The following is a 57,671-nucleotide window of genomic DNA, read 5'->3' as shown; positions in this document are numbered from 1 at the left end:
CGCCCGAAGGAAGCCGAACACCGACCGGCGCAAATTCGCCATGACCTGTTCGACCTGCTCCCGGGACTGTTCTTCGAAGAGCGACAGGAACGACGTCTTCATCGCCGGCAAGCTGAAGCCCAGCAAGTAGACGGCGCACAGGAACACGACGAGGACGATAAAAAAGTTCGGGATGCCTTTGGCGAAGCTGTAGAGGACGCCGGAGACGGCGGACGCCAGGCTTTCGAGAGCGGAGGTCAGGCTGCTTACCCAGTTTTCCAGCTTGAGCGGAAGGTCCTGCTCTCCCTTGCCGGACAAAGAGTCCGCCCGGTTCAGCAGATCTTGAATATAAGCGTTCGCATGATTCAAATAAGTAGGAACGTGCTCCCAGAAGCCGAGCAGCTCGTCGACCAGCTTCAGGCCGATCAGCACCATCAAGCCGATCAGCACCGCCGTGAACAAAGTGGCGCTGACGGTCGCGGCGGCAAGCCTGCCCAGCTTGAACCGACGGATGAGCAAGGCGTTCAGCGGCTCCAGGAAAATAACGGCGACCAGGGCGAGCAGGAACGGAGCGCCGACCGTAAACAGCAAGTAGAGAAACAGAAGTCCGAACCCCATCACCAGCACCGTTTTGAGCGTGGTCATGTTCCGCCTCCCGTTGGCGGCCGCGTTATTTGGAAGTGCCTAGCGGATTCCGTGCGTCCGCCTTCTCCTCCTCGGCCGATGAGTTGCCGGCGGCAGGCCCTCCCGCCGCCGGTTCGGGCTTGGCCCGGTAAATATGGACGCGCAGCACCCGCAGACGTTCCGTCTGGGCGATCTCGAACACGAAGCCGTTATAGTCCCATTTCTGCCCCTTGGCGATGTTCCCCTCCAAATTCCGGAACAGCCAGCCTCCGATCGAATCGACTTCTTCGTCGTCGATATCCAGGCCGAACATGTCGTTGATGTCTTCGATCAGCATCCGGCCTTCGACCGACGTGACCTCTCCCTTCGTCACGACGCTCGGCGGCTCATCGTCGAATTCGTCGTGAATCTCGCCGACGATCTCTTCCAGGATCGTCTCCGCCGTCAGCATGCCTGCCGTGCCTCCGTATTCGTCGATGACGATGGCAAGCTGCGACTTCCGTTTCTGCATCAGCTTGAGCACCTTGCTGACCTCCATCGATTCCGGCACGCTCAAGATCGGGCGCAGAAAGTCGCGGAGATCGTGCTCTTCGTCCGGATCGGCCGTCAGCAGATCGGTGATATGCACGAAGCCGATGATCTGGTCCTTGTCGTCGACAGCGACCGGATACCGGGTGTGACGAGTCTCGTAGACGAGCTTCAGGTTGTCCCGGTAAGGAAGATCGACGAACATGCAGTCCATGTCCGTCCTCGGCAGCATCACTTCGCGCGCCACCCGGTCGGCGAATTCGAACACATTATCGAACAGCGTCATCTCTTCCTTGTCGATGATGCCGCTCTTCGCGCTCTCGTTCATCAGAATGCGGATCTCTTCCTCCGTATGAGCCGCGCTGTGCTCGCTGGCCGGGCGGACCCCGATCGCCCGGAGCATCAGATTGGCCGCGCTGTTCAGCAGCCAGATGGCGGGCAGGAAGATGCGGTAGAACATCAGCAGCGGCCAGGACAGCCAGAGAGAGACGCCTTCCGACTTCTGAATGGCCAACGACTTGGGAGCAAGCTCTCCGAGCACGATATGCATGAAGGTGATGACCAGGAACGCGACGACGGCCGCCACGGAATGAATGACCGTCTCATCGGTGACATGGAGGTTGTACATAAGCGGCTCGACGATCAAATCGGCGATCGCCGGTTCGCCGGTCCAGCCGAGACCGAGCGACGCCAGCGTAATTCCGAGCTGGGTAGCGGACAGGTACACATCCAGCTTGCGGTTCACTTTGAGCGCGTACTTCGCCCGCGAGTTCCCTTCGTTGGAAAGCTGGGTCAGCCGGCTCTGCCGAACCTTCACAAGCGCGAATTCGGCGGCGACGAAGAAGCCGTTCAGGAAAACCAGAATCAGGACGACAAGCAGGTTCCAAACAATGGATCCCCAAAGAAATTCGGTATGCAAGATGTGAACGCTCCTCTACTTATTCGGTATGCCCGTCCACCCGCGGCGCAGCCGCCGCCGGATCCGGGAGGATCAGAGCAGCGCGCGACGGCGGGTAAAGTCGACATCCCGATAATACATATCCGAGACGAGCAGGTTCGGACCGCAGCATCCGGCCGCCGGGCAATGGCAGTTGACCCGAGCCTGCAGCGGATGGTTCTGCCACCGTTCAAAGACGTCATCCAGCCGTTCCTCCTTCACGTTGCCGAACGAAGGAATGGCGGCGAAGTCCGTCACGTAGACGTCCCCGGTGAACAGGTTGACGTTGACTCGGTTGCGGCCGTCCGGATCGTTGCGGACCGTGACGTTCGGTTCCCGGTTCAGCCGGGCGAGCAGTTCGCGCTCGCGCGGGTTGTCGCCGCATGCATAGAACGGCAGCGTGCCGAACAGCATCCAGACGTCAGGAGAACGGTCGTCGAGCAGACGCGATATGGCTTCGAGCATCTGATCCCTGGCGATCATCGGCAGATCGGACGCGAAAGAGCTGGGGTACATCGGATGCACTTCATGACGACGGCACCCCATCTCTACGATTAGCTTATGAATGTCGCTAATCTTGTTATACGTCCGAAAATTGATCATGGACTCTGCCGAGACGAACAACCCTTCCTGCGACAGCCGGCGAGCGTTCTCGATCATCCGCTCGTACAGCTTGGCGGACGCCGCGGTGCCGACCGCGCGGGGCGACCGGGCGAAGCCGACTTCATGAAAATCTTCCGGCGCGGTGTAATTGAAGGAAATGTGCATGACGTCCAGGTACGGCGCGATCTGCTCGTACCGCGAGTAGTCCAGGGTGACGTTCGAATTAAGCTGCGTCCGGATTCCCCGGGAGCGGGCGTAGCGGAGCAAAGGAACGATGATGTTCCGCACGGTCTCTTCCCGGAATGTCGGCTCGCCTCCCGTCAGGCTGATCGTCTCGAGATGCTCGACTTCGTCGAGTCTCCGCAGCATCAGGTCGATCGGCAGATGCGGCGCCTCGGTCATCGCCAGGCTGTCTCCGACCGCGCAATGCTCGCAGCGCATATTGCACAGATGAGTTACCGTGAACTCGACGCTCGTCAGCGTGTGGCGGCCGTAGCGCTGAAGAGACCGGATCGGGTCCCAGGGATCGTTTTGCGGCGATAAAGGAAGCAGATGGTCCGGCGGGGCGAACCGTTCCGCCCGGATCGTCTTGCTTTCGGTTGTCGAACCTTGCATGTTGCGGTACTCCTGTCGTGTCTGAATTTATAGTTATTGTACCTTGCCCGCTCGCGCGAAAGCAAACGAAAGCCCTTGGAACGTCCCGTTCCAAGAGCCCTCGCCGAAGCCGCTTCGGTTTTCGTTTACCGTTCCGAAGGACCGGCGTCGACCTGCGTGATCATCACCGACAATTGCTTGGACAAATCGAGTTCGTAAGGCGTCTTCAAATCCTGGCCCGCCTCGTCGGTCAGCACGCGCACGATCGGACGGTGGGCGCAAGCGGAGTTGATGTCCATGACGACGCCCGTCTGACCGCTGCTCAGCTTGACCGTAATTCCGATCGGGTAGATGGCCACCTTGTCGCGGAAATATTTGAGCATGGCCGTGTCGTAAAGCGTGCCGCTGCCCGCATACAGCGTCTCCACCGCCTGATGGGGAAGCATCGCGTTCTTGTAAATCCGGTAGCTGGTCATTGCGTCGTACGAGTCGACGATGCCGATCCACTTCGCGTACGGATGGATCTGATCTCCCGTAAGACGCCGGGGATAGCCGGTCCCGTTCAACCGTTCATGATGCTGAAAGGCGCAGTGAGCGGCGACGAGCGGAATGTTCGGTTCGTCCTTGAGCAGGTAATAGCCCCGCTCCGCATGGCGCTGCATCTCTTCGTATTCGGCATCCGACAGGCCGTCCGGCTTGAGAAGGACATCCGTCGAAATTTGCGTCTTGCCGACGTCATGCAGCAGAGCGCCCATCCCCAGCGTCGTCAGCTCCTCCGTTCCGTAGCCGTACGCCATTCCCAGCAATGTCGTGTAAACGCAAACATTGAGGGAATGCATGTACAGGTAATGGTCTACCGTCAGCAGGTTCGAAAGCATGATCATCGCATCCCGGTTCCGCTGCAAATCGTCCATCACCAGATGCATCACCTGCCGCACGGACCTCCCTACGTACGGATACATTCCGGTGTGGCGCTTCCCGGGCGCATCGACCAAATCGCGGAATACCGAACGGATCGTTCCGAGCGCCGCGCGCTGCGTCTCGTCGCTTAGCAATTGCGGCGCTTCGATCCCTTCCGTGCGGGGATCGTCGATGTATAAATAATGAATTCCTTTGTCATCGAGCCGACGGATCAACGATGCCGTCAGTTCGACGCCTTCGGCGAGCAGAACGACGCCTTCTGCCGAAAAAATCCGTTTGCCCAATTTCATTCCCGGGCTGCATAACGAAATGGGCAACATGCGCATTCGTAACGGGTCCCCCTTTCGCAAGGATGGCGCTCATTATAGTCTGGTGGACTTACGGCTTCGCGCCTATGAATAATGTAAGAGATTTGGCAGATTTGGGCAAGAACAAAATATGACAGGATTCGCCATTCATCGCCTACGACTCACATGGGATCGGGTCGAATCACAGCCGCAAAAGCAAAAACGCCGCCGGGAGATTCCCCGGCAGCGCTAACGGTGACGCGAACTTACCGCATGATGAACAAGTAGAACAGAATGGCGACGGCGAACCGGTACCATGCGAAGTACTTCAGCTTGACCTTCTGAATCACTTTAAGGAAGGAAATGATGACGAGCCAGGCCACGATGAACGAAACGATGAAGCCGGTAATAAAAAAGCCCGCGTCGCCCGAAGTGAGGTTGCCGAAGCTGTCGAGCAGCTCGTAGCCCGTCGCCACCGTCATGATCGGAATGGCGACGAAGAAGGAGAAGTCGGCTGCGGCCCGATAGCTCAGTCCCGTCAGCATGCCGGCCGCGATGGTCGACCCGGAGCGGGAGAAGCCCGGCCAGAGCGAGAGACACTGGAACAGGCCGATGATCAAAGCCTGCTTGTAGTTGATATCGTCCATCGTCTCGGCGGTCCGCTTGATCTTGCCGGAGTCGTAGCGGGATTCCGCGAACCACATGTAGAAGCCGCCGACGACGAGCGACAGCAGCACCGGGTACTGCGAGAAGCCCAGTTCCTTGATCGGATGGCGCAGCAGGAACGCCAGCGCCAGCGGCGGGATGATGGCGAGCGCCACGTGAATCAGGTTCAGCCGGCGCTTCGGCAGCTTGTCCACGCTGAGACCGGAGACGGCGTCCTTCGGCTTGCCGCCGAATACCTGAAAGATTTTGTGCCGGTAAACGAGCGCGATGGCCAGAATGGCGGCGAACTGAATGATGATCTCGAACGTTTCGAGGATGGCGGGCGTCTCTTCGTAGCCAAGCAGCTTGTTCGTCAGAATCATGTGGCCCGTCGACGAGACGGGAAGAAACTCGGTCAAACCCTCGACGATTCCGAGGATAACGCTATCGAACCAGTGTAGCAGCATGATTTACCTCCGCTTCCGTTTTGCAGCTTTCGACAGTCCTCATTCGACAATAGTAAACTCGCAGCATGCCTCCTTCAAGAGAATATTATAGGATAAGTTTCATTGTAAACGAGAATGAAAAGACAATTCTTATGCGATTCTTAAAAAAATATTAAGTTTGCTCCTGCGCACGGCGCCTGCTCTTAGCCTCCAAGGCGGTTCGCCGTGCGCCTTCTCATCCTCCGGCAGTCGGCCACCCGCGCCGGGTCGTTCAAGGACGCCGCCAGCACGTCGCGAATGAATTCCGGCAGCAGATACCGCTCGACGACTCCTTCTTTCAAGCCCAGGTAGCCGACGCCGAACGTGAACATGTCGAGCGTTCCGACGCGATACTCCCGCGATTCCTCCAGCGGTGCGCCGTTCACGAGAATGTCGACGGTCCGCTCCAATGGCGGCTTCGATTCGTCGAACGACCATTCGACGCCGTCCACGCACAGCGTTCCGAGCGCCTTGCCGCGGAAGCCGAAGCCTTGAAACTCGAGCCCGATGAACTCGGGCAGCAGACTTTCCTCCAGCGCCCGCTTCAGCGTCGCTCCGGTCAGCCTCATCTCGCACGGATTGATCGGCGAAGGGCAGATCGCATGGATGTCCCTTGCCGTAACCGGTCCCGCCGGCAAGCCGCCGAGAAGCTGTCCCGAGTTGACGAGCCCGATCTCGGCACCGGCCGCATGGCGGACGCCGCTCGCCAGCAGGTTGCCGAGCGGCGATTCGATTTCCAGCGCCGTCTCCAGCGCTTCTTCCAGCACGGCGATCGTGCCGCCCATCGCCTTGTCCGCCCGTTCGCGGCTTTCCGCCACGAGCACCTCGAACGCCCCGTCCGCGGCCATTCCGTCCGTCGGGAGACAGCCTCCTTCGACCGACAAACCGCCCCCATCGCGCCTGGTCAGCTTCAGCAGGCCGAGATGGCGCCCGAACTTGCCCGCCGCGCAGACGGTTGTACGGCCGATTCGGAGCGGCACTTCAAGCAAATGATGCGTATGCGCTCCGAGGATGATGTCGATACCCTCGATCTCCTCGGCCAGACGCTGGTCCGAACGGAGGCCGAGATGCGAAATCGCTATTACGACATCCGCCTCCTTGCGAAGCGCGGGAACCAGGCGTGCCGCTTCCTCAAACGGATCGGCAGCGGTCCAGCCCAGCAGCTCGTAGAAATCGCCGAACGGAGCCGTCAGCCCGATCAGACCGATTCGCCATCCCGCCTTCTCGATAACGGTCGTCGGTTTCATCCAGCAGGGGCGTTCCCCGCTCGCCGAGTCCGTCAGATTGGCGCAGACAACCTGGAAAGGCGCTCCTTCGTACAGCGCGTCCAATTGCTCCTTCGTGAACGTCAAGCCCTCGTTGTTGCCAAGCGTCACCGCGTCGTATGCTAGCATCTCCAGCATCGCCCGATTGGCCATTCCGTGCGTTCCTTCCGTCTCGATCCGCACCCGGTCCAGGAAATCGCCGCATTCGATCGCCAGCAGCCGATCCGCGGGCGTCTCCTTGCGCATCTGCCGGAAATACCAAGCGATGCGCGCGGCTTCTTCAAAATGGCTGTGAATGTCGTTCGTATGAAGCAGCGTCAGCGTCTCCGCGATTTTATCGTTCATGGCACCCTCCCGCCGCCCGCACTTGGCGCCTGTTGTTCACCGGCCTTCGGGGCCAACCCCTTCCGGATCCTACGTTAACGTAACATGATTGATCCGGGCTGCGCAACCTGCACGCCAACCGGCGCGTCAGCCGCCGATCTGCGACATTCTCCGCTCCGTCGGCGCGCGGGATAGCGTCTCGCCCGCGAGCAGGGCCGCCATCTCGTGGTTCTCCGGCTTGATCGCCATCGCCCGGTCCAGGAGCGCGTCCAGCTCCTCCCGGGAACCGAGCGCGGCCCGGACGTTCAATTCGTCCATCCAATACAGGCATGGCTTGATATGGCCGTCCGCCGTCAATCTCAGCCGATTGCAGCTTTGGCAGAAATGCTCGCTGATCGGATGAATCAATCCGAACGTGCCGGCAGCGCCGCGAATGCGCCAGTTCTCCGACGGCCCGCTGCCGGCCGGCGCGTCTTCTCCCAGCTCCAGCCCGAAGCCCGCCGCTTCGGCCGTTTCCAGAACGCGGGCGAGCGGCAAATAGTGCGAGCGCCATCCCGCGTCATCGTGGCCGATCGGCATGTATTCGATAAAACGGACGTGCAGCGGCTGCTCCAAGGTCATCCTCAGAAAGGATTCGATCTCGTCCTCGTTGATTCCTTTGAGCAGGACGCAATTCAGCTTGATCGGAGCGAGCCCCGCTTCGGCAGCCGCCCGGATTCCGTCCAGCACCCGATCCAGGTGACCGCGTCTGGCGATAAAACGGAACCTCGCCGGATCCAGCGTATCCAGGCTGATGTTGACCCGGGTCAGACCGGCTTCCTTGAGCCTTTTCGCCTGCTTTTCCAGCAGTAGGCCGTTCGTCGTCAGCGCGATTTCCCGGATGCCGGGAATGGCGGCCAGCCGTTCGATCAATTCGTCGAGGTTCGGACGGACGAGAGGCTCGCCGCCGGTAATTCGCAGCTTGGAAATGCCCCGCGCCGCCGCCGCTTCGACAACCCGTTCGATCTCGCCGAACGTCAGCAGCCGTTCCTGCTCCATGAATGTCATGCCTTCTTCCGGCATGCAATAAAGGCACCGCAAATTGCAGCGGTCCGTCACCGAAATTCGCAAATACGTATGCTTGCGGCCGAATCTGTCGATCAGCTCCGTCATCCGTGTCCCTCCTTGCCTTCAGAAGCCTCCATAGATGCTATTAGCATAACATTTTCGCCGTCGATATGGTATTCTTGAAAAAAGAATATCGTACATTAATGGAAGGAAAGAGTACATCTAATGGAAAATACATGGCAGATTACGCTGTTCGCCGGCTTGGCGGAACGACTGAACGCCCGCTTGCTGCACCTTGACTTCGCCGAGGAGGAGCTCCAAGCCGGAGAAATCAAACGCAGGCTGGCCGAGCGTTTTCCCGAACATGCCGCCCTGTTGAACGTGTCCTTTCTGGCATGCAACCAAAGCTTCGCCCCCGACGACGCCATCGTATCCCGGGACGACGAACTGGCCCTGCTCCCCCCCGTATCCGGCGGACAGGACACGCCGCCCTCCTCCGGACATTCCGCCGAGCGTCCGGAGCGGTACGCAATCCTCGAGGAACCGCTCCGAACCGACGGCGTGCTGGAACAGGTAGCCCATCCGGACCACGGCGCGGCCCTGCTCTTCGTCGGAACGACCCGCGAGTGGACGCAAGGCTCGCGAACGGTGCTGCTTGAATACGAAGCTTACGTCCCCATGGCCCTCCGCAGCCTGCGGGAGATCGGAGAACAAATCGCAAGCCGGTGGCCCGGCACGCTCTGCTCCATCCACCATCGGATCGGACCGGTCGGGATCGGCGAAGCCAGCGTCCTGATCGCCGTCTCCTCGCCGCATCGTTCGGACAGCTACGATGCCAGCCGGTTTGCCATCGAGGAATTGAAACGGACCGTTCCGATCTGGAAGAAAGAAGTGTACGAGGACGGCTCCGTCTGGAAAGGATACCAGTCGGGCGAGGCATGGAATCCGCTGGCGGAATAGCCTTGGATTCTCGCGGATTCCTGTTGCAAACAGTTCCCTTCATTTGGTAGCATAGGAGTAGCAAATGATGGCGAATTTTACCGAATTTCCGGACAATTCCACGAAAGGTCCAAAGGAGCTTAAGAGCATGAGGATCCGAATCTTCGATCTCCAAAGCGGAGATCGGCTTGCCGAAGATATTTTCAATTCCTACGGACTCCATGTGCTGAGCAAGGGGACGGTTCTGCAGGACCGCGATCTGTCCCGTCTCTTCCAGCATCATATCGATTACGTGGAGATCGAACAGAGATCGAGCGCCGCTTTTCTTGAAAGCGTTCCCGAGCCTAATGAGGACGATGCGCCTGCATTCCGAGCCTCCGAAGAGCTTCTCGCTTCCTTCGAGGATGCGGTCGCCGGATTCGAACAGCTCTTCCGCCAGGCGATGGAAGAAGGGCAAGTGAACGAGAGCGACGTCAACGAGAGTTTTCGGCCGCTGATGAACAACTTCCGGGAAGAGCGCGACGTCGTCTCCCTGCTTCTCATGCTGAATAACCAGGACGATTATACCTACCAACATTCCGTACAGGTCGGCATGCTTTGCTACTATTTGGCCAAGTGGCTCGGCTGGTCGGAGGCGGCCACGCAGATGGCCGGCAAGGCAGGCTTCCTTCACGATATCGGCAAGTGCCGGATACCGGGCGATATTCTGAACAAGCCCGGCAAGCTGACCGACGAGGAGTTTGCGGAGATCCGCAACCATCCGTCATACGGTTACGAAATTTTGCGCGCCTCGGGCTTCGAAGACGAAGTGGCCGAGGCCGCGCGCCAGCATCACGAACGGACCGACGGGCACGGATATCCGAGCGGCCTGTCGGGCAGCCAGATCCATCCGATCGCGAAGGTCGTTGCGGTTGCGGACGTTTACAGCGCCATGATTTCGACACGCGTCTACAAGGAGAAGAAGGATCAGCTGTCCGTGCTCAAGGAGCTTTACCGGATGGGATTCCAGGAACTGGATCCGCTCATGGTCCAGACTTTCGTCTTTCACATGCTGCCGAACCTCATTGGCAAGAAAGTGAAACTGACCAACGGCGAGAGCGGCACCGTCGTCCTGAATCACCCGACCGACCCGTTCCACCCGCTCGTTCAGGTCGCCAAAGACCGGTTTCTCGACCTATCGGTGGAACCCGATCTGGAGATCGTTCAGGTTTCCCTGTCCTGACGAGAAGCAAGGCCGCCTGCGACGTTTTGCGGCGGCCTTTATCATGATTGGAGAAACGACTGTGATCCGTTACGGCAACGGAATCCGCTTCGCGAACAAGAAGTGGTCCTGCCAGTAACTGGAGTTGATGTCGCTGATCTGTACGCCGTCGTTCGGCTGAGGACTGGAGTGGATCATGCTTCCGTTCCCCATATAGATGCCGACATGGCCGGGGGTGCTGTCGCTTTTAAAGCGGCCGGGCACGGAGAAGAACAAGAGATCGCCGGTTTGCAGCGAATCCCGGGATACGGCCGTTCCCTCCTGCCCCTGCTCCCGGGCCGTGCGCGGCAGGTTGACGCCGTAGTGCCCGAACAAATACTGCACGAACGAGGAACAATCGAATGTCCCCGTATCCGCGTAATTGCCGGTCCCGAAATCATATCGGACGCCCAGAAATTTTTTGGCATCGTCGATCAAGGAATCGTACTTGGATCCTCCTGCGGACAGGGAGCGAATATTCCCGTTCTGCTTGGCATCGGAGAACGGAAGCTTCGCGGCTTCCGATCTTACCTTCGCCGGCTGCGGATAGAACGCGATTCGGCTTCCCTCATGTCCGAAAGTCGCCACTCGACCGAACAAAGCGGACAACGCGGCGGCCGGAATATAGAGACGGTTGCTCATCTTGACCGCGGGCGCCGGCATTCGCTCCGCTTTTGCCCCCAGCCGGACTTCGCTTTCGCCCGTACGGAAAGTCCACTCCGGATCCTCCGAGCCGATGCCGTACGCCCCATCCTTCAGCCACTGGCCGTGAAGGCCGATCGCTCTCGCCACGTCGCCGGCGGCAACGTAATCCGAGCGATGAATTTGTACGATTGGAACGGAGCTGGAAGCGCCTCTCTCCTCCAGCATCGTCTCGCTTTTCGATTTAATCTTGACCGGAGCGGAGTATTTGCTCAGATCTCCCCTCGTGTCGCCTGGATTGCGCACGCACCCGGCGAGGGAGACGGCCAGCGCCACCGCCGCTGCCGCCGCAACCGTCCGGACGAGGAATGCTTGATGGCCCATTGGGAAATATCGCCTCCGCTTATGGATTCGCACTCCCGTTAGCATGTTCAGTTCCTCTCCGTTTATGCCGGTTCTTTCCGCATCAAGTCCTTCGGCGCGGAGATGCCGTCTCCATTCTTTACCGTACGCATACCATGATCCAAAGGAGTTGGTCGGTATGCCGGATTACCGAATTATCGTCGATCTGTCCGATCGTCAGCTCATCTTGTTGGACGGGGACACCGTCGTTCGCTCGTTTCCCGTAGGAATCGGAAGAATGGTCACGAGAACGCCGACGGGCGAATATCGGATCATTAATAAACAAGCGAATCCCGGCGGTCCGTTCGGAGTCCTGTGGATGGGCCTGTCGAAGCCCCATTACGGCATCCATGGCACGAACGATCCTTCGTCGATCGGCAAGCTCGTCTCTCATGGATGCATTCGCATGTACAACGAAGACGTGCTCGCGCTATCTTCCCTGGTGCCTATCGGCACTCGGGTAACGATTAGACCTTAATGCCGCAAAATAGAATCGCCGAATCCGAAGACCCGGCGAGAAGATGGAAAGGTTGTCCATCCATAGGGATCGACGCCATTGAGAAGGAAGCCCCATCAAGGAGTTCCGATAGCCATGGCCGAGATGCTGACCGGTCCGGTGACCGTGATGGTGCCTTGTTCCGGTTGTTCATTTAACGCGAACAATTGATAGACATGATGGCCGACGGTCGTACTTCTAATGATCGTCTGGAAACTGGCCAGATTTTCCAACGGCGTGTCTTCTTCGTTTGAGATCGACTCCTGTTCCGCAGAAGCGATGGGCACGCCGTCTCGGAAAATAGTGAGCTGCAGGAGCGTCTGATCGGGCGGTACCGGAGAGACGTCCGTTACGTTCCACCCTACCGTCGTTTGCAGTTGGATGAATTGCGTCCCGGCCGGTTCAAACAAGCCGAATTCGGCAAGCAGGACATTAGCGGTGCCGATCAGAATGGAGGAAGAGTCCGCGAAGTTGGACAACTGAGCGCGGTTATAGTTGAGCACTGTTTGAATAATCGCCATTTTTTCACCTCAATTCCTTGCGAGATGCAATACTTTATGCGGCAATGAGACGATGGCTTGGACAAAGGACAGGAGAACGAAGCAAATCCATTCTTTCCTCAGATACGAAAGGCTAACGAAACCGCAACCGAGCCAAAAAAAATACGTGCCCGAGCAGCCAGGACGCATGAACGTCCAGTCAACTCGAACACGTATTTTCTATATTTCCGGCTTACCCGATGCTGCCTTCCATCTCGAACTTGATGAGACGATTCATCTCGACGGCGTACTCCATCGGCAATTCCTTCGTGAACGGCTCGATGAAGCCCATGACGATCATCTGGGTCGCTTCGGCTTCGGACAGGCCGCGGCTCATCAGGTAGAACAGCTGATCCTCGGACACCTTGGATACCGTCGCTTCGTGCTCCAGCGTGACGTTGTCGTTCATGATCTCGTTGTACGGGATCGTGTCGCTCGTCGACTGGTTATCGAGAATGAGCGTGTCGCACTTGATGTTCGCTTTCGCGCCTTCGGCGTTGCGGCCGAAGGAGGCGATGCCGCGGTACGTCACTTTGCCGCCGTGCTTCGAGATCGACTTCGACACGATCGTCGACGTCGTGTCCGGCGCCAGGTGAAGCATCTTCGCGCCTGCGTCCTGATGCTGGCCTTTGCCGGCGACGGCGATGGAGAGCACCATGCCCTTCGCGCCGCGGCCCTTCAGGATGACGGCCGGGTACTTCATCGTCAGCTTGGAGCCGATGTTGCCGTCGACCCATTCCATCGTCGCGTCCTCTTCGGCGACGGCGCGCTTGGTGACGAGGTTATAGATATTCGGCGCCCAGTTCTGAATCGTCGTGTAGCGGACGCGCGCGCCCTTCTTGGCGATGATCTCGACGACCGCGCTGTGCAGCGAATTCGTGCTGTACACCGGGGCCGTGCAGCCTTCGACGTAGTGCACGAAGCTGCCTTCGTCGGCGATGATCAGCGTGCGTTCGAACTGGCCCATATTTTCCGAATTGATGCGGAAGTACGCCTGCAGCGGAATTTCGCATTTGACGCCCTTCGGCACGTAAATGAAGCTGCCGCCGGACCAGACGGCGCTGTTCAGCGCGGCGAACTTATTGTCCGCGGGCGGAACGACGGTGCCGAAATGTTCTTTGAAAATCTCCGGATGCTCACGCAGCGCGGAGTCGGTATCCATGAAGATGACGCCTTGCTTCTCCAGGTCTTCCTGCATGTTGTGATAAACGACTTCGGATTCGTACTGCGCGGATACGCCGGCAAGGAACTTCTGCTCCGCTTCCGGAATGCCGAGCTTGTCGAACGTCGCCTTGATCTCCTCCGGCACTTCCTCCCACGTCTTGCCTTGCTTCTCGGAAGGCTTGACGTAGTACTGAATGTCGTTGAAGTCGAGTTCGTCCAGGTTGCCGCCCCAACGCGGCAGCGCCATCTTCTCGAACTGCTCCAGCGACTTCAGACGGAACTTCAGCATCCATTCCGGCTCGCCCTTCATCTCCGAGATCGTGCGGACGATCTCCGGCGTCAATCCTTTGCCGGATTGGAAGATCGCTTTATGCTCGTCCCGGAACCCATATTTGTACTCTTCCAATTCGGGCATTTGCTTCGCCATGGCGATGTACCTCCTTCATCATGATGGTAACTCTTATTCTTCGATCCCTTCGTGCTGTCCCTGCCCGTGCTCGACTCCCTTGCGCAGCGCGTTCCACGCCAGCGTGGCGCACTTGATGCGGGCCGGGAATTTGTTCACGCCGGAGAGGGCGTCGAGGTCTTCGTACTCGTCGAACTCCACCTGCTCGCCCTTCATCATCGAGGAGAACTTATCGGCCATGGCGAGCGCCTCGGCGGCCGTCTTTCCCTTGACCGCGTCGGTCATCATCGAAGCGGAAGACATGCTGATCGAGCAGCCTTCGCCCGTGAATCGGGCGTTCTTGACGACGCCGTCTTCAATCTGCATCTGCAGGCTGATCCGATCGCCGCACGTCGGGTTGTTCAGGTTGACGGTGACGGACTCGTCGTCCATCGTCCCGCGGTTTCGCGGATTTTTATAATGGTCCATAATAACGCGGCGGTACAGGTCATCGAGCGGATTCATATCCGAAAAACTCCTTTGTCTTGACCAGCGCGTCGGCGAGCCGATCCACGTCTTCTTCGGTGTTGTACAGATAAAAGCTTGCCCTGGCCGTCGCGCTCACTTGCAGCCAACGCATGAGCGGCTGACAGCAATGATGCCCGGCGCGGATCGCGATGCCCTCGCTGTCAAGCACCGTGGCCACGTCGTGGGGATGGACGTCTCCAAGATTGAATGTGACGAGACCGGCGCGATTGCGCGGTCCGTAGATCGACACGCCGTCGATGGCGGAGAGCCGTTCGATGGCGTAAGCCGCGAGCTGCCGGCCGTGCCGGTCGATCTCCTCCAGGCCTACGCTCGCGAGGAAGTCGATCGCCGCTCCCAGGCCGACGGCTCCGGCAATGATCGGCGTCCCGCCTTCGAACTTCCAGGGAATCTCCTTCCAAGTCGAATCGTACAGATCGACGAAATCGATCATCTCGCCGCCGTATTCGACCGGCTCCATCTTTTCCAGTAGCGCAGCCTTTCCATACAGGGCGCCGATCCCGGTCGGACCGCACATCTTGTGGCCCGAGAATGCGTAAAAATCGACATCGAGAGCCCGGACGTCCACCTTGAGGTGCGGAGAGCTCTGCGCGCCGTCCACGACCATGACCGCTCCGTTGCGGCGGGCGATAGCCGCGATCTCCGCGATCGGATTGACGGTCCCGAGCACATTGGACACGTAAGCGATGGACACGAGCTTCGTCCGCTCCGTCACCGTCCGCTCTACGTCTTCCACGCTGACCGTTCCATCCTGCTGCAGCGGCACGTATTTGAGAACCGCGCCCGTCGCTTTGGCCGCCTGCTGCCAGGGAATCAGGTTGCTGTGATGCTCCGCCGGAGTAATGACGATCTCGTCGCCTTCCCGCAGCACCTGTCTGGCATAGCCGTTCGCGACGAGGTTCAGTCCCGCCGTCGTTCCGCGCGTGAACACGATCTCGCGGGACGCGGCGGCATTCAGAAAGCGGGCAACCTTCTCCCGCGCGCCTTCGTAAGCGTCCGTAGCGCGAGAGCCGAGCGTGTGCACGCCCCGGTGAACGTTGGCGTTATCCCATTCGTAGTACCGTTTGACCGCTTCGATAACGGAACGCGGCTTCTGCGAAGTCGCCGCGTTGTCCAGATAAACGAGCGGATGTCCGTTTACTTCCTGGCTGAGAATCGGGAACTCGGCTTTCAGCGCGATCGGATCCATTTACCCCAGCTTCCTTTCCAAAATGCGGTGCAGCAGCTCGCGGACCGATTCCAGCGGAATCTGCGAGACGACCGGATCGAGGAATCCGTAGATGATCAGCCGTTCCGCCTCTTCCTTGGCAATGCCCCGCGACATCAGATAGTGCACCTGCTCCGCATTGACCTGGCCGACGCTCGCGGCGTGGCCGGCTTTGACGTCGTCTTCGTCGATCAGAAGGATCGGGTTGGCGTCGCCGCGGGCTTTCGGGCTCAGCATCAGCACTTTCTCCGTCTGCTGGCCGTCGGCCTTGGTCGCGCCTTTCTCGATCTTCGTAATGCCGTTGATGATGGCGGTCGCCGCATCCTTCATGACCGCCCGGGTAATCATGTCGCTCTCCGAAGAGCGGCCGAAATGAACCGCGCGCGTCGTCAAGCTCATACGCTGCGAGCCCGTGCCGACGGAGATGATCTTGGCGTCGGACGTCGAGCCGTTGCCCTTCAGAACCGACAACGTGTCGGTCACCGTATTGCCTTCGTGCAAATCGCCGACGATCCACTCGATACGGGCGTCGTTCTCCAGCACCGCCCGGCGATAGCTGATGTCGATCGCCTTGCTGTCCATATGGTGAACGGCCGCGTAGCGAACTTGCGCGCCGGCTTTGGCGAACACTTCGACGGCGCCGTTATGAAGCAGTGTCGCGTCCGTCTCGCCAAGAGACGACGATGCGGTCTCGACGACCGTCACCCGGCTGTTCGCATCGGCGATAACAAGAATATGAGGAGCGAAGGTCGCTTCCGCGTCGTCCGCATACAGCAGCGCTTGAACCGGCACTTCGATCTCGACGCCGCGCGGAACGTACAGGAACGCGCCGCCGTTCCACAGCGCCCCGTGCATCGCGGAGAGCTTGTGCTCGCCCCGCTCGTAAGCGGTCATGAGGTGAGCGCGAACGAGCTCCTCGTGCGTGCGGGCCGCGTCTTCCAGACTCGACAGCACGACTCCCTTGGCCTTCCATTCTTCCGGCAGCTTCGTATAAATGACGGATGAATTATGTTGGACGATGACCGCTCCGTCCGCAGCCGTTCCGAGCAGCGACGCGATCGGCGCCGGCAAATCCGCCGCGGCGGCGACCTCGCGGCCCGGGCGATGCGTTCCCTGAACATCCAGGTTCCAGCGCTGAAGCGGCGTCTTCTCCGGCTTCGGCAGCTCCAGCGTTCGGGTCAAGTCGCCCGCTTCCTCCCGCCAGGCGACCAGCCAGGCCGGTTCGTTCTTGCTGCGCGCGATCGCGGCGGCGGCTTCGCGGCCGAAAGAGGTGGTCGGTGTACTCATGTTGCTAGCCTCCCTTCTCCTCTTCTTAAGCTTGGCCAACCGTCTCGTCGACGATGCCCAGCTCATCTTTGACCCAATCGTAGCCTTCCGCTTCCAGACGCTCCGCCAGCTCCGGACCGCCGGATTTGACGATTCGGCCTTGCATCATGACGTGCACGTAATCGGGCTTGATATAGTTCAACAAACGTTGATAGTGGGTAATGATCAGGAAGCTGCGGTCCGGTTCGCGCATGGCGTTGACGCCGGCGGCCACGATCTTGAGAGCGTCGATGTCGAGGCCGGAATCGATCTCGTCGAGAATGACGAGCTTCGGCTCGAGCATCATCATCTGCAGAATCTCGTTGCGCTTCTTCTCCCCGCCGGAGAAGCCTTCGTTCAGGTAGCGGTGCATGAATTCGGGATTCATGTCCAGTTCCTTCATCTTCGCTTCCATCAGACGGACGAATTTGATCAGCGAGATCTCGTTGCCTTCGCCGCGGCGGGCGTTGATCGCGCTGCGCAGGAAGTCGGCGTTGGTCACGCCGGTAATCTCGCTCGGATATTGCATCGCCAGGAACAGGCCGGCGCGGGCGCGCTCGTCGACGCCCATCTCCAGCACGTCTTCTCCCTCGAGCAGTACTTTGCCTTCCGTCACTTCATATTTGGGGTGGCCCATAATGGAAGATGCGAGCGTGCTCTTCCCGGTGCCGTTAGGCCCCATGATCGCGTGGACTTCGCCCGCTTGCATCGTCAGATCAAAGCCTTTTAAAATTTCTTTACCTTCAATGGCCGACTTGAGACCATGGATTTCGAACAGGCTGGACATGATTTTTTCTCCACCTTCTCTTTCTTATTTATAATTATTTTAATTTGATTCTCAGTGATTCTCAACCTCCATTTTATGAAAAGGGCTTGAAAAACGCAAACCGACACTTTCCGCGTTTCAAACCCGAACGATGCTCCAAGCGCTCAAAATTCCCGGATCGCGCGTCTTGCCGCGTCCGCCGCGGCAGCGAATTCGGCGTCGGACAAGACGGGAATCCGTTCCCCGGCGGGAATCTCCTCTTCAAGCCGAATCCAAGACTTGCAGCCGCCGTAGCTTTCGCGCATCGGTACCTCAATCGGCTCGCCGAGCCGGTAAACCCGCAGCAGCAGCACGTGGAGCGGCTTCGTTTTTTTCCAATGCAGCCGCTCTTCCGCATAATTATCCGTCCAAATATGGCATTCGCTCAACCGGGCAAGCGTCTCGGCATCCGTCACCTCGATGTCTTCCGCCGCTTCCGCGAAATATTCGATCCGAACCGCGTCCGGCCGCAAAGCAGCCTCTTCGCGCGTCGCTTCGACGATCTCTCGCCACTCGGGCTTCACCAACTCGGGCCGCTGATGCTCGAAGGAAGGAAACAGATAGAAGCTCGGGCTTTCCAGGCGGAACTCCTTCGTCTCTTCGGAGATGCCTCCCTTGCGCAGCGCGATCGCCTGCCGTCCTTCCCCCAGCGCCCGCACCGCAACCGCCCACTCCCGGAGCGCAATCGGTTGATCTGTCATTCGCGCATTTCTCCTTAACAACCTGATTGCTTCATTATAACATAACCGCAACCGCAGGCCGTAACGGCTCCTCGCGCCGCCAAATCGATCGCGACCTGCTTGCCGTGCCGTCATGAAGGAATAATAAAAAAGTTGGCCGACCTCCTTAACAATCGGGAGTCTCGGCCATTTAAGGTTACTTGATTTCCCCCGTTGCCGCGAGAACGGCTCGACCAAGCGTATGGCCCAGCATGGTGAATCCTAGCAGAGCCGGCGTGGCGTCGGGATCGACGCCGATCTTCTCGACATCCAGCGCATGAACGACAAAATAATACCGATGCGGACCGTGTCCCGCCGGAGGCGCCGCCCCGATAAATTGTTTGAGCCGCAAATCGTTCGGCAGTTGCAAGGCGCCTTGCGGCAAGCCATCCCCATGCTCGCCGCCTGCGCCGGTCGGCAGTTCGGTGACGCCGGCAGGGATGTCGATGACGGCCCAGTGCCATAAGCCCGATCCGGTCGGGGCATCCGGGTCATACGCGGTTACGGCGAAACTCTTCGTCCCTTCGGGCGCGCCCGACCATTTCAAATGGGGCGAAAGATCTTTGCCGCCCTCCACTCCCGAAGAGTATTGATGGGCCGGTAGAGGAAGCCCCTCCGCGATGTCGCGACTCGTGACCTGAAAGACGGCGACTTCCGGCAATTTGGCGAACGGGTTGTTGCTCACTGTAAATTACCTCCTTTTCATAGTTCGAATCGATTATATATATAAGAATCGATTTTGTAAATATAAATCGTTTGTTCTGCATATTATTTAATTCTCATCTTGTTTTTTATAGATTTTGGTGTAAACTATGTAAGCGTTAATAACCTCGAAGCGCATGAAGGATGGTGCCGTCTTCATGGCCAAAAGAAACGGTTCGTCCACGTTAAGCGAAAACGTTACGAAGAAACTGCGGTCCGACATTCTGGCCGGACAATATGAACCGGGCTCTCCGTTAACCGTTTCGGAATTAGCCAAAGGCTTCGATGTCTCGGTTGCCGTCGTTCGCGAAGCGTTGACCCGGTTGGCGACCCAGGGCCTCGTCCTGCAAAACCCGAATTACGGATTCTCCGTGAAGACGGCGTCGGAAGAAGAATTGAACAACATCATACAGGCGAGGTCGCTCAACGAATCCGAAGCGTTGCGCCTGTCCATCGCCCATGGGGATCTCACGTGGGAATCCAACGTCATCGCTCTTCACCACAAATTATCGCAAACGCCCGAGTTCAAGGAATCGAATCAAAAGCTTGCCGTTCGCGAAGAGTGGTCCTGCATCCACCGTCAATTCCATTACGAGCTGATCGCCGCTTGTCCGAATCCGGTTCTCCTGGATATTTGCAGGCGCCTCTGGGATTTGAGCGAATTTTATCGGCATTATTCCCCCCCGCAGCAGCAAGTTCGCGACGGCCGCGCCGAACATAAGGCATTGACGGATGCCGTTCTTGGCCGCGACAGCGATCGCGCCGTCGAGATCTTTAAAGCGCACATCCGGCTCACCGCGGATATCCTGTTCGACAACCGGTGAGCGGATGATGTCACCGACTCGCCAATAAGCCGCCGCGGTTGGTTGTCCGGCAGAGCCGGCTACGGCTTTCAACGGCGGCCCGGTTGCTATATACTGTTCCAAGACAACACCTGCCAAGCAAGGCCGAACCCATTCATTTCATCCTACCGGAGGTAATCGAAATATGAGCTCCTACCACCCGCTCAGCGAAGCGGAAGCGATCGAGATCGCCCGCTCGATCCGGGAAGTGTTCCCCACCGGCGAAGAGCTTGTCTCTCGCGAGATCGGGGACGGCAATCTGAATCTTGTCTTCCACATCGCCCAGCCGGCGACGGGCCGCAGCTTGATCGTCAAACAGGCTCTGCCGTACGCGAAGGTCGTCGGCGAGTCTTGGCCGCTGTCGCTTGACCGCGCCCGGATTGAAAGCGAAGCGCTTATCAAGCAAGGAGAGCTGGCCCCGGGCCTGGCCCCGCGCGTTTACAAAGCCGATCATGAACTGGCGCTCACCGTCATGGAGGACTTGAGCGATCACGTCATTATGCGCCGCGGCCTGATCGAAGGCGGCCATTATCCGAAGTTCGCCGGGCATATCTCCGAGTTTCTGGCGCGGACGCTGTTTTTCACGTCCGATCTGGGCATGAACCAGCAGGATAAGAAAAGGCTCGTCCAATCGTACATCAATCCGGATCTGTGCAAAATTACGGAGGACCTGATCTTCGACCATCCGTATTACGACGCGGAAACGAACAATATCGAGGACTCGATCCGCGACGCGGCCGAAGCGATCTGGCGCGACGAGGCGCTGCTGTTCGAAGTGGCTCATCTTCGCGAGAAGTTCCTGACGCGCGCCCAAGCGCTGCTGCATGGGGATCTGCATACCGGCAGCATCTTCGTGACGCCGGAATCGACCAAGGTGATCGACCCCGAATTCGCCTATTTCGGCCCGATGGGCTTCGATGTCGGCGCCGTGATCGGCAACCTGCTGCTGAATTTCGCGGGGCAGGAGCATTGGAGCGCGGACGACGTCTCCCGCCGGGACCGTCGCAGCGAGCTGCTGGCGACGATCCGCGACGTGTGGACGCTGTTCGAGGGCAAGTTCCGCCGGCTGTGGGACGAGCATGGCGTCGACCGGGTCGCCCGGGCGGCGGGATACCAGGACGACTATATGCTTCGCCTTCTGCGGGACACGATCGGATTCGCCGGAGCGAAGACCGTCCGCCGCGTCTACGGCCTGGCGCATGTCGCCGATCTCGATACGATCCCCGATGCCGCGGCCCGCGAGCGCGCGCAGCGTCTGGCGCTGGCGATCGGCACCGGCCTCATCCGGCGGAACCGGCAAGCGGAATCGATCGAAGATGTCATCCTCATCGCCGAAGGAGCACTTTAAATAAGGAAAAAAGGAGTCTTCGCCATGAACGAACATACGACTTCGGCCGCCGCCAATGTACTGCAGCCCGTGCAGTGGGCGGACGGCGCGGTCAAGCTGCTCGACCAGCGGCTGCTGCCGGAAGAGACCGTCTATCTGACGCTGACGACGCCCCAGGACGTCTGGGAAGCGATTCGCGAGCTGAAGGTGCGCGGCGCTCCCGCCATCGGCATCGCGGCCGCCTACGGCGTCGTGCTCGGCGTCCGGAACTACGCCGGCGACGCTGCCGGCATGGCGGTCGAGGTGCGGCGCCACGCCGAGCATCTCGCCACCTCGCGGCCGACGGCGGTCAACTTGTTCTGGGCGCTCGACCGCATGAAGGCGAAAGCGCAGGCGCTAGCCGACGCGGGGACCGTATCCGCCGAAGCGCTGCGCGAGCTGCTCGCGGAAGCGCAGCGGATTCAGGCCGAGGACGAGGAGACGAACCGCCGGATCGGAGAGAACGCCCTGACGCTGTTCGCCGACGGAATGGGCGTGCTGACGCATTGCAACGCGGGAGGCTTGGCCACTTCCAAATACGGCACCGCCCTCGCGCCGTTCTATCTGGCCTTGGAGCAAGGCATCCGGCTGAAGGTGTTCGCGGACGAGACGCGTCCCGTTCTTCAGGGCGCCCGGCTTACCGCTTTCGAGCTTCACCAGGCCGGCGTGGACGTCACGCTCATCACCGATAACATGGCGGCGCACGTCATGTCCAAGGGCTGGATTCAGGCCGTCATCGTCGGCACCGACCGGGTTGCCGCGAACGGCGACGTAGCGAACAAGATCGGCACGTACGGCGTCGCCGTGCTGGCCAAAGCCCATAACATCCCGTTCTACGTCGCTTGTCCGCTCTCGACGATCGACCTGTCGACGAAGAGCGGCGCCGACATCCCGATCGAGGAACGGCACCCGGACGAGGTCGTCAGAGGGTTCGGCCGCCGCACCGCTCCGGAAGGAGTGGCCGTCTACAATCCGGCCTTCGACGTCACGCCGAACCATCTGGTGACCGCGATCATTACGGAGAAGGGCATCGTCCGGGCGCCTTACGAAGCCGGCCTGCGCCGCTTGTTCGAAGCCGAGTAAGGCCGGAATCGTAAAAAAGCTTCTTAGCCGGATCGGGCGGCGGCGGCCATCGCGGCCAATGCGCGGCGGCCGGACATCCCCGGCTCGATGCCGAGCTCGCGCGCCGTATCGGTGACGGATTCCAGCGGGGCGTCCAGCAGCTGCTCGAACGTTCGGACGCCGACCGCCCGGCCGGCGATAATCCGGCGGTCTTTGAGCCGATCGTTCAGCAATTGCACGTCCAGGGCGCCGCACATGATGTAGCCGTCCCCGATCGTGACGGCCAGCAGCGTCGTTCCCGGCAGGAGCACTTCCGCGCCGAGCGCCGTTCCTCCTTCGATCTCGATGGGAACAAGTCGAATCATACGTTCCACCTCCCGAGCCGCGAACGGCTTTTTTGCAGATGGGGGAATAGGAAGAACCGGGCTCCTCCTATCGAAAAGAAATCGAACTCGCGGCTGCGATGCAGCATCTTGTTTCTGATTCCTTTGACTCATTTTATGCGCGAACCCGGACCATTCGTCCCGCCAAAAAGCCGGGCGAATGACCAAAAAGAACTATGTCGTTCGCCCGAAACATGCTATATTGATGACAAGGTATGTCCAGGCGTACCTCATGTTTGACGGAGGCATCAACGGACTATGAAAACGAACAAAACTTCCGAAGACGATTCCTTCCTGTTTCAGGTCGAAATTCTCGTCCATGCTCCCACCAACGGGGTGGCGATGGAACGGCTGCTGCATGCGCTGAACGCCGGAGAATTCGCCGACTTTCGCATTCAATCCGGCATTCAGCTGGGAGCCAGAATCGAACAGGAATTGTCTCAGACGCCGCTTCCCGAGCCTCCGCCTGCGGATGATTTGGATTCTCGAATCCGCGGCTACATTAATTCGAACAAGCTGATTCGGGTGAACGTCAACAGGGGCAAAGGAGTCAAGATGAGCATGCCATGCCGGGTCGTCAATTACGATCCGGACAAAGAGCTGCTCACTCTCTACCACGTGGACGAGAAGAGGGTGTACTCCATCCGGTTGAACGAGGTGGACGATTTCGTCGACGGATAGCAACGACGGCCGGCCGGGGCCGAGATCCGCGACTTCCCCCGGACGCAGCAAAGCCGCAGGCTCCCGAAGAGCTTGCGGCTTTGCTGCGTTTTTCGTGTCAGAACGCGGACGCTTCTCCGGGCTCCGCCATCAGTTCGGCGATCCGATGGCCGGGGACCGGAGGGCTGCCGTAATAGCCTTGCATTTCGTCGCATCCCCGGTTCCGCAAGAAGCTGACCTGCTCGATCGTCTCGACGCCTTCGGCGATCACGTCCATTTGCAGATTATGCGCCATGTCGATGATCGCCGAGACGATCGCCGCATTGTTCGAATTGCCTACGATATCCTGAACGAACGAGCGGTCGATCTTCAGGCAGCCGATCGGGAAGTGGCGCAAGTAATGGAAAGAGCTGTACCCGGTGCCGAAATCGTCGATGCTGATCCCGACCCCCAGCTCCCGCACTTCTTTTAGAAAGAGAGAGGCCCGATCCAGATCCATCGTGATGCTCTCCGTAATTTCCAGCTCCAAATATTGCGGATCAAGGCTGGTCTGCTTCAGGACGGAAGCGATCTTGCCGATCAAATTCCGCTGCGTGAACTGACGGAACGACAGATTGACGGAGACCGGAATCGGAGCCATTCCGGCCTCCTGCCATTCCTTGTTCTGGCGGCAAGCTTCCTGAAGCACCCAGTCTCCCAACGGAACGATAATGCCGCTCTCTTCGGCGGCCGGGATGAATTCCCCGGGCGGTACAAGCCCCCGAACCGGATGGTTCCATCGGACCAGCGCCTCCAGCCCGACGATCCGCCCGCTTTCCAGATCGTATTGAGGCTGGTAATGCAGCAGAAATTCATGATTCTGCAGCGCGTTCATCATCTCGTGCTGCAGCGTCAGCTTGTGTAAGGCGTCGTGTTCGACATCGTCCGTATAGAAGGAATAGTCGTTCCTTCCGTTCTCTTTCGCCCTGTACAGGGCGGTATCGGCCTTCTTGAGCAGCGCCGACGCGTCTTCATCCGTCCCTCCCCCGATCATGACTCCGATGCTAACCGAAACATGGAGCGGAACGCCGCCGAGCTCGAACGGATTATCGAACAGCCGGATCAGTTCCTCCAGCCGATCGCCCGCGTCCTGAATGTCCCGAACGGCCAGCATCCCCGCGAACTCGTCCCCTTCCATGCGGGCAAGCGAATCCGGCTCATGGAAAAACCGGGTAAGCCGTTCCGCGATCTGAAGCAGTAAAATATCGCCGGCGTCTCTCCCGAACGACGCGTTCACCAGCTTGAATCGATCCACGTCAAGATAGCAGACGGCGAGCCGGCAGTCGTCCCCGCCTATTCGATCCAGCCGATCTTCAAGACATTGAGTGAAATGGCGTCGATTCGGCAATCCCGTCATATCGTCGTAATAAGCCATGTAGTGGATTCGGTCCAGCGAACGTTTATGGTCGCTGACGTCGTTCATGAAGATGACCACGCCGATGGTCTCTTCGTCCTTGACGAGCGGAGCCGTGAACACGTTCAGATTGACCGTCTGCCCCGACTTGCCCACGACGCGGATCGATTGCGTGCACTTCTCGCCGGCTATCGTTCGCCGGTACGTCTGAACGGCGTCGTCGTAGGAGTCTTCGTCCAGCCAATCGGCGAATCGCCCTCCCAGCATCTCCTCGCCGTGATAGCCGAAAATGTCGTAGGGATCCCGGTTCAAATCCCGAATCAACCCATGATGGTCAAGAACGGCAATCGTGACCGGACTGTTGTAGATCGAATTCAGCAGTTCGAGTTGGATTGACGATTTGTCGAACCATCCGCTCACTTTGTCGACGTCCTTCCTCCCTGACGGTAGACTTTGGCAAATGTTCTCTGCTCTCATTATAAAACATTGCCCTGCCGCCTGAACAGAGATTTCCGGTCGCGGACTCGCCGGCCTGCAATCGGGAGGGCGAAGCCCCGGCGTCTATCGCTTTGCCCCGCGGACGGAGAGCGCCAGGCAGAACCAGCCGGCCAGGAAGGCAACGCCCCCGATCGGCGTAATCGGCCCGAACGCGTCGATTCCCGTCATCGCCAGCGCGTACAGGCTTCCCGAGAACAGCACGACGCCGATCGTGAGCAGCCTCGCGGACCACAGAACGAGCTTGCCGTTGCCGAGCCGGTCGGACAGCAGCGCGACGAGAAGCACGCCGAGTCCGTGGTACATCTGGTAGCGGACGCCGGTCTCGAACACGGACAGGTCATCCTCCGAAAGGTGGTCTTTAAGCGAATGGGCTCCGAACGCCCCGAAGGCGACCGCCAGCAGCGCGATGATCGCGCCGATCGATACGTAATTTTTAAACACCGTGTTTCCTCCTCCATGCAACCGTTATCGTATGCCGCAACCGTTATCGTCAGCCAAAGGCTGATGGGTCGGTTGTCGTGTCGCATGATCGCTTGTTTCCATCATACCCCATTCGATGCGGAAGCGGCCATGAACGATTTGGGACATTTCGCGGACTGTAGCCGCGGCGGAAGAAAAATCCCTTTTCGAACTTACTCTAACCGATCGCCACGATCGGAACAGATGGCTTCCAGCCTTTGCAAGCGGCGAGTTCCTTCCTCTTTCCCCTGCAGGCTGACGCCGATGACCATCAGGTTCAGCAGGCTGATGACGGAGGCGATCGAATCGAGGCCGGTCTCGTCCCGGTTCTTGCGGGTAAGCAGCGTAAAATCCGCGATTCGCCCGATCGGCGACAGCGGGCTGTCGGTAACCGCCACCAGCGTTGCTCCCGCCTTCTTTGCGCCTTCGGCGAACCGCTGCGTCGCTCTCGCATAGCGCGGAAAAGAAATCGCGATCGCGGCCGACCGCCCCGTCAGATCGAGCAGCGCGCGATACTTATCCCCGTCCGGCGGCACCGACAGGACCCGCTCCCGCCAGCAGCCAAGCGTCATCGCCAGCCAATCCGCGGCGGCCCCCGCCGTTCGCGTGCCGATGACCGCGATCTGGTCCGCCTCTGCGATCCGCTTCGCGACTTGCATCAGCAGCCCGGGATCGAGTTCGTTTTTCATCTGCCGCAAAATGTCCATCTCTCGCTCGATCGAACGCTCGAAGGGGCTGCCGTCGCTCGCTCCTTCTTCGTCCGGATTCCCCCTCCGCCGCCCCGAGAGAAGAATCTGGTCCCTGATTCGGCTTTGCATATCCGAATAGCCGCGGAAGCCCAAGGTGCCGGACAGCCGAATGATTGTCGTCTCGCTGACGCCCGCTTCCCGGCTGATCGCGGCCAGCGTTCCGTAGCTGCTAGCCTCCAGATTGTTCATCAAGTGGTCCGCCGCCTTCTTCTGACCGGGCGACAGCTCGTCGTATTTCCTCCGGAGGATCTCTTCAAAGGGAAGGAACGTCATGGCAAGCGCCTCCGCCGCATAGAATTAAATAATTCATATTCGATTTTTTAGGAATCATTCGCTCCTCCGCATCGCGAACCCGCGCCGCTCTCAAGCTTTCCGCGATTTTGCGAACGATTGAGGCCGAATTTTCGACACTTGTCCCGACATCACTCTTCTGCCGTTTGAATATTCTGTTAACACTCCCCTTTTTCACAAGAGCCGAGACAACCCTGCTTACGGAGGTGCTTATAGAATGAGTGAACCTTTGTTTATCGTGTCGAAGGACGATTGGTCGCTTCATCGCAAAGGATACCAGGATCAGTCCCGGCATCAGCAGAAGGTTCGCGAAGCGATCAAGCAGAACTTGCCCGATCTGCTGTCGGAGGAGAACATCATTCTGTCCGACGGCAGGCAAATCATCAAGATTCCGATTCGCAGCCTGGACGAATACCGGTTCGTCTACAACCATAACAAGAGCAAGCATGTCGGCCAGGGCAGCGGGGACAGCCAAGTCGGCGACGTACTTGGAACCGATCCGGCCAGCGGCCCCGGCAAAGGGGAGGGCGGCGCCGGCGATCAGCCGGGGGAGGACGTCGTCGAAGCCGAGATCTCGATCGAGGAACTGGAAAGCCTGCTGTTCGAAGAATTGGAGCTTCCTTATCTGAAGCGCAAGGACAAGGAAGAGATCGAGGTGAAGGACGTCCGCTTCAACGACGTGCGGCGCAAGGGCATCATGTCCAACATCGACAAGAAGCGGACCATTCTGGAGAATCTGCGGCGGAACTCCCGGGACGGACATCCCGGAATCGCCGGCATCTCGCCGGACGACTTGCGTTTCAAGACATGGGAGGATATCGTGAAGCCCCAGAACAACGCCGTCATCATCGCCATGATGGATACGTCGGGTTCGATGGGAAGCTTCGAGAAATATTGCGCGCGCTCCTTCTTCTTCTGGATGACGAGATTTCTCAGACGCCAGTATGAAAAGGTGGAGATCGTCTTTATCGCGCATCATACGGAAGCGAAGGAAGTGACCGAGGAAGAATTCTTCACGCGCGGGGAAAGCGGCGGCACCATTTGTTCGTCCGCCTACATCAAAGCCCTGGAGATCATGGACAGCCGCTTTCCGTCCAGCAGCTACAACATTTACCCGTTCCACTTCTCCGACGGCGACAACCTGACGAGCGACAACGAGCGCTGCGTCCGTCTCATCCACGAGATCATGCAGCGCGCCAATATTTTCGGATACGGGGAAGTGAACCAGTACAACCGCAGCAGCACGCTGATGTCGGCCTACAAGCATCTGGACCATCCGCAGTTCCTCTACTACGTCATCAAGGAGAAAAACGAGATTTACCACGCGCTGAAGACGTTCTTCCGCAAGCGCGAGGCGGTGGGGTAATCCGAAGCCGGAGACTGAAAACGGCGGTGCGGGGCTTATCCCGCATCGCCGCTTTTTACTTGCGCAGCCGATAGCTAGTCGCTCAACCGGAGGGAGACCTGTCTACCGTATGCAAAAAGTCGTTCCTGCTTCACAGGTGCAACTGATCTCGGTTCGAACATTACAATTAACGCTGTCGTCAAATACATATACATTGGCCATCCTGAAACGCTCGAGAGAGACATCTGGGCGTGGCTTAAAGGGCCGACCTATACGCTCGAATATAACTTTTTGACACGCCAAAACGAATTGCGGTACCGCTGCTTGTTCCACCTTATCATTCCTCCAGACGATCCAACAAAAAAAACTTCACGCTATTTGCTCATGAACCCGTCGTAGAACGCATCACAGATGCGCCGAAAAATGACTACCCCAGCATATCTCTGGATCTGCCGTTCCTTCCCGAAAAAACGACGGTCACTTTTGTGACGCGTTTAAGCACAGAACGAGTGAGAATTGCGTCCAGGGAAGGCCATCTCAAGATCCACAACTTGGATGATCTTTCTAATCCACTAGCCGAGCAACCCTTCACCTTAAATGAAAATAATTACTCCAATTTAAAGCTTGAGATTCCTTTATTGCCTGTTGGCTGCCGCATGCGTGCCGAAATTTACTGGCACGATAATGAACTGGAGAACATCTTAATTGACTTGACCCATACCAGTCGTTTGTGAGTTAACCGCAGGTGATCGCAGCACCAGTCATCGTCCCGAAAAGTTTCAAACCCGCACAGAGAGACAGGAGTAAAAGCCCCGCAAGCAACGATTCTGTTGTACTGTCCTTCCTTCTCCTCTTTCTCTTGGCCATAGCAGACAAATTTCTCTTTTTTATAAAATTGGTTTACGTTTCAATCAGAGCTGTCTCCGCTATCTGAGCTGTCAGAACCCCCATCGTCATAGCTGTCTCCGCCTTCCGAGTCGTCGTATGAATCGAAACTCTCCGAAGTATCATCCCAATTGTTTTCGCTAAATTCTTCATTGCCCTGCCCATCTGCATCAACCTCTAATACCCCGCTCATGACCTCGGTAATTACAACCTCTTGTACAATACTCTCATTAGATCCTAAGTAAACATCGCCAGTCCGACTACCAACGATCCGGGATGAAGTGCTGGAATACGAGTGGTGAGAGGAATTACGAATAGGTCTCGCTTGGTTTCTGCGCGACGAGGTATTGCCTTTTCCTTTAAGAAGCTTTTGAAGTACGGAGAGTCCTACAAGAATAAGGACAAAATAAAAAAAGTATTTCATATTTTCGCTCATGATAAGCCCAGCCCTTCATCGCCCACTAATTTCAATAATTTCCATGGGTGCTTCTGTATCTTTCATCGGCTCAAAGCCGCGTTATATTCAGCCTAATTTCACATTTCTCGGATAAGGGGGATCGTTTATTAAAAAAAGCCCGCGGGCTACGCGGACTTGATTCGGAATACGTCTCTCTATGAAATACCAAGTCAGGCGGTCTGTGTCGGTTTCTTGCGTATCGTTCTGAGCTCGAAAGCTTCTTTGGGAATGCCCAGTTCGCGAGCCTTTGTCTTTTTCATCGTCATGGCCTGCTGCAGGCTGGTCGCTTTAAATTCGATTATGGTGCCGGATGGGGCCTCAAACGCATAATAGTTTTTTTTATTCGACATTGCATTAGCGCCTCCGCATCTTATTCTTGAATACAAGTATTAAACCATTATGTCCGCGCAACCAACTTGTATTCTTTATTTCACGACGGTCAGCAGACTGTTCATTTTCTCCTCGTCCGGTTCGATGCCGAGACCCGGACCGTCGGGCACGCGGATTCGCCCTTGGCTTACATTGAATTCCGTCCGCAGCATCTGTCCGCGCAAATTGTTTTTCTCGATTCATTGTAGCTGTTGCACTCCGGCGTGCTGGCCGCCAGATGCAGGGCGGCCGCGAAGCCGATGCCGCGGGTCGTATTGTGCGGCACGTAATGGATGCCGAACGCCCGGCATAGCGTGGCGGCCCGTTTCGCGCTCAGCAGCCCGCCGCATTTGATCGGATCGGCCGCATACAGGTGACAGGCGCCGCGGGCGATGAAATCGCCGTGTAAAATAAGATCCTTATCGAAATGAGAATTATCCAGGGAATCTTGAACGATTTTGCTGGTGACTAATCGGTAGGAATCGAGTTCAAGCGCCTGAAGAATTTTTTCTACTCGGTCTTGGGAGAACATCAGCGAAGAATCCGCTTCGTCCTCGATCTGATTAAGGGTCATTCGTTCCGTATAACGATAGTATACGGTGCCAATTAATATAATCGGTATACACACGGAAAAGCAGCCTAATGCCATGATACGGACCAAATATTTTCGGATGAGACGACATTGACCGGCTGTCCGGCGGCAAACGCCGCCACGTTGTCCTCTACGATCCGCAGCAGGCGAGTGCCGGCGGCGGCAGCGATCGTAACTTTGCTTTATGCATGCTCCGGCCCGCGCTACATCCACCCGTTCAGCGGCACCGTCAGCATGCTGACGACGACGCCCGTCAGACTCATGGCCAACCCGCTGATGCCGGCCTGCGTCTCGGACTCGCGCACGAGTCGGCCGGTGCCGATGCCGTGCGCGGCCGTGCCGACTGCGGCTCCAATCGCCGTGTCGCTCCTTAGGCGCAGCAGCTTCAGCATCGCGGGACCGAACATGCTGCCGATAAGACCCGTCAGCACGGTGAACACGCCGGCCAGCTGCGGATTGCCGCCCAGTCCGCCGGCAATCTCGATCGCGATCGCCGATGTCGACGACTTCGGCAGCATCGTCAGCAGCAGTTCCCGCGATCCGCCGAGCAGCCATACGACAAGCGCGGACGAAGCGAGCCCCGCAGCCGAGCCGCAGACGACGCCGACAGCTACCGCCCTTAGATGGCGGCGCATCGTCAGAACGGCTTTGTAGAGCAGCACCGCCAGCGCAACGGTCGTCGGCCCGAGAAAAAAGGTAATGATATCCCCGCCCTGACGATACTGCTCGTAAGGGATATGCGTCAGCAGCAGGAACGCGATCATCAGGCCGGTCGCGACGAACAGCGGATGCAGCCGCCGCCAACGCCGGTGCAGACGCAAAGCCAGCGCATAGGCGCCGACGGTCAGCGCCGCGCCGAACATCGGCTCGCCCGCAAACGCCCGCAGCTCATCCATGGTCCCCTTCCTCCTCTACGGAGCCGGCGGCCAGCTTGCCCGTGACCCAACCGGTCACGATCATGACCAGCGCCGTGCTGACGAACAGATTGACGACGATCGGCAGCCACTGCGCCCCGATGTCGCCGAAATAAGAGATGACGCCCACAATCGTCGGAGCGAAAAAAAGCATCATATGCTTCAGCAAATATTGCGCCGACTGCTCCAGCCAGGCGAGCTTGACCCACCCCGCCAGCAGCGAGGCGGCCAGCAGCATCATGCCGATCACGTTGCCGGGCAGCGGCACGTGCAGCAGCTTGTTCCCGGCAATGCCGATCAGATTGTACAGCATCAGAATGGCCATTCCCCGCATAGCTCCATCTCCCCGCTATCTCTCAGTCGGGCGGACGAATGGCTACCCGTCTCACGCCCGCTGGGCCTCCCGGGCCTTGAACTCGAGGCGGCGGCGGTGCAGGATCGGCTCGGTATAGCCGTTCGGCTGGCTCGCTCCCGCGAAGACCAGCTCGCAAGCGGCCTGGAATGCCACGGAATCGTCGAAGCCGGGCGCCATCGGCCGATACGCCGGGTCTCCCGCATTCTGCCGATCCACCACCGCGGCCATCCGCTTCATCGTCTCCCTCACCTGCTCCTCGGTGCAGACGCCATGCCTCAGCCAGTTGGCGATATGCTGGCTCGAGATGCGAAGCGTCGCCCGGTCCTCCATCAGCCCGACATTCCGGATGTCAGGCACCTTGGAACAGCCGATGCCTTGCTCGACCCAGCGAACGACATAGCCCAGAATGCCCTGCGCGTTGTTGTCCAGCTCCTGCTGAATCTCCTCCGGGCTCCACTCGGGATGGCGCTCCACCGGAATGTTAAGCAGATCGTCAAGCCAGTCGGCGGCGGGCGCTTCCTTCAGCCGATTCTGCGTTTCGCGCACATCGACCTGATGGTAATGCAGCGCATGCAGCGTCGCCGCCGTCGGCGATGGCACCCATGCGGTGTCGGCACCGGCTTGCGGATGGGCGATCTTCTGCTGCAGCATCTCGTTCATCCGGTCCGGCATCGCCCACATGCCTTTGCCGATCTGGGCGCGGTCCTGCATCCCGCAGCGCAGCCCCGTGGATACGTTCGCCTGCTCATAGCTTTGCAGCCAGCGGGACGACTTCATATCGTTCTTGCGAATCATCGGTCCCGCTTCCAACGACGTATGAATCTCGTCCCCGGTCCGGTCCAGAAATCCGGTGTTGATGAACACGATCCGGTGCCTCACCTCGCGGATGCACGCCTTCAGATTGATCGATGTGCGGCGTTCCTCGTCCATGAGACCGATCTTCAGCGTATGCCGCTCCATGCCAAGCATGTCTTCCACCCGGTCGAACAGCTCGTTCGCGAACGCGACTTCCTTCGGGCCGTGCATCTTCGGTTTGACGATATACACCGACCCCTTCCGCGAATGGACGAACCGGCCATTGTTCAGAAGCGCATGTTTGGCGATAACGCTCGTCACGGCCGCGTCCAGAATGCCCTCCGGCACTTCCCGGCCGTCTTTGTCCAGCACGGCGCATGTCGTCATCAAATGTCCGACGTTGCGGATGAACAGGAGCGAGCGCCCCGGCAGGGTGAAAGGTTCCCCTTGTGGCGATAGGTAGCTCCGGTCGGGATTCAGCGTCCGCGTCAGCGCACGGCCGTCCTTCTCGAACGAGGCGGTCAGATCTCCCTTCATCAAGCCGAGCCAATGGCCGTACACCTGCATTTTGTCCTCGGCGTCGACGGCCGCGACGGAATCTTCGCAGTCCATAATGGTCGTGAGCGCCGACTCCAGCACGATATCCTTGATGCCGGCCGGATCCGTCCGTCCGATGGGGTGGCTGCGATCCATCTGAATCTCCGCGTGCAGGCCGTGATGACGAAGCAGCACCGCCGCGGGCGCTTCTTCAGAGCCCTGATGGCCGGCGAACTGTTCGGGCCGCTTCAGCCCGGTCTTCGTCCCGTCGGTCAAGCCGACGAGCAGGCGGCCGGCGGAGGCGGCATAGGCGACCGCATCCCGATGAGAGCCTTCAAGAAGCGGGAACGAATCGTCAAGGAAACGCTTCGCGAACGCGATAACCTTCTCGCCGCGGACCGGATTGTACTCCTTCGTCCGCTGCGCCCCATTCTCCTCGATTACCGCGTCCGTTCCGTAAAGCGCGTCGTACAGGCTGCCCCACCGCGCGTTTGCGGCGTTCAAGGCATACCGCGCGTTGTTTACCGGCACGACCAGCTGCGGACCCGCCAGCAGCGCGACCTCGTCGTCCACATTGTCCGTCGTGGCCGTGAAATCGCCGGCATCAGGCTCCAGATAGCCGATTTCGTGCAAGAACGACTTATACGCCGCCAAGTCGAAGCCGCCTTTGCGATTCCGGTGCCAATCGTCGATCAGACGCTGTAGACGATCCCGTTCGGCGAGCAGTTCCCGATTCTTGGGAGCCAGATCGTGTACGAGAGCGTCGAAGCCGGACCAGAACCGCTCCGTCGTCACTTCGCTTCCGGGAAGCGCTTTTGCATTCACAAACTCATAAAGCTCCGCAGCCACCTGCAGGCGATTCACTTGGACATAACGCAATCGCTTCTCCTCCTTCGGCATTTCCGCGGGCGAACCCGTTCTTCTTCCGTTTGTTCATTATAATGAACAACGTTCTTGATATTGCAATTTGAGTGTACACCTCCTGCCCCGGATGGTCAATACTCGGCGACAGCCTCTCGATCCGCTGTTTACTTGCCTTGTCGCTCCATTTGACGACGCTTTAGGCCGATGGTAGCATCGGAATGTAGTTCATAATGCCAAACGCGCGGGTCCCATTTATCCTAGCCGCGGCCCGGCAAGGCCATAAATGTTTTTTAAGAGAATACCCGCACCGTACGATTTCAACCGAAAAACCGAAAGGATGGATCCCCTTTGGACCAAAAGTACAGCGTCCCCGCCCTGGACCGCGCGCATGCCGTTTTGACGGTACTTACCGATGAACCGAATCGCTGGAAGCTGTCCGATCTGGCCAAGAAACTGAATATCAGCAAAAGCACTCTCTATTCCCTGCTGCAGACAATGGAGCGGCTGCAGTGGATCACCCGGGACCGCAACGAAACCTATGCCGTCGGCTCCGCCCTCGGCCGGTTCGGCAGCGGGTTCTTCCGCCAATACGATCTGGTCGAAGAATTCCGCCGGCTGGCCGAACCGGTCATGAACCGGCTTCAGGAATCGATTCAGCTGGCCGTGCTTGAGGGCGCCGACACGCTGTATTTGGCGAAAGTCGAGGCTCCGAGTCCCGTCCAGATGGTGTCCGGACCGGGCGTCCGCTTCCCCGCTCACGCCACCGGCCTCGGCAAGTCGCTGTTGTCGGGCATGGACGAAGCAAAGCTGCGCCGTCTGTTCCCCGAGGAGACGCTGCCCAAAATCACCGTGCACACGATCGGCTCGCGCGAAGCTCTCTTCGAAGAGCTGAAAAAGGTACGGCTGCAAGGCTACTCCACCGACATCCAGGAAGGCATCATGGGATTCTGTTGCGTCGCCGCTCCCGTTCGCGACGCTACCGGCTCCGCCGCCGCGGCGGTCAGCTGCTCCATGCCGGTTCATCACTGGGAAGGCAAGCGGGACGCGGCGCTCAAGGAAATAAACGAACTGGCGGCGCGTCTCTCTCCCGGCGATTAATGCAGGGAAGGCGTCTGCCATAGCCGACATGATCAGCTCGACATCTCCCCATTGACAAATCTATGGAAATGTAAGAGGATGTGTTTGTGCAATATACAATACATCGTTCATTATAATGAACATCATGGGAGATGTGATACGATTGACGACCTACGTTCGCTTCGCGACGGCGGATGACTCGACCGTTCGCGGCGGCGTTCTCGACGGAGACGTCGTCAGGGAATACACGGGCTGTCTCTTCGACGGACCGTCTCTCGCCGGACGAGCGGACCGTTTGACCGATGTCGTCCTGAAAGCACCGCTCGAGCCAAGGCACATCATCGGCATCGGGAAGAATTTCGCCGCCGAAGGGGCGGCAAAGCCGGACGCCCCCGAGCTGCCGATCCTGTTCTTCAAGCCCCAGACCGCCGTCATCGGTCCCGGCGAGCCGATCGTGGCGCCGCCCGGCGTGCGGGAAGTTCAATTCGAGGCCGAGCTGGCCGTGGTGATCGGCAAGCGCTGCCGCGACATCCGCCCGGAGGACGCGGACAGCCATATCTTCGGCTTCACGGTCGCCAACGACGTCGCCGTGCCGGGCTTCTTCCACCCCGACGGCCACTGGACGATCGGCAAATCGTTCGATACGTTCTGCCCGCTCGGGCCGGTTCTCGTCACGTCGTTCGACTATCGGAACGCCGGCATTCAATCGCGGGTCAACGGCGCGGAGAAGCAGAACAGCTCGATAGAGCGCATCATCCTGCCGATCGACCGGATGATCGCGTATATCAGCCGCTTCATGACGCTGCAGCCGGGCGACGTCCTCTTGACCGGGACTCCGGCGGGCGCCGGAGCGGTCCGGGACGGCGACATCGTGGAATGCCGAATCGAAGGGATCGGATCGCTGGTCAATCCGGTCCGCAGCTCCATGTCGCCTCAGCCATAAGGAGGGAGCGAATCACGATGTCCATGACCACAACGATGATTTTCCGGCTGGAGATAAACCCGGCCCAGGCGACGTTCGGAGAAGTCGCCACCGCCGTCAACGGCGCCGGCGGCGATATTGTCGCGGTCGACATGATCCGCGCGGGGAAGGACACGACGATCCGCGATATCACGGTCCACCTGAACCTCGACGTCCACCGGCGCGTGGCCGACAGCATCCGGTCCTTGCCCGGGATCCGCATCGTGCACGAATCCGACAGCACGTTCCTCGCCCATCTGGGCGGCAAAATCCAGGTGATGCCCAAAATGCCGATCAAGAACCGGGAGGATTTGTCCCGCGTCTACACGCCCGGCGTCGCCCGCGTCAGCCTGGCGATTCATGACGATCCGTCCAAAGCGTTCACGCTGACGGCCAAGCGCAATACCGTCGCTGTCGTCTCCGACGGTTCGGCGGTGCTCGGGCTCGGCAACATCGGTCCCGAGGCGGCGATGCCCGTCATGGAAGGAAAGGCGGTGCTGTTCAAGCAATTCGCCAACGTGGATGCGTTCCCGATCTGCCTGAAGACGCAAGACCCGGAAGAGATCATCCGAACCGTCAAGCTGCTCTCCCCGACCTTCGGAGGCATCAATCTCGAAGACATCAGTTCGCCCCGCTGCTTCGAGATCGAGCGCCGGCTGCAGGAAGAACTCGATATCCCGGTCTTTCACGACGACCAGCACGGGACGGCCGTCGTCATCCTGGCCGGCCTGCTCAATGCGCTGCGGCTCGTCGGCAAATCGCTCGATTCGATCAAAGTCGTCGTCTGCGGCATCGGCGCGGCAGGCGCGTCCTGCATCGACATGCTGCTCGCGGCGGGCGTGCGCCGCCTGATCGCGGTCGATCGGTGCGGAGCGCTCGTATCCGGCAACGATTACGGGAATCCGGCGCTGAACCGCGTTGCCTCCTTGACGAATCCGGAGCGGGTCGGCGGCTCGCTGTCCGACGCCATCCGGGGAGCGGACGTATTCATCGGCGTGTCGGGCCCCGGCGTGCTAAAGGTGCAGGACTTGCAGCAGATGGCTTCCGACGCGATCGTGTTCGCGATGGCGAATCCGGAGCCGGAGATCGATCCGGAGATCGCGGCGCCGTTCGTTCGCGTGCTGGCGACGGGACGCAGCGACTATCCGAATCAGATCAATAACGTGCTCTGTTTCCCCGGCATTTTTAGAGGAGCGCTCGACTGCCGGGCTTCGCTGATCAACGAAGAGATGAAGCTGGCGGCGGCCGGCGCGATCGCCTCCATCGTGACCGACAACGAATTGAACGATCAGTACGTCATCCCGAGCATCTTCAACGAGAAGGTCGTGGCGAAAGTGCGCGATGCCGTCATCCAGGCGGCAGTCCGAACGGGAGTAGCCCGGCGCCACTCTTCGGAATACCAGGCGGAAGACGAGATGGCCGGCGCGGCGAGATAATGAACAATCCCGGGCAGACGAGCCTGGTTCCGGGACTTCTTCTAAGAGGGAGGAATGGCCTGTTCAATAATTTGTTGCGCCAAGCCGGATCCCGTCTGAAAACAATCGCCATATGACGGAGATAGTACGTCTTGCGCGCCGGCACGACATTTTGGATCCGGCGGCTGAGCAGCCCCGTCGCGAAGTAAAACAGGAATGCCATGGAGAAGATGACGATATAGCCCGGATTGTCGGGTGTCAGCCGCCACAGGTAACAGATTCAGGAAGGTGTTCGACAGCGCATACGCGAAGGTGAACAGCCCTTGCAGCACCAGCGTCAGCGACGCGTCCTTGGATAGCCTGTTGCCGGCCGGAGCCGGCTGCTTCATGCCGCTTTCCATCACAAGGCGCCTCCCAGCCGCTATCAGAAACTTTATAGCTCAGCCGCGCCGGCAGCAGCTCAGTTATCGGCCAGCACGATTTCCCATTCGTGAATTTCGTAGCCGCGCGCGCCGGTCTTGACGTACGGATCCTGCTGGACCAGGCTCTCCACCTCTTCGAGAGAGGAGCCGCGGTAGATGACCAGGCCGCCGGCGCCGTCGACGAAGCGGCCGTTGGCATGAAGTCTGCCCTCCGCGCGGTTGTCGGCAAGGAATTGCAGGTGCTCGGCACGGTATTTGACGCTCTTCTCCGGATCAAGCATCGGCAGGAATACGGCGAAATGCTTGCGCTCGCCGGACTCCCGGCGCTTCCGGTCCTCCGTCACCTGGAACTTGTACATACCGGACATATCCGTGTCGCCGTAGCCCTCGAGCACCGCCTGGTTGATCAGAGCCTGAGCCCGCTTGCCGGCGTTCAGCCGCACCTGGGAGGCCGCCCCCATATCCGCAGCCAGATTCATATCCTTGGCAAGCAGCTTCAAGGCGAAGCCCGGCCGGAAGGAATCCTTGGCGATAAATTGCGTGTAATGGCGCTCCATAATTTTGCTTTGGGCAAAGCTGTCGTTCAGGATGCCGAACAGCTTGTCGGAATCCAGTCCCGCCTGCTCCGCCAGCGCATACGCTTCTCCGACCGCGAGCGTATGAATGCCGACCATCAGTTGGTTGATCAGCTTGACCGCGGAGCCGCTCCCCGCATCGCCGACGAAGCGGATCGACTTGCCGAACGCCTCAAGCACGCTATGCACGCGGTTAAACACATCCTCGCGGCCGCCGACCATAACGCTGAGCGTTCCGGCTTCCGCACCGGTCGTTCCGCCGCTGACCGGCGCATCGAGGAATTCGACGCCGGCCTCGGAGGCCTGAGCGTACAGCTTGCGGCTCAGCTCCGGCGATACGGTGCTGCAATCGATCAGCACAAGACCTTTACGGGCGTTCGCGATCAGTCCCTCGGCGCCGGAGTATACGCCCTCGACGTCCGCCGGCAGCGGGAGGCAGGTCAGGACGACGTCCATCTGCGCGGCCAGCTCGGCCAACGACAATCCCGTACGGCCTCCCTTGGCGGCGAACTCCCGCTCTTTGCCCTGGCTGCGGTTCTTCCCGTACACTTCGAAGCCGGCCTTCATTAAGTTAAGCGCCATTGGAAATCCCATGTTGCCCAATCCGACAAATCCGACTTTCATTCCTTATCCCTCCCGTTTGCGGTCGCAAGCGCTCTCATTTGCTGAGTGCCTCGTCAAACTCAAGCTTTAACACCAGTACTTCGCCGGCCAATTCGTTGACTGGCAAATGGCGGATGCGCAAATAAGGCTTGTCTCTCCAATACCATGGCGTTAAATCAACGCTGATGTCAAGGGGTTGTCCGTTATTCAATACGGTCGCTTTCTTGGGAGCGACATCCCAAGGCTTCAGGACGACGGCGTTCGTCTGCGTATCGCGGTACTCGTCCGACTTGTAGCCCCAGCTCTCGCGTCCGAGCGACTGCACGGCCTACGTCGGCTTGCGGAACTCGTTGCCTTCAGGTACGACCCGCTCCGGCGTGCTGTAATCGCCGGGGCTTGGGCCGCGGTCGTTGATCAGGATGCCGGGCTGCAGCTTGCGCAGCATCTCGTTAAGGCTCGGGTCGCGGCGGCCGGCCACATTGACGTCCCAGAAGAACTGATAGATTTTGCCGTACTGCCACCGTTGTCGGACGCTTTTCTGCAAGCGCTTGCAAGAGGCATAACGGTAATCGCGGCTCCGAGTACCATCTTCTTTCTCATCGGTTAACCTCCTTCTTGAATCGTGCCATTGTGTGTTGCTAGGATTAGCATAAGTCGAATTCCGCTATAGCCTGTAGTACAAACGGTCTTAACATCACGTATAAAAATGTCTTTTCTTTGTGCGGCTTCAAGATTCAGCGCGAGAGGATTGTTCCCCTAATCAGCGGTCGAATTTCCTCCCTGTTCGATTTACCGTTAAGCCGTCACTATTCATCATATATAGAGCCGCTCCCGTAACCTGTCACAAAACCTGAGATATTCTGTATATTCACATATCCTTTTGCTACAATACGGTTGACGAAAATTTACGGATCGACGATGGAGGATGCGCGTATGAACTTACGTCCGCTTGGCAAAACGGGATTGCAGGTTAGCGAAGTCAGCTTCGGCACATGGGCGATTGGAGGCTCGTGGGGACAGACGGATGACGCCGAGTCGCTCCGCGCCTTGGACAAAGCGATGGACGAGGGCGTTAACTTTTTCGATACGGCCGATGTTTACGGCGACGGCAAGAGCGAGCGGCTGCTCGCCCGCGCCACTAAAGGCAAGGAAGACAAGATCCATATTGCCACGAAGTTCTGCCGTCAGGGCGATATTAACGATCCTCAGAACTATTCGGAGCAGCGGGTGCGCCAATGGTGCGAGGACAGCCTAAAGCGTCTGGAACGCGATATCATCGATCTGTATCAGATCCACTGCGCACCGTTCGAGATTCTAAAGCAAGGTTACGTGTTCGAGGTGCTGGACAAGCTGCGGCAGGAAGGCAAAATCCGCGCTTACGGCGTGAGTGTCGAGACCGTGGAGGAAGGATTGTTCTGTCTGGAAAAGTCCGGCGTGCAGGCGCTTCAAATTATATTCAACATCTTCCGGCAGAAGCCGATCTCCGAGCTCCTTCCCCGTGCGGGCGAGCGCGGTGTCGGGCTGCTTGTCCGGCTTCCGCTCGCCAGCGGTCTCCTGACCGGCAAATTTACGGCGGATGCTGCATTCGAAGCCGAAGACCATCGGAGTTTTAACCGCAACGGCGAGGCATTCAACGTGGGCGAGACGTTCGCGGGCCTTCCTTTCGCCAAAGGGGTAGAACTGGCGTCGCAACTCGGCTGGATCGCGGAAGGGCGCGGCAACATGACGCGCGCGTCGCTCCGCTGGCTGCTGGACTTCAAGGAAATCGCCTGTGTCATTCCGGGGTTCAGGAATGTTCGCCAGGTCGAGGACAATCTTGGCGTTCTGGCAGCGAAACCGTTCCGTGCGGAAGAGCGCGAGCGGCTGCAAAAGTTTTACCGGGAACAGGTCCACGAACATATTCGAGGTGCTTATTAAGCCCAAAGCGCCGATAAGGCCTTTGGCGATCCGTTATGCGCCAATAATGCGAGGCACCTTGGCGTGAAGGCCAAGGTGCCTCTGAACTTCGTTTACGCGGTTTTGCTACTCCAGACGGCCGGCGCACCAAAGCATGCCCCGGCGCAACAGCCCCTGGAAATTCGGATCCCGATAAGCGAAGTCGTCGTGACCGGACTGGTAGCAGAATACACGGCTATTCTTATACTGTCGCGTCCAGGCGATCGCCTTCATGCTGTTCGGATGGTCGGCCGTCAGCAGGATTTCGTTGTCCGGATTCGGTTCGGCCATCGTGTACGTCTCGTCGATCATCGCGAACGGCCGCAGGCCACGCGTGATCGGGTGATCGGCCGGCGTCGGGTCGTAGCGGACCGTCTGCTCCCAGTAATACTTGAAGCTGCGGTCGCTCACCCCCGCCACGTCGGTCCACAGCGGCCACTCTCCGTAGTTCAGGATGGCGTGGTGCAGCAGCACGATGCCTTGGCCGGAGCGGCCGAGCCGCTCCTCCAGGTACTTCCGGCGGGCGTCGTCCGCCTCGGGCGTCGGAATGCTCAAGTTGTAGTAGACGACAACGTCGTATTGTTCATTGTCTTTGTCCTGGCAGAAAATGTCCAAGGACTGGACATACGTCTCGAATTCCTCGAATTCGCGGAACAGACGCTGGAACGGAATCATCTCGACCGGATGCCATTCCGTAATGACGGCCGCTTTCAGCTTGTCGGACAAGAGCTTCACCTGCTTTCGTAAGGAAGAATCGGCGGCGTTACCCGCGGTAATATTCGTCGCGGAGTTTGCGCATGTACTCCAGCGTCACGGCGGTCTCGTACGGGTAGTCGATCGTCTCCGCCCCGACCGAGCTCATCCACGGCGCGGCCACGGAGACGGTGCGGGTATACCCGATCTCGTACAGCAGGTTGAACAGCTCGCGGTACAGGGCCGTACGCGGCTCGATGTTCGGCTGCGAGAAGCCGTTGCCTTCGCCCGCCATATGGACGTGCAGGCAGTAGCTCGGATCGAGGCGAATGACTTCCAGCGGCTCGTTCAGCTTGATGAAGTAGTTCAGGTCGGCCATGACCCGGATCGACCTTCTCCCCGTCGCCTTGGCGAATTCCAGCCCTTCCCGGTAGCTGGGGAAGAGCGTGCCCGGATCGGCATTGGGTTCCAGCGCGACCAGCATGCCGTACTTCTCCGCTTGATCGGCGACGATGTTGCAGAAGCTGATGGCGTCGTCGATCGCCTTCTCCCGCCCGTAGCCGGCCGGCGCCTGGAAAAAGCCTCCCCAGATCCCCGCCACTTGCACGCCCGCCTCGCTCATCCGGCGGAACGAACGCTCCGCCCAGTAGAGATGCTGCTCGCGGTCGAACGACGGGCCGGACGCCATCGTGCCGAAGCCGCCGATATAGTGGCTCGCGACCGGCGTCGGCACGCCGCGCGAGCGGTACATGTCGCGGTTGCGGATCCAGTTCGCTTCGCTTTCCATCGGCACCATGTGAATTCCGTTCGGCACTTCGTAATAGTCCCAGCCCGGAGCGATCTGATCGAGCGGGATGACGTCGGTGACGAGGCCGAGCTTGATTGTTTTTTCCATCTGGATTCCTCTCCTTGGACCGGACGGCGGAGCGTCCGGGTTATTCGTTTCCTTTTTTCTTGGCGATCGGATTTTGCGCCATGTAGGCGTTGATGTCCGCTTCCGTCTTCTCGGCCAGCGGTTTGTACGTGCCGTCGATGAACTTCCGGAACTCGTCTTCGCTGATATCGCCGGTGACGTACCGCGTCTCCAGGGACGCCAGCGTGGCCGTCTGGTCCGGAATCGACGCCTTGAACGTCGAGAGCTGCTTGATGAACGGCACATAGTACTCGGTGACGTCCTTCCGCGCGTCCAGCGCTTCCTTGGCGAACTTGTCGCGTTCCTCCTGCGTGTCGCCGCCGACGACGACTTCCCTTCCCCGGTAGGCTTCGGCAAATGCGAGGTTGACGCTCGTCGCGTTGGTCAGCTTTTGCAGCTGGTCGGCGGTGCGGTCGACGGTGCCTTTATCGAGATCGTAGCTGTTGTAATTCGTTCCCTTCAGGCCGAGCTGGAACAGCTCGAAGCCGTCGGCCGAGTTGGCCCAGTCGAGAAAGCGCAATGCGGCGTCGATGTTTTTGGAAGTGGCCGGAATTTGATAAGCGCCCCAGTTGGACGGCGGCATGTTGTAGATCGACTCTCCGGTCGCCAAGTTCCGCAGCGGGATATGGTACGTGTAATCCGCCGGATTCAGGTTGTACTTCTTCAGGAAGGCGTTCACGTTCCGGTCGGAAATGCCGATGATGCCTGCCTTGCCGGAGGCGAACCGTTCCTCGTACTCCGTTCCCTTGTACGTAATGAAGTCGCGGTCGACGATGCCTTCCTTGTACATGTCGCGCAGCTTGGTCAGATAAGGGAGGAAGTCCGGCGACGTCGCGTTGGTGTGGAACTTCCCGTCGCTCGCCGGCAAGCCCGGATTCAGGCTGAACCCGTAGGCGGTCGTGAAAAAGTCCGAACCCAGCGCGAAAATATTGCTCTCGTCGGCATTGCCCCCGGTCGTGAAGCCGACCGTATCCTTCTGCCCGTTGCCGTCGGGATCGTCGTTCGTGAACGCCCGGGCGACGTTCACGAATTCGTCGACCGTCGTCGGGGCTTGCAGCTGCAGCTTATCCAGCCACTTCTGGTTGATCAGATAGCCCCAGCGGTCGTACGAGTTGGGCCGCGGCACGCCATGGATTTTCCCGTCGGTCAGCGCCGTCGTGTCGCCCCATTGCGCCTTCGAGATGTTCGCGGTCAGATTCGGATACTGCCCGATCTTGTCATCGAGCGTGGCCAGCAGTCCCTGCTGCGACCATTTCTCGAAGTCGACGTCGGTGCCGCCCCAGAAAATGTCGGGCAGGTCTCCCGACGCCATGATGACGCGCAGCCGGTCGAAATAGCTGTTCTGCGGCGGCGCTTCGATATCCAGCTTGACGTTCGCCTCCTTCTCGGCTTCCTGAAGGACGGGATTGTTCTTCAGATCGATCTCCGGATTCAGGTTGAGCACCAGCTTCAGCGTCGTCGGGGCCGAAGACGATCCGGAAGCGGCGGCGGACGAATCGGCAGAGCCGGACGACCCGGACGAATCGGCGGCATTGCCGCCGCCCGAGCAGCCGGACAGCACCGCCGCCACGAACGCCGCGGTCAAGCCGACGGCGAAGACCCCGCTTCGTTTCCCCTTGGCGTATGAGTCCATGAGACCGGAACCTCCTTTGGTGGGATGGATTTATTGTCAACACCGGAGTCCGTCCGGCCGGACCGGCCTCCCGTGCGGCAACCTGATTTTTCGCCCGGTGGAGCCAAGCACTAGCCCTTGACCGAGCCGAGCAGCATTCCTTTGACGAAGAAGCGCTGCAGGAACGGATAGACGACGAGAATCGGCAGCGTGGTGACGACGATGGTCGCCATCTTGAGCGTGAACGGCTGCGATCGGGTCTGCGCCATCATCTGCTGCAGCTGCGCGCTCGAGCCGAGCATGCCCATGTTGTTCTCCACCACCAGTTCCCGCAGCACCACCTGCAGCGGCCACAGGCTGCGGTCGGAAATGTACAGCGTGGCCGCGAAGTAGCTGTTCCAGTAACCGACCGCGGAGAAGATGGCGAACGTGGCCAGCGCGGGCAGCGACAGCGGAAGAATGACCCGGAACAGGACATGAAGCTCGTTCGCGCCGTCGACGATCGCCGCCTCCTCCAACGCTTCGGGAACCGTCGTTTTGATGAAGGTCATCATGAGCAGCAGGTTGAACACGCTGATGACTCCCGGCAGGATGAGCGCCCATACGGTGTCGTAGATGCCGACCCACTTCACCAGAAGATAGTTGGGGATAAGGCCGCCGTTGAAAAACATCGTGAACACGATGAACGACAGAACGGCGTTGCGCCCCTTGAGACGGGTCTTGGTCAGCGGATAGGCGGAGAGCAGCAGCAGCAGCAGCGTGAGCGTCGTGCCGGCCAGCGTGATGAGCAGCGTCACTTTATAGCCGGAATAGAACAGATCGAAATGAAGCAATTGACGGTAAGCTCCGAAATCCAGCCGCTTCGGAAGGAGCCGGAACGGATTCGCCAAATAATCCGAGTAATTCATGACCGAGTAGGAGATCACGTACAGGATCGGCACGACGCAGACAAGAGCGAACAAGCCTACGGCCGCGTAGCTGACGCCGGCGACCAGCCAGTCGTCCAGCTGTTTCTTTCTCAAGTTCGTTCACCTCCGGAAAAAAGATCGATTACCAGATGCCGTCTTCGCCGATCCGCTTGGCGAAGCGGTGCGCAGCGTACAGCAGCACGAGGCCGATCGCCGAATTGAACAGGCCGACGGTCGTGGCGAAGGAGAACCGGCCGGACAGCAGCCCAAGGCTGTACGTGTAAGTCTCGAACACCTCCGACACCGTCTTGTTGGCGCCGTTTTGAAAAATGAACACCTGCTCGAAGCCGTTGCTCATGAGCTGGCCGATGCGCAGGATGAGCAGGATGACGATCGTGGAACGGATCGACGGCAGGGTGATATGAACGATCCGCTTGAACCGGTTCGCCCCGTCGATAACGGCGGACTCGTACAAGTCCGGATTGATTGACGCGATCGCCGCGAGATAGATGATCGTGTCCCAGCCGGAGTCCTTCCACACGCTCGACAGCACGATCAGCGGCCGGAAGTAGGCCGGATCGGTCAGGAAGGGAGGCGGCTCGATGCCGAACCGGTGCAGCGCGACGCCGAGCACGCCCCAGGTGGGCGACAGGAAGCTGACCGCGAGCCCGCCGACAACGACCCACGAGACGAAGTAGGGCAAGTAGATCAGCGTCTGCGAGACCCGCTTGAACGCCAGCCGCCGGATCTCGTTCAGCATGAGCGCCAGCGCGATCGGCACCGGGAACGTGAAGAGGAGCCGAAGAACGCTTAAGGCGAGCGAATTCCAGAAAACCCGATAGAAGTCCGGCAGCGAGAACATATATCGGAAGTTGTCCCAGCCGATCCATGGGCTTCCGGTCAGTCCCTTGACGAAGTTGAAATCTTCGAACGCGATGACGACGCCGTACATCGGCACGTACTGAAAGACGATAAAGTAGACGACGCACGGCAGCAGCAGCAAGTACAAGTACTTGTGGCGGAGCGCGTACGCCGCCGCCGGATGCAGGCCGGTCCGCGCCGAACCGGCGGCCGTTTTGGTTCCGGCCATCGCTTCTCTTCCCCCTTTCGGCGCCTCGCGCCTGTCGGTCTGCGTGTTGCGTGTCCCTATTATCGATCCCGATCGTACCCGCCGTAAATCAAGAGAACCATTGTCTTTTTTCCGCCGAACGCCGTCATGCCTACCCGTTTCTGGCCGCCGCCCCGCTCCTTTCCGTTGAAAAAAAGAAAACGCTCGCATATTTGTGCAAGCGCTTCCCGAATGGCGGCGGCCACCCGTGATTCGAATCTTTGATTTGTGCAATTCCGGCGATTATCCGTCCGATCGAAGCGGCTGCCAGATGGTCATTCGCGTTCCCCTCCCCTCCTGGCTATCCATTTCAATGCCGTACGGATCGCCGGCGACAAGCCGGATGCGGCGTTCCACGTTGGCGATGCCGTAGCCGCCGCCCCGTTCGGAGCGGATTTCGCCGCGGCGAATGTCGGCGAGCCGCTCCGGGGGGATGCCGGCGCCGTCGTCCTCAACCTCCATCGCGAGCCGGTCGCCCCGAATCTCCGTGCGAACGGTGATGCGCAGCTTCCTGCCATCGCTTCTGCGTCCGTGAAAAATGGCGTTCTCCACCATCGGCTGCAAAACAAGCCGCACGGTCCGCAGGCCCAATGTCTCCTCTCGAACTTCCAGGTCGATGAGGATGTCGTCGTCGTACCTTCTTTTCTGCAGATCGATGTACGAGGTCAAATGCTCGATTTCTCTGGCGACCGTAATGGAATCTCCCTTATCGCTCAGCGAAATGCGGAAAAACGTCGCGAGCGCGTCGATCGCCTCCTTCACTCCTTCCATCTCCCGGTTCGTCACCATGCGGCGAATGCCCGACAACGTGTTGAAGATGAAATGCGCGTTGATCTGCGAGCGGAGCGCGTTCATCTCCGCCTTCTGCCGCTGTTCGGCTTCTTCCTTGATCTCGCTCACGAGAAGCTTCAAATTGGTGCGGGTCGCGTCCATGGCCTTGCTGAGCATGCTGAATTCGTCCTTGCCGGGGATGACGATGTCGCGGTCGAATTCGCCCAAGCGAATGTACTGAATCTTCTTGTTCAGCAGCATCATGCGCCGGTTGAGCCGGCTGGAGAAAAACAGCGTCAGCAGCAGCGCCAGTACGACGGCGACCAAGGAGAAGAGAAGGATCGACCGGTTGACGTCTCGAAGTTCCTGCTCAATGAGCCCCGACAGCCCGACGACGCCGATCACCGACCAGCCGTTGTCGGTCGTCCCCTTGGCGGCCGCGTACAGCACGCCGCCTATGGTCCGGTGCTCGACGCCGTCCTTCATCTGCACGAACGGCCGCTCCGGTCCCGACAAATCGCCGACGCTCTTGCCGAGCAGTGTCCGGTCCGTGCTGGACATCACGCCGCCACCGTCGCTCAGCACGTAGATCCGGTAGGAAGGGCTGCCCTTGGAGATGAGGCCGAACAGGTCGGTCTCGTAAATGCGCAGCTCCAGCAAGCTCTCTACGGACGGATCCGAGCCCGGCAAGCGGCTGAACAGGGAGAACACCTTCTGGCCGCGGTCGTCCTTCCACGTCGGCCGCCAGATGGAGTTGTCGGCGTCCAGCCGCAGCGGCCCGTCCATCTCCCGCCTCGTCCGCTCGTCGAGCCCGAACGTGATTTTCCCGTCCTTGACCAGATTCGGGTTCGCGCTGTACACCATCAGGTTCGCGAGACTGGCCACGTTGCTCGACATCAGAGCGGAGAAGTCGCTTTGAATCGACTGGAACCCGGTCTGGCGGGCGGCAGGGTCCTCGTTTTGCACGCTGCGCAGGAAGCTCTGGTCGCTCGTCAGGAACAAGGACAGCCGCTTGTAATATTGCAGACGCGTCTCGATGTTGTGCGTCGTCTGCTCGACGACGTAATCGAGCGTCTCCGTATTCTGCTGCAGGATCCGGCCGCGCATCGACACCTGGTAGGCGGCGTCCGTCAGCGCGATAATGGCCAGCGAGATAAACAGGAAGGAGATCAGCAGCTGCCAGCGGAACTTCAGATTTCCAAGCAGCGTCGGACTGGGGGCGAGCAGCTTAGTCCGGACGTTCATCTTCCGCCGCCCCTCTCTCCAGCAGGCGGTATTCGCCCGGCGTCATTCCGGTATGCTTCTTGAACATCTTGTGAAAATAGGGCGTATTCTCGTAGCCGCAGCGGCGGGCGATCTCGTAAATGCCGAGCGAAGGGTCGCGCAGAAGTCCCATCGACACGGTGACGCGATATTTGTTGATGTAGTCGTTCAGGCTGACGCCCGTCTTCGCTTTGAAGGTAGCCCCCAGGTAATTTGGCGTGAAGTGCAGCGACTGCGCGATCGATTCTACCGTAAGGGTCGAGGCGTAGCGTTCGCCGACGATGCGCCTGATCGGCTTGAGGAACGAATCCTCGGATGCCTCTTTGCCGGTGCGGGCTTTGCCGGCGAACGCGCGGACCCACTCTTCCAGACAGCTCTGCAAGCCGTCCGCGCTGCGCTGCCGGACGAGGCCGGTCCAACAGACGATCTCCTCGTCGATGCCGGAGAACGGCTCGAATCCCAAGCTCCGCACGGCGTCCGCCAAGATCGTCAGCACCGACAGCGCCACTCCGCATTCCAGCGCAGGGTCGTCCGCATCCGGCGCGTCCGCGTGGCGGAAGCACGCCCGCACGCGCGAATAAAGAGCGCCCTCGTCGCCCTGCCGCAGCAGCCGCGGCGCCTCCGCCCGCAAGCGGAGAAGCGGATCGGCTGCCGCCGACGAATAACCCTCCGGCAGCGGAGCGCCGATTCCGGCAGCTCCCGCGGCGGCGAAGCCGGAATCGGCCGGGCGGAGACGGCCCTCATCCGGCTCGCTCGACAGCTGCCGATACGCCTCCTCCGGCGCGGTTCCCGCGGGATACAGCCGGAAGAGCGACTCCAACCGGAAGCCGGACGCCTTTGCGAGCCGCTCGTCCAGCCCGCGGACCGTTCGCTCCAGCATCGCTTGCGCTTCGTCCGCGACCGCGTTCGCGTGAAGCCGGAGCGTTACGGCTATCTCGCCCGCAGAGATCTGGGCGCAGACCGCTTCCGTACGGCCGGTCAACCGCTCGGATAGTAAGCTCTTGATTTCTTCCGTCTTCCGCCGATCTTCCGGCAGCCACCGGATCAGCATCAGCCCGAACGGCTCCTCTTCGTCCCGCAGCCAATCCAGCCCGACGCTCCGCAGCAGCGCCTCCGGCTCCCGGCCGAGGCCGAGCAGCTCATTGCGGACGATCGCTTCCCGCAGCAGCGGCTCGCTAAGCGTCAGGCTCGACTTCAAGCGCTCGAACAGCGCGCCCTGCATTCGCTCCTCGATGCATTTGTCGACCGCCTTCTTGACGGTGCGCAGCAGTTCTTCGTCGTCGATCGGCTTCAGCACGTAGCCGAACGCGTTCAGATTGGCGGCTTCGCGGGCATAACCGAAATCTTCGTACGCGCTGCAAAATACGATTTTGATAGACGGATCGAGCGCGCAAACCTTCTTGGCCATCTCCACGCCGTCCATCACCGGCATTTTCACGTCGGTGATGACGATGTCGGGACGCGTCTGCATCGCCAGCTCGATCGCCTGCTTCCCGTTCCAAGCGTCGCCCACCACCTCTCCCCCGATGATGCTCCAATCGACGGAACGGCAAAGCGCCCGCCGTTCCGCCGTCTCGTCGTCGACAATGAGCAGCTTGATCATCCGTTTCACCTCGCCGGAGTAACCGCTTTCAAATAACGTGCATAGCAGAAGCTACGAGAAAAAAAGAGAGTCGATAGCTTTCTTGCGATGCTTTACCTTTTCGCGAATCCATTCCATTAATCCTGCCAATTCTTAACGAAAAGGCAGTTGATCTTCAGAATGCGTATGCTATATGGCTGGATGTCCGAATGGCCATCCTGTTTAGCCTGCGCCCGGCTGATTAAATCGCGCTATTCCAAGCAGGGTGCCGTCCCTCCGAATAACCGCATTCGGAAAAGAGCTCCGTCGCAAGACAAAAAGGCTGCTATCGTGAGCAGCCTTCTGCCTTCTTGCCGGCTTTCGTTTCTACGGAACGTCAGTTCGTCCAATCGTTTACGTTAAAGTCGCCGTCCAAAAACTCTAGCCGAACGGTATGATAGGTGCCGCCGGCGAAGGTGAACGATCCTGCGTTCACCGTCTGGTACGTCTGCCACGCGCCCGTGTTCGGGAGAGTGATCGTCGGGCCGGCCGTGCCGTCGATGACGAATCGCAGCCGCTTTCCGCTGTTCGGCGTGGCGGCGCGCACCTTCAGCGTGACGTTCCCTTCCAGCGGAACGTCCTTCCATTCCAGCCATTCGCCCGCCGCGATGCTGCCGACGTCCCACCCGCCGCCGGAATCCGGAGTCGCCTCCACGTCGAGGTTCCCGTCGCGGTAAAGACCGAACAGATTGCCCGTGGTCGTATCATTGTAGCTGTCCGCGCTCTCCGCCTCTACCCGCAGGTCGGTCGGAAAAGGATTGCGGGAATATTGCCGCAGGATGTTGATCATCTGATTCGGGTAATCGTAATGCGTTTGCGCGTAGGTGCCGTCCCGCCCGCGCCACATCGCCGCATTCTCCTCCCAGTCGGAGAAGCCCTCGACCAGTGTGACCCGGCTTCTCGGAACGACGTCGGCCAGGCTGTCCTTGAATGTCTGGCCGTGGTTCGGATCGATCTCCATGTTCGTCGAGCCGACGACGAATCGGAACGAAGGCGCAACCACGCCGTAGTTGTTGCCGTTGAAGGAGGTCACCGTCTTGCCGCCCGGCACCGGGAACCAGCTGTGCACGCCGTCCACGACCGACGCCACGGTCGGATCCTCGCTGATCCAGCTTTGGTCGACGATCAGGTACGGATCGATCCCGAACTCCTCCTGCGCCTGCTGCCGGATGTACTCGACCATCTTTTTCAGATTGCCGTTGCCCTGGTTCGTAAACGCGAAGTCGCCGATTCCCCACTCATAGATGACGGGCCGGCCGTCGATCTTGAACCGCATATTGTCCGGCACGGCCTCGAAAAACGCCCGCAAATTGTGATCCCAGATGTACTGGTATCCGCCCTCGCCCGTTCCGTCCGCGTCGCCGACGTCGAACGGCGGATTGTAGCCCCCGGTTCCGTGCTTGAACGCGTTTTTCTTGTCCGTCATCGAGGCCGGCGTATCGTCCAGCGCGCTGATCTTGAGCCGGTCCGCTGCGCCGCGGCGGTTGATGGCGGCGACGAGGCCGCTCAGCTTCCGCGTGTCGCCTCCGCTGTTGGCGCTCATCGGCGGATCCAGGTATCCGCGGATCGTTGGAGCAACGAAATCCACGCCCGAGGAGACAAGCTCTTCCACGTAGTTGTCCCAGAACTTGGACTCGTCGGAGCTGGCTTTGAAGAGCGGCAGGTTGAAAATTTGGTTGCCCTGGTTGTCGTAGGGACCGCCGTGCAGCGTCGAATCGGAGAAGCCGAAGGTGACGCCGAGGTAATGGGGGCCCGGCTGGGTCGGCAGCGAGATCGTCATCTTCTCGAACGTCTCCCACGGACCGGCCGTCGTACGGTTTGCGATCAAAGGATACGTAGGCTGAATGTCGGCGTCGACGTACCGGCCGTTCGCGTTCGATTTGAGATAGACGTTGCTGCCGCCGGCGTCGATGAACTGGAACTTCTCGTTCGCGCCGATGGACGTCGCGTTGGCGATCAGCTCGTCGGATGCCTGCTTGGAGACATACTGGTTGTTGGCGACCGCCTGCAGCGCGAAGAGCCCTCCGCCCGCGTCGCGCACGATGAATTGCTCCCACGAACCGACCGAGGTGCGGTTGGCGATGAGCGGGTCGTTGCCCGAGTTATCGGCGCAAACATAATTGTTGTTCGACAGCGCCTTCAGCGCGATAATCTCGCCGACGACCGGAACCGCGGCGTGCGCTCGCGACGGTTGGTTCACAAACACGGGCAGCGCCAGCAGGAAAGCAATGGCCAGCATCAGGCCTCTTTTGACGGAGCTTGTCATGGATCGTGACCTCCTAGAAAATGATTGTACTTCATCGCATCGGATCACCCGCTATGCAAACTTCGCAGATGGGACAACCGGCGGTCCTCTCACCCCCGTTCCTCCGGGGGTAGACCGGCGCGCGCCGTCCCCCTCTGCGCTTGCGGTTCGTTCCGAACGCATCTACAGCTGGAACTTCTCCCAGAGACCGATAGCGTTCCGATTGGCAATGAGCGGCTCGGCTCCGGCGTTCTCGGCGGTGACGTACAGGTTGTTTCCGGCGGTCTGCAGCGAGATCGTACCGTCGGCGTTGGCGATCCAGCGGAATTTCTCCCACGCCCCGATCGAATCGGCGCCGGCGATCAGGCTGTCCGCTCCCGCGTTCGAAGCGGTCACATATTTATTGTTGGCCACCGCCTGCAGCGCGACTGCGCCGCCCCCTGCGTCCGTCACTATGAACTGCTCCCAGGGCCCTGCCGCCGTCCGATTGGCGATCAGCGGGTCGGCTCCCGCGTTATCCGCGCATACGTACATGCCGTTGGCCGCCGCCTTCAGCGAGATCGTCGAGCCGATCGGCGCTCCGCCGCCGCTGCCGACGCTCGAGGCATACACCTTGAAGGCGTCGATAGCGGCGACTTGCGATGTCTTGCTGACGATCTTGATCGTATGCGTCCCGTTCGCCAGCCCGGTCTTGCTGAACACGACCTGCTGCACCTGCCGGGAGCCGCTGACGTTCAGATTGACGTTGCCTTGCAGCACGTTGTCGATATAGACGTCGACGTTGCCCATGTCGCCGTTCTTTTCGCTGTAGTAGTCGATGCCGGTGCCGGAGAACGTGTATTCGGCGGTCGCGCCGTTCGTGACCGTATAATGAATGTCGTCGTTGTAATCGCCATAGCCCCGGCTGTCGCTGCTGAACCAGCCGCTTCCGTACTGAAATCCGGAGGACGCGTCGTCGTTGACCAGCGCGCCTCCGCCCGGACCGGACGGGGAAGCGGAGGAACCGAGTTTGCTTGCGGTGCCGGAGAGCGTCTTCGGCCCTTGGTTGGCCGTGCCGGTCAATTGGGTGTAAGTGTAGGAGGATAGCGGCTTGGCTGTCCGCTCGATGACATATACCGCGCCGGCCGCGGTGTTGAAGCTGAACTCGCCCGAAGATGAGGTCGTGACGATCGCGTTGTCGGACGCCCTCCGAACCTGCACCTGCTGCGTCCCCCACGGATTGACGACGGTCGCCGCGTTTCCGTACAGGCTTTTGACGCCGACGTATTTGATCTCGCCCGCTTCCTTCTCCGAGCTGACCAGGAAGCCACCGCTCGCCAGCAGCGTAAACTTGGCGTTCATCGACGAGTCGCCGGGCAAGGCCGGGAATACGCGAATCTTGTCGTTGTAGCTTTGCAGCAGCGATTCGTTCATGGCGGACAGATGCACGCCGAGATACTCGAATTCTCCGTTCGTATCGTTTGTCCGCCCGTTCGGAAGCGTCTGGTAGCGCTGCAGCATCGTCTTCATGCCCTGGAAGGCGCTGTCGCCGAGCCCGAGCCGCGCCGCCTGCACCGCCCCCGGGTCCCAGATGGCGCCGTAGGTGAAGATGCGGCTGTTGAAGTTGTTCACCAGCTTCTGGTAGTCGGGCGCTCCGATGCCGCTGACGCTGTACGGCCACAGCAGCTCCAGCACGACGTTCTCGCCGTTGCGGATCGTCGACGCCGGCGGCGTATGCGGGAAGTACATGTTCGGGTCGCTAGGGTCGACCGGGTACGGGGCCAGATGGTCCAATACGTTCTGCCACTGCGTCCGCAGCGAGCTGTCGACGCCGAGCGCCTGGCTCGTCTGGATCGCTTTGGGGAACAAGCTGCGGACGGCAGCCAGGTCGGTGATCGCATTCTGCACGTCCCAGTACGTCTCGTGGGCGTTGGAGGAAGCCATGTCATACTGGCCGGTCCCGCTGTCGTAGCTGAGCTTCGCCGTATAGAACTTGGCGACCTCTTTCATGAACGGATACGCCGTATTGGCCAGATAAGCCGAATCGTTGGTGTATTTGTACTGAGCGTACATGTTCAGCGCCGCTTCCGCGCCGGTGGAATAGATGTCGTTGGTAAAGTCGCTGCCGATCGTGCCGGCCGCGCTGCCGTTCCAGCCCATCGTCTCGGGCACCCAGATGCCGTCGATGCCGTAGCGGGTCATCGTATACGACTTGAGCGCGCTGAAATTGCGGCTGTATAGGTTGTTGAACGTGTTCATCAGGTCGGCGTGGTTGGAGGCAAGGAACGAGTTGTAGACGTCCCGCTGGTTCCAGTACCAGTAGGCATTGCTCCACTTGCCGCTGTCGTCGTCCTTCACCGCGCTGAACACGCCGTTGATGAAGTGGAACGGATAATTGCCGTAGCCGCCGGCGGCGATCATGTAGGTGGCGAGGTAGTAGATGTTCTCCAAATAATCGGCGTCGCCGGCAGCGTTGGAGTACTGCACGAACGACTTGCTCCAGAAGCTGTGCCACCAATTTTTATAGCTGTTCAGCGTGGAGGCATATCCGGCGCTTTTGACGGCGCTCAGCGCATTTTGGGCCTGGTTGACCGAGTTGTAGCCCGGCGCGTTCAGCCGGCTCGCGCCGGCGATCCAGATCGTGTAGCTGGCGGCCGGCGCGATGTTCAGCCGCACCTTGCCGGTGCCGGCCGCCTGCGTCGTGAAGCTGGCGCCCTCCACCGTGGCGGCGAGCGTGTAGCCGAAGTGATTGGCGTCGGTTTGCCCGCGGCTCAGACCGGCCACGGTCGGGTCGGCGAACGTGGAAACGGTGCGCCAGGTGCCGATATCCGGCACGTCGCCGCCGCCGAAGCCGGATACGTCCCACAAGCTCAAATCGAGAGAGACGCCGGACAGGCCGGTGCGGCTGTCCTCGACATGAATGCCGATCACCTCGGAATTCGGCGAGCCGAGAATCGTGACGGTCCGGTCGCTGTCGTACTTCGCGGTCACGGTGCCGTCGTACAGCGACAGCCGCTGCTGCAGGGTCGAGTAGCTCTCGTCGAACCCCGGGCTTGAGGTCAGGCTGACCAGCCCTTCCGAAGCGAAGCCTTCCTCCGACGCGTCCACTCCCGACACCTGCATCGAGAGCCCGCCCGGCGTATTCCACACCATCGCGCCGACGCGGCCGTTGCCGACGGTCAGTCCGCTCTTCGGATCGGTGATCGGCGAGTTGAACACGATGTCGTGCTTGGACAAGTATCCGGCATCATCCACATTGAGCGATCCCGTAGCTGTATTGAAGCTTTCGGTCGTCGAACCGGCTGCCGCCGTCCCCGAGTACAGGACGGAACCGGCCAGTATGGCCGCGCTGAACAGCATCAGCCATCCTTTCTTGCTCCCTGCGATCCTGCCATTCATTACCATGCCTCCTCCCCGCAACCGTGATCGGTTGTCGGCTTGAAATGGGGTTGAAACTTGTATGATATCGTTCCTTCCGGAAGCCGGAAGGAAGAATACCCGCTCCTTCGGCGCCCGGCTGTCCGAGACGCGCCGGCAAACGGCGCGCCCCTTCCGCCGGCGCGGTTATTTTTGCAGAAACGCGTCGATCTGGCGCTGCTTCTCGGCGATGATCTTGTCGACGCCCGCCTTCTTGAGCTTATCGATAAATTCGTTATATTTCGCTTCCAGCTGCGAGTCCGAGCTGGACCCGCTCTCCAGCACCTTGCGGTATTCTCCGACCACCGCGCTGACCTTGGAGATCTCCGACTTCACGGCATCCGGGTTGAAATCGAAGCCGGAAATGACCGACTTCTGGAAGTTGGCCGGGTCGGACAGATACGAGATGAACTTCTTGTCCGTCTCGGTCGCGTTCGCCGAAATTCTCGCATTCGCCCACGGCGTTACCATCCACCATTGGTTGCCGAACGCCTTGGTCGCATCCAGGCCGTCCGGGTATTTGAACTGATTGTCTCCGACCGCGATAAAGTCCTGGTTCTCGATTCCATAGAGGTAAAGATCGCGAATCCCCTTGTCGGTATAGATCAGATTGAGGAACATGAGCACGCGCTCCGGGTTTTTCGATTCGGGCGAAAGTACCGTGAAGTTGCCTGCCTTGAACGAGCTGACCATCTTGAAGCCGTCGCCTTCCATCGTGACGAAGTCGACGCTGGCGCCCGGCTCGATCTGGGACAGCGATACGGAGCGGTCGCCGAGCCAGCCTTCCGGCGGATTGCCGAAGCTGCTGAGCGCGGTCGTGTCGGTGTTGGCGTCCGTCGTCACCGACGACTTGCTGAACAGCGAGTCCTTGTCGATGAGCCCCTCGTTCCACCAGCGCTGCTTCAGCTTCAGGAAGTCCTTGTACGGCTGCGACTCGAACTGATCGATGACCTTCGGCTCGTTGTTCAGCAGCATGCCGGGGGAATTGAAGTCGTTGCTCGGGATAAATTCCCGCTGCGTGCCGAGGAACGCCAGCACCTGGTAATCGCCGGCGTATTCGCCGTTGTAGCGAAGCCCGACCTTGCCCTTCTCGCCGGCCAGCGCCTTGGTCATGAACGCCTCCGCGTCGGACAGCGTCTTCAGATTGTCCGCGCCGTAGCCGTACTTCTGCGCGATGTCGGAGCGGAAGTTGTAGCCCTGCGGATATTCCAGCGGGCCCGGCACCGGAATGCCGTAGATCTTCCCCATGTACTTGTTCGAGTTCACGTAATCGGCGGTCAGCCCGTTGTACAGATCCGGCGCGTACTTCTGGATGAGGCCGGTAATGTCCAACGCCCCTCCCTTGGCCAGCACTTGGGCGTAATTTTGCCACCAGCCGTCGTAGTAGAAGTCGAAGTTCTCCCCTGCGGCCAGCTTGACCAGAATTTGATCCTTGTAGCTGTCCCACGGAATGTACTGAATGTCCAGGCTCGCCTGGATCCGGTCCTGCAGCTTCTGGTTCAGAACCTTCATGACTTCGTCGTAGTGCTGGGGTTTGTCTCCGGGCAGAATGAGCTTCAGCTTGACCGGGTCCAGCTTGGCGGACGACGGCGATGCCGAGGGGGAAGCGCTTGCAGACGCGCCGGAGCTTGATGCTGGCGCCGAGGCTGACGGCGAAGCCGGCTGCTGCGAGCTTCCGCCGTTGTTGCTGTTGTTGCCGCTTCCCGAGCAGCCGCCCAGCGCCAGCGCGGCGGTCAGCATCAGCGGCAGGAGTGCTTTCCTGTTTCTTTTCATTTCGTGAACCCTCCTGATTTTTATATGCTAGACCGATAAACGGCCGATAGCCCGATTTAGCCTTTGACGCTCCCGATCGTCAACCCTTTGACGAAATACTTCTGAATGTAAGGATAGACGAGGAAGATCGGGCCGATGGAAACGATCGTGGTCGCCATCTGCACGCCGTTGGACGGCACCTGGATAAAGTGGGACGTGTCGACCTGGCTGGAGATGAACGTCAGGTTCGAGATC

53 protein-coding genes (2 of these 53 cut by a window edge) are annotated in these 57,671 nt (G+C 59.5%); 12 read left to right on the top strand and 41 right to left on the bottom strand.

Translation table 11 applies throughout. The annotated features are described in order from the left end of the window. The 7 genes from ytvI to moaA all read right to left on the bottom strand — a co-directional run. Positions 1–624, bottom strand: the 5' portion of a protein-coding gene (gene ytvI / locus H7C18_RS21535; protein ID WP_185131168.1) for a sporulation integral membrane protein YtvI. 414 nt of this gene lie to the left of the window's left edge; only the first 624 of its 1,038 coding nucleotides appear in the window; its start codon is at positions 622–624; its stop codon lies off the left edge, out of view. Positions 625–649: 25 nt separating this feature from the next. Beyond that, complete coding sequence (locus tag H7C18_RS21530; RefSeq protein WP_185131206.1) at positions 650–2,053, bottom strand: CNNM domain-containing protein; 1,404 nt, start codon at positions 2,051–2,053, stop codon at positions 650–652. 69 nt (positions 2,054–2,122) lie between these two features. Beyond that, positions 2,123–3,286: a radical SAM/CxCxxxxC motif protein YfkAB gene (gene yfkAB, locus H7C18_RS21525; RefSeq protein ID WP_185131167.1), complete on the bottom strand. Its 1,164-nt coding sequence runs from the start codon at positions 3,284–3,286 to the stop codon at positions 2,123–2,125. A 125-nt stretch (positions 3,287–3,411) separates the two neighbouring features. Further along, positions 3,412–4,512 (bottom strand): HD-GYP domain-containing protein, encoded by a 1,101-nt coding sequence (locus H7C18_RS21520; RefSeq protein WP_185131166.1) that lies wholly within the window; start codon positions 4,510–4,512, stop codon positions 3,412–3,414. A gap of 227 nt (positions 4,513–4,739) precedes the next feature. Beyond that, positions 4,740–5,585, bottom strand: a complete 846-nt coding sequence (locus H7C18_RS21515) for an undecaprenyl-diphosphate phosphatase (protein WP_185131165.1) — start codon at positions 5,583–5,585, stop codon at positions 4,740–4,742. A gap of 182 nt (positions 5,586–5,767) precedes the next feature. Then, entirely contained in the window at positions 5,768–7,213 is a 1,446-nt protein-coding gene (locus tag H7C18_RS21510; RefSeq protein ID WP_185131164.1) for a bifunctional metallophosphatase/5'-nucleotidase, read from the bottom strand. Between the two features lie 126 nt (positions 7,214–7,339). Continuing rightward, entirely contained in the window at positions 7,340–8,344 is a 1,005-nt protein-coding gene (gene moaA, locus H7C18_RS21505) for a GTP 3',8-cyclase MoaA (RefSeq protein ID WP_185131163.1), read from the bottom strand. A gap of 120 nt (positions 8,345–8,464) precedes the next feature. Here moaA and H7C18_RS21500 point away from each other — a divergent pair, with 120 nt between their 5' ends. Both H7C18_RS21500 and H7C18_RS21495 read left to right on the top strand, forming a co-directional pair. Then, positions 8,465–9,199: a molybdenum cofactor biosynthesis protein gene (locus H7C18_RS21500; protein WP_185131162.1), complete on the top strand. Its 735-nt coding sequence runs from the start codon at positions 8,465–8,467 to the stop codon at positions 9,197–9,199. Between the two features lie 127 nt (positions 9,200–9,326). Beyond that, positions 9,327–10,400 carry an HD-GYP domain-containing protein gene (locus H7C18_RS21495; protein ID WP_185131161.1) on the top strand — a complete coding sequence of 358 codons (1,074 nt, stop codon included), beginning with the start codon at positions 9,327–9,329 and terminating at the stop codon, positions 10,398–10,400. A gap of 69 nt (positions 10,401–10,469) precedes the next feature. On the opposite strand, the gene H7C18_RS21490 is transcribed toward H7C18_RS21495, so the two are convergent. Further along, the gene (locus H7C18_RS21490) at positions 10,470–11,444 is read right to left on the bottom strand and encodes a C40 family peptidase (RefSeq protein WP_185131160.1); all 975 of its coding nucleotides are present in this window, start codon (positions 11,442–11,444) and stop codon (positions 10,470–10,472) included. A 157-nt stretch (positions 11,445–11,601) separates the two neighbouring features. On the opposite strand from H7C18_RS21490, the gene H7C18_RS21485 reads away from it, so the two are divergent. Then, positions 11,602–11,940, top strand: a complete 339-nt coding sequence (locus H7C18_RS21485) for a L,D-transpeptidase (protein WP_185131159.1) — start codon at positions 11,602–11,604, stop codon at positions 11,938–11,940. 95 nt (positions 11,941–12,035) lie between these two features. Here the strand turns inward: H7C18_RS21485 and H7C18_RS21480 are convergent, their stop codons facing one another. The 8 genes from H7C18_RS21480 to H7C18_RS21445 all read right to left on the bottom strand — a co-directional run bounded on the left by H7C18_RS21480 (position 12,036) and on the right by H7C18_RS21445 (position 19,313). Further along, positions 12,036–12,479, bottom strand: a complete 444-nt coding sequence (locus tag H7C18_RS21480) for a hypothetical protein (RefSeq protein WP_185131158.1) — start codon at positions 12,477–12,479, stop codon at positions 12,036–12,038. A gap of 211 nt (positions 12,480–12,690) precedes the next feature. Continuing rightward, positions 12,691–14,088, bottom strand: a complete 1,398-nt coding sequence (gene sufB / locus H7C18_RS21475) for a Fe-S cluster assembly protein SufB (protein ID WP_185131157.1) — start codon at positions 14,086–14,088, stop codon at positions 12,691–12,693. A 33-nt stretch (positions 14,089–14,121) separates the two neighbouring features. Beyond that, positions 14,122–14,571 carry a Fe-S cluster assembly sulfur transfer protein SufU gene (sufU, locus tag H7C18_RS21470; protein ID WP_185131156.1) on the bottom strand — a complete coding sequence of 150 codons (450 nt, stop codon included), beginning with the start codon at positions 14,569–14,571 and terminating at the stop codon, positions 14,122–14,124. Continuing rightward, complete coding sequence (locus tag H7C18_RS21465) at positions 14,555–15,781, bottom strand: cysteine desulfurase (protein ID WP_185131155.1); 1,227 nt, start codon at positions 15,779–15,781, stop codon at positions 14,555–14,557. Before H7C18_RS21465 ends, sufU begins: the two co-directional genes overlap by 17 nt. Then, positions 15,782–17,086: a Fe-S cluster assembly protein SufD gene (gene sufD / locus H7C18_RS21460; protein WP_185131154.1), complete on the bottom strand. Its 1,305-nt coding sequence runs from the start codon at positions 17,084–17,086 to the stop codon at positions 15,782–15,784. Between the two features lie 25 nt (positions 17,087–17,111). After that, positions 17,112–17,891, bottom strand: coding sequence for a Fe-S cluster assembly ATPase SufC (sufC, locus tag H7C18_RS21455; RefSeq protein WP_185131153.1), 780 nt, complete (start codon positions 17,889–17,891; stop codon positions 17,112–17,114). 143 nt (positions 17,892–18,034) lie between these two features. Beyond that, positions 18,035–18,610: a DUF1802 family protein gene (locus H7C18_RS21450; protein WP_185131152.1), complete on the bottom strand. Its 576-nt coding sequence runs from the start codon at positions 18,608–18,610 to the stop codon at positions 18,035–18,037. 175 nt (positions 18,611–18,785) lie between these two features. After that, complete coding sequence (locus tag H7C18_RS21445; protein ID WP_185131151.1) at positions 18,786–19,313, bottom strand: YbhB/YbcL family Raf kinase inhibitor-like protein; 528 nt, start codon at positions 19,311–19,313, stop codon at positions 18,786–18,788. Between the two features lie 175 nt (positions 19,314–19,488). Between H7C18_RS21445 and H7C18_RS21440 the strand changes: the two genes are divergently transcribed. From H7C18_RS21440 to mtnA, 3 genes are all read left to right on the top strand, one after another. Then, entirely contained in the window at positions 19,489–20,154 is a 666-nt protein-coding gene (locus H7C18_RS21440) for a GntR family transcriptional regulator (RefSeq protein WP_185131150.1), read from the top strand. A gap of 163 nt (positions 20,155–20,317) precedes the next feature. Further along, positions 20,318–21,520 carry an S-methyl-5-thioribose kinase gene (gene mtnK, locus H7C18_RS21435; protein ID WP_185131149.1) on the top strand — a complete coding sequence of 401 codons (1,203 nt, stop codon included), beginning with the start codon at positions 20,318–20,320 and terminating at the stop codon, positions 21,518–21,520. A 24-nt stretch (positions 21,521–21,544) separates the two neighbouring features. Then, entirely contained in the window at positions 21,545–22,621 is a 1,077-nt protein-coding gene (gene mtnA / locus H7C18_RS21430) for an S-methyl-5-thioribose-1-phosphate isomerase (protein ID WP_185131148.1), read from the top strand. 23 nt (positions 22,622–22,644) lie between these two features. Here the strand turns inward: mtnA and H7C18_RS21425 are convergent, their stop codons facing one another. Continuing rightward, on the bottom strand, positions 22,645–22,965 hold the full coding sequence (locus H7C18_RS21425; protein WP_185131147.1) for a YunC family protein: 321 nt from the start codon (positions 22,963–22,965) through the stop codon (positions 22,645–22,647). A 276-nt stretch (positions 22,966–23,241) separates the two neighbouring features. Between H7C18_RS21425 and H7C18_RS21420 the strand changes: the two genes are divergently transcribed. Further along, positions 23,242–23,664, top strand: a complete 423-nt coding sequence (locus tag H7C18_RS21420) for a hypothetical protein (RefSeq protein WP_185131146.1) — start codon at positions 23,242–23,244, stop codon at positions 23,662–23,664. Positions 23,665–23,761: 97 nt separating this feature from the next. Here H7C18_RS21420 and H7C18_RS21415 read toward each other — a convergent pair whose 3' ends face one another. The 3 genes from H7C18_RS21415 to H7C18_RS21405 all read right to left on the bottom strand — a co-directional run bounded on the left by H7C18_RS21415 (position 23,762) and on the right by H7C18_RS21405 (position 27,015). Then, positions 23,762–25,456: a putative bifunctional diguanylate cyclase/phosphodiesterase gene (locus H7C18_RS21415; protein ID WP_337913864.1), complete on the bottom strand. Its 1,695-nt coding sequence runs from the start codon at positions 25,454–25,456 to the stop codon at positions 23,762–23,764. 141 nt (positions 25,457–25,597) lie between these two features. After that, positions 25,598–25,975, bottom strand: a complete 378-nt coding sequence (locus H7C18_RS21410; RefSeq protein WP_185131144.1) for a DUF423 domain-containing protein — start codon at positions 25,973–25,975, stop codon at positions 25,598–25,600. Between the two features lie 191 nt (positions 25,976–26,166). Further along, positions 26,167–27,015 carry a MurR/RpiR family transcriptional regulator gene (locus H7C18_RS21405; protein WP_185131143.1) on the bottom strand — a complete coding sequence of 283 codons (849 nt, stop codon included), beginning with the start codon at positions 27,013–27,015 and terminating at the stop codon, positions 26,167–26,169. Positions 27,016–27,250: 235 nt separating this feature from the next. Between H7C18_RS21405 and yhbH the strand changes: the two genes are divergently transcribed. Next, positions 27,251–28,399 carry a sporulation protein YhbH gene (yhbH, locus tag H7C18_RS21400; RefSeq protein ID WP_185131142.1) on the top strand — a complete coding sequence of 383 codons (1,149 nt, stop codon included), beginning with the start codon at positions 27,251–27,253 and terminating at the stop codon, positions 28,397–28,399. Positions 28,400–29,285: 886 nt separating this feature from the next. Here the strand turns inward: yhbH and H7C18_RS21395 are convergent. The 6 genes from H7C18_RS21395 to H7C18_RS21370 all read right to left on the bottom strand — a co-directional run bounded on the left by H7C18_RS21395 (position 29,286) and on the right by H7C18_RS21370 (position 34,161). Beyond that, positions 29,286–29,699 (bottom strand): hypothetical protein, encoded by a 414-nt coding sequence (locus tag H7C18_RS21395; protein ID WP_185131141.1) that lies wholly within the window; start codon positions 29,697–29,699, stop codon positions 29,286–29,288. Between the two features lie 191 nt (positions 29,700–29,890). Then, positions 29,891–30,070 carry a hypothetical protein gene (locus H7C18_RS21390; protein WP_185131140.1) on the bottom strand — a complete coding sequence of 60 codons (180 nt, stop codon included), beginning with the start codon at positions 30,068–30,070 and terminating at the stop codon, positions 29,891–29,893. Between the two features lie 167 nt (positions 30,071–30,237). After that, entirely contained in the window at positions 30,238–30,663 is a 426-nt protein-coding gene (locus H7C18_RS21385; RefSeq protein ID WP_185131139.1) for an enolase C-terminal domain-like protein, read from the bottom strand. 221 nt (positions 30,664–30,884) lie between these two features. Beyond that, the gene (locus H7C18_RS21380; protein ID WP_185131138.1) at positions 30,885–31,577 is read right to left on the bottom strand and encodes an LrgB family protein; all 693 of its coding nucleotides are present in this window, start codon (positions 31,575–31,577) and stop codon (positions 30,885–30,887) included. Beyond that, complete coding sequence (locus tag H7C18_RS21375) at positions 31,570–31,929, bottom strand: CidA/LrgA family protein (protein WP_185131137.1); 360 nt, start codon at positions 31,927–31,929, stop codon at positions 31,570–31,572. The genes H7C18_RS21380 and H7C18_RS21375 overlap by 8 nt, the downstream gene beginning before the upstream one ends. A 51-nt stretch (positions 31,930–31,980) precedes the next feature. Beyond that, on the bottom strand, positions 31,981–34,161 hold the full coding sequence (locus H7C18_RS21370) for a malate synthase G (RefSeq protein WP_238357862.1): 2,181 nt from the start codon (positions 34,159–34,161) through the stop codon (positions 31,981–31,983). A 333-nt stretch (positions 34,162–34,494) separates the two neighbouring features. Here H7C18_RS21370 and H7C18_RS21365 point away from each other — a divergent pair, with 333 nt between their 5' ends. The 3 genes from H7C18_RS21365 to H7C18_RS21355 all read left to right on the top strand — a co-directional run bounded on the left by H7C18_RS21365 (position 34,495) and on the right by H7C18_RS21355 (position 37,620). Continuing rightward, positions 34,495–35,244, top strand: a complete 750-nt coding sequence (locus H7C18_RS21365) for an IclR family transcriptional regulator (RefSeq protein ID WP_185131135.1) — start codon at positions 34,495–34,497, stop codon at positions 35,242–35,244. 142 nt (positions 35,245–35,386) lie between these two features. After that, positions 35,387–36,166, top strand: a complete 780-nt coding sequence (locus tag H7C18_RS21360; protein WP_238357861.1) for a fumarylacetoacetate hydrolase family protein — start codon at positions 35,387–35,389, stop codon at positions 36,164–36,166. Positions 36,167–36,183: 17 nt separating this feature from the next. Beyond that, complete coding sequence (locus H7C18_RS21355; protein WP_185131133.1) at positions 36,184–37,620, top strand: NAD-dependent malic enzyme; 1,437 nt, start codon at positions 36,184–36,186, stop codon at positions 37,618–37,620. 41 nt (positions 37,621–37,661) lie between these two features. Here the strand turns inward: H7C18_RS21355 and H7C18_RS21350 are convergent, their stop codons facing one another. Genes H7C18_RS21350 through H7C18_RS21335 form a run of 4 tightly spaced genes read right to left on the bottom strand, consistent with a single transcriptional unit; the run spans position 37,662 to position 39,743 of the window. Then, positions 37,662–38,000: a hypothetical protein gene (locus H7C18_RS21350; protein ID WP_185131132.1), complete on the bottom strand. Its 339-nt coding sequence runs from the start codon at positions 37,998–38,000 to the stop codon at positions 37,662–37,664. A 59-nt stretch (positions 38,001–38,059) separates the two neighbouring features. Next, positions 38,060–39,220, bottom strand: coding sequence for an NAD(P)-binding domain-containing protein (locus H7C18_RS21345; RefSeq protein ID WP_185131131.1), 1,161 nt, complete (start codon positions 39,218–39,220; stop codon positions 38,060–38,062). A gap of 34 nt (positions 39,221–39,254) precedes the next feature. Next, complete coding sequence (locus H7C18_RS21340; RefSeq protein ID WP_185131130.1) at positions 39,255–39,524, bottom strand: hypothetical protein; 270 nt, start codon at positions 39,522–39,524, stop codon at positions 39,255–39,257. Positions 39,525–39,527: 3 nt separating this feature from the next. Next, the gene (locus H7C18_RS21335; RefSeq protein WP_185131129.1) at positions 39,528–39,743 is read right to left on the bottom strand and encodes a hypothetical protein; all 216 of its coding nucleotides are present in this window, start codon (positions 39,741–39,743) and stop codon (positions 39,528–39,530) included. Between the two features lie 389 nt (positions 39,744–40,132). On the opposite strand from H7C18_RS21335, the gene H7C18_RS21330 reads away from it, so the two are divergent. Continuing rightward, a complete protein-coding gene (locus H7C18_RS21330; protein WP_185131128.1) occupies positions 40,133–41,116 on the top strand; it encodes an aldo/keto reductase in 984 nt (327 codons plus the stop codon). 105 nt (positions 41,117–41,221) lie between these two features. On the opposite strand, the gene H7C18_RS21325 is transcribed toward H7C18_RS21330, so the two are convergent. The 11 genes from H7C18_RS21325 to H7C18_RS21275 form a co-directional block, all read right to left on the bottom strand. Continuing rightward, positions 41,222–41,860, bottom strand: coding sequence for a ThuA domain-containing protein (locus H7C18_RS21325; RefSeq protein ID WP_185131127.1), 639 nt, complete (start codon positions 41,858–41,860; stop codon positions 41,222–41,224). Between the two features lie 37 nt (positions 41,861–41,897). After that, the gene (locus H7C18_RS21320; RefSeq protein WP_185131126.1) at positions 41,898–42,722 is read right to left on the bottom strand and encodes a sugar phosphate isomerase/epimerase family protein; all 825 of its coding nucleotides are present in this window, start codon (positions 42,720–42,722) and stop codon (positions 41,898–41,900) included. 40 nt (positions 42,723–42,762) lie between these two features. Beyond that, positions 42,763–44,373, bottom strand: a complete 1,611-nt coding sequence (locus H7C18_RS21315) for an extracellular solute-binding protein (protein WP_185131125.1) — start codon at positions 44,371–44,373, stop codon at positions 42,763–42,765. Positions 44,374–44,483: 110 nt separating this feature from the next. Next, complete coding sequence (locus H7C18_RS21310; RefSeq protein ID WP_185131124.1) at positions 44,484–45,374, bottom strand: carbohydrate ABC transporter permease; 891 nt, start codon at positions 45,372–45,374, stop codon at positions 44,484–44,486. Positions 45,375–45,402: 28 nt separating this feature from the next. Then, complete coding sequence (locus tag H7C18_RS21305) at positions 45,403–46,350, bottom strand: ABC transporter permease (protein WP_185131123.1); 948 nt, start codon at positions 46,348–46,350, stop codon at positions 45,403–45,405. A 261-nt stretch (positions 46,351–46,611) separates the two neighbouring features. Continuing rightward, positions 46,612–48,384 (bottom strand): sensor histidine kinase, encoded by a 1,773-nt coding sequence (locus H7C18_RS21300; protein WP_185131122.1) that lies wholly within the window; start codon positions 48,382–48,384, stop codon positions 46,612–46,614. Continuing rightward, a complete protein-coding gene (locus H7C18_RS21295) occupies positions 48,368–50,005 on the bottom strand; it encodes a response regulator transcription factor (protein ID WP_185131121.1) in 1,638 nt (545 codons plus the stop codon). Before H7C18_RS21295 ends, H7C18_RS21300 begins: the two co-directional genes overlap by 17 nt. 355 nt (positions 50,006–50,360) lie before the next feature. Continuing rightward, positions 50,361–52,289 (bottom strand): DUF5010 domain-containing protein, encoded by a 1,929-nt coding sequence (locus H7C18_RS21290; protein ID WP_185131120.1) that lies wholly within the window; start codon positions 52,287–52,289, stop codon positions 50,361–50,363. Positions 52,290–52,451: 162 nt separating this feature from the next. Further along, positions 52,452–55,646 (bottom strand): glycosyl hydrolase family 95 catalytic domain-containing protein, encoded by a 3,195-nt coding sequence (locus H7C18_RS21285; protein WP_202887222.1) that lies wholly within the window; start codon positions 55,644–55,646, stop codon positions 52,452–52,454. Between the two features lie 165 nt (positions 55,647–55,811). Then, positions 55,812–57,437, bottom strand: a complete 1,626-nt coding sequence (locus H7C18_RS21280) for an ABC transporter substrate-binding protein (protein ID WP_185131119.1) — start codon at positions 57,435–57,437, stop codon at positions 55,812–55,814. A gap of 56 nt (positions 57,438–57,493) precedes the next feature. Next, positions 57,494–57,671 carry the final stretch of a carbohydrate ABC transporter permease gene (locus H7C18_RS21275; protein WP_185131118.1) on the bottom strand. It continues 701 nt past the right edge of the window, so only the last 178 of its 879 coding nucleotides appear in the window; its start codon lies off the right edge, out of view; it ends in the stop codon at positions 57,494–57,496.

The sequence above is a fragment of the Cohnella zeiphila genome (assembly GCF_014212055.1).
GTDB classification, from domain to species: Bacteria; Bacillota; Bacilli; order Paenibacillales; family Paenibacillaceae; genus Cohnella; species Cohnella zeiphila.
This window is presented reverse-complemented; position numbering and strand designations above follow the sequence as displayed.

Coding starts and splice junctions, on each gene's coding strand:
- H7C18_RS21330 (WP_185131128.1), top strand. CDS start 40,133: ATGAACTTACGTCCGCTTGGCAAAACGGGATTGCAGGTTAGCGAAGTC.
- H7C18_RS21425 (WP_185131147.1), bottom strand. CDS start 22,965: ATGATTCGACTTGTTCCCATCGAGATCGAAGGAGGAACGGCGCTCGGC.
- mtnK (WP_185131149.1), top strand. CDS start 20,318: ATGAGCTCCTACCACCCGCTCAGCGAAGCGGAAGCGATCGAGATCGCC.
- H7C18_RS21495 (WP_185131161.1), top strand. CDS start 9,327: ATGAGGATCCGAATCTTCGATCTCCAAAGCGGAGATCGGCTTGCCGAA.
- H7C18_RS21355 (WP_185131133.1), top strand. CDS start 36,184: ATGTCCATGACCACAACGATGATTTTCCGGCTGGAGATAAACCCGGCC.
- moaA (WP_185131163.1), bottom strand. CDS start 8,344: ATGACGGAGCTGATCGACAGATTCGGCCGCAAGCATACGTATTTGCGA.
- H7C18_RS21490 (WP_185131160.1), bottom strand. CDS start 11,444: ATGGGCCATCAAGCATTCCTCGTCCGGACGGTTGCGGCGGCAGCGGCG.
- H7C18_RS21450 (WP_185131152.1), bottom strand. CDS start 18,610: ATGACAGATCAACCGATTGCGCTCCGGGAGTGGGCGGTTGCGGTGCGG.
- H7C18_RS21420 (WP_185131146.1), top strand. CDS start 23,242: ATGAAAACGAACAAAACTTCCGAAGACGATTCCTTCCTGTTTCAGGTC.
- H7C18_RS21385 (WP_185131139.1), bottom strand. CDS start 30,663: ATGACCCTTAATCAGATCGAGGACGAAGCGGATTCTTCGCTGATGTTC.
- H7C18_RS21500 (WP_185131162.1), top strand. CDS start 8,465: ATGGAAAATACATGGCAGATTACGCTGTTCGCCGGCTTGGCGGAACGA.
- H7C18_RS21510 (WP_185131164.1), bottom strand. CDS start 7,213: ATGAACGATAAAATCGCGGAGACGCTGACGCTGCTTCATACGAACGAC.
- H7C18_RS21290 (WP_185131120.1), bottom strand. CDS start 52,289: ATGACAAGCTCCGTCAAAAGAGGCCTGATGCTGGCCATTGCTTTCCTG.
- H7C18_RS21440 (WP_185131150.1), top strand. CDS start 19,489: ATGGCCAAAAGAAACGGTTCGTCCACGTTAAGCGAAAACGTTACGAAG.
- H7C18_RS21375 (WP_185131137.1), bottom strand. CDS start 31,929: ATGCGGGGAATGGCCATTCTGATGCTGTACAATCTGATCGGCATTGCC.
- sufU (WP_185131156.1), bottom strand. CDS start 14,571: ATGAATCCGCTCGATGACCTGTACCGCCGCGTTATTATGGACCATTAT.
- H7C18_RS21480 (WP_185131158.1), bottom strand. CDS start 12,479: ATGGCGATTATTCAAACAGTGCTCAACTATAACCGCGCTCAGTTGTCC.
- H7C18_RS21405 (WP_185131143.1), bottom strand. CDS start 27,015: ATGACGTTCCTTCCCTTTGAAGAGATCCTCCGGAGGAAATACGACGAG.
- H7C18_RS21295 (WP_185131121.1), bottom strand. CDS start 50,005: ATGATCAAGCTGCTCATTGTCGACGACGAGACGGCGGAACGGCGGGCG.
- sufC (WP_185131153.1), bottom strand. CDS start 17,891: ATGTCCAGCCTGTTCGAAATCCATGGTCTCAAGTCGGCCATTGAAGGT.
- yfkAB (WP_185131167.1), bottom strand. CDS start 3,286: ATGCAAGGTTCGACAACCGAAAGCAAGACGATCCGGGCGGAACGGTTC.
- H7C18_RS21320 (WP_185131126.1), bottom strand. CDS start 42,722: ATGGAAAAAACAATCAAGCTCGGCCTCGTCACCGACGTCATCCCGCTC.
- sufB (WP_185131157.1), bottom strand. CDS start 14,088: ATGGCGAAGCAAATGCCCGAATTGGAAGAGTACAAATATGGGTTCCGG.
- H7C18_RS21300 (WP_185131122.1), bottom strand. CDS start 48,384: ATGAACGTCCGGACTAAGCTGCTCGCCCCCAGTCCGACGCTGCTTGGA.
- sufD (WP_185131154.1), bottom strand. CDS start 17,086: ATGAGTACACCGACCACCTCTTTCGGCCGCGAAGCCGCCGCCGCGATC.
- H7C18_RS21485 (WP_185131159.1), top strand. CDS start 11,602: ATGCCGGATTACCGAATTATCGTCGATCTGTCCGATCGTCAGCTCATC.
- H7C18_RS21395 (WP_185131141.1), bottom strand. CDS start 29,699: ATGAGCGAAAATATGAAATACTTTTTTTATTTTGTCCTTATTCTTGTA.
- H7C18_RS21515 (WP_185131165.1), bottom strand. CDS start 5,585: ATGCTGCTACACTGGTTCGATAGCGTTATCCTCGGAATCGTCGAGGGT.
- H7C18_RS21520 (WP_185131166.1), bottom strand. CDS start 4,512: ATGCGCATGTTGCCCATTTCGTTATGCAGCCCGGGAATGAAATTGGGC.
- H7C18_RS21315 (WP_185131125.1), bottom strand. CDS start 44,373: ATGGACTCATACGCCAAGGGGAAACGAAGCGGGGTCTTCGCCGTCGGC.
- mtnA (WP_185131148.1), top strand. CDS start 21,545: ATGAACGAACATACGACTTCGGCCGCCGCCAATGTACTGCAGCCCGTG.
- H7C18_RS21280 (WP_185131119.1), bottom strand. CDS start 57,437: ATGAAAAGAAACAGGAAAGCACTCCTGCCGCTGATGCTGACCGCCGCG.
- H7C18_RS21380 (WP_185131138.1), bottom strand. CDS start 31,577: ATGGATGAGCTGCGGGCGTTTGCGGGCGAGCCGATGTTCGGCGCGGCG.
- H7C18_RS21285 (WP_202887222.1), bottom strand. CDS start 55,646: ATGAATGGCAGGATCGCAGGGAGCAAGAAAGGATGGCTGATGCTGTTC.
- H7C18_RS21350 (WP_185131132.1), bottom strand. CDS start 38,000: ATGGAAAGCGGCATGAAGCAGCCGGCTCCGGCCGGCAACAGGCTATCC.
- H7C18_RS21390 (WP_185131140.1), bottom strand. CDS start 30,070: ATGTCGAATAAAAAAAACTATTATGCGTTTGAGGCCCCATCCGGCACC.
- H7C18_RS21305 (WP_185131123.1), bottom strand. CDS start 46,350: ATGGCCGGAACCAAAACGGCCGCCGGTTCGGCGCGGACCGGCCTGCAT.
- yhbH (WP_185131142.1), top strand. CDS start 27,251: ATGAGTGAACCTTTGTTTATCGTGTCGAAGGACGATTGGTCGCTTCAT.
- H7C18_RS21345 (WP_185131131.1), bottom strand. CDS start 39,220: ATGAAAGTCGGATTTGTCGGATTGGGCAACATGGGATTTCCAATGGCG.
- H7C18_RS21465 (WP_185131155.1), bottom strand. CDS start 15,781: ATGGATCCGATCGCGCTGAAAGCCGAGTTCCCGATTCTCAGCCAGGAA.